Raw genomic sequence first — 57,456 nt, 5'->3', positions numbered from 1 at the left:
CGGTTGTCGAAGTAACCGGCCCGCATGCCGCTGCCGTGCAGGGCGATCACCACGGCCCTGGGCTCCTGCCCCGCCCCGGGTTCGGCCAGCAGGCCCGACAGCCGTACTCCGTCGCCGCCGTCGAGCGTCAGCTCCCGGGGGCCGGGCGGGTCCGGCGGGATGGGCGGGTCCGGCGGGGTGGGCGTGGGGGAGTCCGGACGGGTGAGCCCTGGCGACGATACGGCCTGCACCGGGGGGTACCTCCTGTCGTGGGCGGCGCGGTGACGAGGTGGGGTGACGAGCGGTGCGGCGGAGCGGCGGCCTGCGAGCCGATCAGTCGCCTCGCCCTGCCTTTCTACCAAGCCGTGCGCGCGATCGCCGCGCATCAGGCGCCGGCGGCGGCCTTCCACCAGCCGGGGTGGTCGCGGTACCAGGCGACCACGTCGGCGAGCCCCCGCTCGAACGGGATCCGCGGGGCGTAGCCCAGCTCCTCGCGGATCTTGCCGTCGTCCAGGGCGTACCGCAGGTCGTGCCCCTTGCGGTCGGGCACGTGCCGTACCCGCGACCAGTCGGCGCCGCACAGCGCGAGCAGCCGTTCGGTGACCTCCCGGTTGGTGCGCGCGTCGCCGCCGCCGACGTTGTAGACCTCGCCCGGCCGGCCCCGGTCGAGCACCAGCGCGACGGCCCGGCAGTGGTCGTCGACGTGCAGCCACTCGCGCACGTTGCGCCCGTCGCCGTAGAGCGGCACCGGCCGGCCCTCCAGCAGGCGGGTCACGAACAGCGGGATCAGTTTTTCGGGGTGCTGGTAGGGGCCGTAGTTGTTCGAGCAGCGGGTGATCGACACGTTCAGGCCGTGCGTGCGGTGACAGGCGCGCACGAGCAGGTCCGAGGAGGCCTTGGAGGCCGCGTACGGCGAGTTGGGCAGCAGCGGGTGCTCCTCCGTCCAGGACCCCTCGGCTATCGATCCGTACACCTCGTCGGTGGAGACGTGGACGAACCGCTCGGTGCCCGCCGCGAGACAGGCGTCCAGCAGCGTCTGGGTGCCGAGCACGTTGGTGTGGACGAACTCCGGCGCCGAGCGGAGCGACCGGTCCACGTGCGACTCCGCGGCGAAGTGCACCACCGCGTCGTGCCCGGGGAGGATCCGGTCCAGCAGCTCCGGGTCGCAGACGTCGCCGCGCACGAACTCCAGCCGGGGATGCGCCGCGGGCAGGTTGTCCCGGTTTCCGGCGTAGGTGAGCTTGTCGAGGACGGTCACCCGGGACGTCTCGTGGCCGGGGTAACCGCCGTCGAGCAGCGTGCGCACGAAGTGGGAGCCGATGAACCCGGCTCCGCCGGTGACCAGCAGTCTCATGCCGTCGCCTCCCGTGCGGTGCGGGCGGGGGTGCGTGGGGTCATCGGTGCTCCTGTGGCGAACGGGGTCCTCGAACGCAGTATGGGCGGCCGGCGCGTCACCTCGCCGACCGGCCCCCGCCCCCGGCCCGCACCACCCGCCCACCCGGCTCGCACCCCCCGCCCGCACCACCCCGCCCACGCGCGACCGGCCCGCCGGAAGGGCCGCGGGGCTCTTCCGGCGGGCCGGTGACCGTACCCGGTGTGCGGTCAGGCCAGCAGTTCCACCTCCGCCAGGGTGGACTCGCCGTCCAGGACCAGGCGGTAGCGGGCGTACGTGCCCGGCGCGGCGATGGTGAAGGGGCGGGTCTGGCGGTCCCAGGCGAACGTCTCGCCGCTGCGGTGGTCCAGGGTCCGCCAGGTCGTGCCGTCGGCGGAGCCCTGGAGGGTCCAGCCGGACGGCGCGGTGGTGTGGTCGGCCCCCGAGGTCAGCGTGTACCGGACGGGCCGTACGGCGCCCTGGGCCGGCAGCTCGGCCGAGGTGAGCGTCGTGCTCGTCGCCGAGGTGTCGTCGAAGAGCGGCCCCGCCCCCTTGAGGACGTCCGCGCGGGGCTCGGGCACCTTGTCGTCCCGGGTGATCGAGACCGGCGCCGCGTTCTCGCCCGTGCCCCAGGCCGACGGCTGCGGACCCATGGAGAAGTCCAGCACCCCGCCCTTGGCCAGCAGCGAGTGGGGGAGCGAGGTCGACGTCCAGGGGCGGCCGTTGACCTCGACTCCCTGCACATAGACGTTCGTCGCGCTGTTCCGCGGGGCCCGCACCACCAGGTCCCGGCCGTTCTCCAGGTGCACGGTCGCCTTCTTGAACAGCGGGGAGCCGATGGCGTACTCGCCGCTGCCCATCACCAGCGGGTAGAAGCCGAGCGCGGAGAACAGGTACCAGGCGGACTGCTCGCCGTTGTCCTCGTCGCCGTGGTAGCCCTGCCCGATCCCGCTGCCGGTGTACAGCCGGGACAGCGCCTCGCGCACATAGGCCTGCGTCTTCCACGGCTGGCCGGCCGCGTCGTACATGTACAGGACGTGGTGCGCGACCTGGTTGGAGTGGCCGTACATGCCCATCCGGACGTCCCGGGCCTCGGTCATCTCGTGGATGACACCGCCGTAGGAGCCCACATAGTCCGGGGAGGCGGTCTCCGGGGTGGCGAAGTAGGCGTCGAGCTTGTCCGCGAGGCCTTGCCGGCCGCCGTACAGGTTGGCCAGGCCCCGGCTGTCCTGCGGGACGGTGAAGGCGTAGCCCCAGCCGTTGGTCTCGGTGTAGTCGTGGCCCCACACCCGCGGGTCGTACGTCGCGGAGTCCACCCGCCAGGCGCCCTTGGCGTCCCGGCCCTGGAAGAAGCCCGCCCTGGTGTCGAACAGCCGCACGTAGTCGCGGGCGCGGTCGAGGAAGTACCGCGACTCCTCCAGGTAGCGCTTCTCGCCCGTCTTCTTGTACAGCGCCTCGCCCATCTTCGCGATGCCGTAGTCGTTGACGTACCCCTCCATCGCCCAGGACAGGCCCTCGTGGGTGTCGGTCGGGGTGTAGCCGAGGAACGGGGAAGTGGCCATGCCCTTGCGGCCCACGCCCGGCGCGGGCGGGACGGCGGTGGCGTTCTTCACGGCCGCGTCGTACGCCGCCTTCGCGTCGAACCGCACGCCTTTGACGTAGGCGTCGGCGAAGGCCACGTCCGAGGAGGTGCCGGTCATCAGGTCGGCGTAGCCGGGGGAGGACCAGCGGGAGGTCCAGCCGCCGTCCTTGTAGTGCTGCACGAACCCGTCGACCAGTTCGCCCGCCCGAGTGGGGGTCAGGAACGAGTAGGCGGGCCAGGTGGTGCGGTAGGTGTCCCAGAAGCCGTTGTTGACGTACACCTTGCCGTCGACGATCCTCGCGCCGGTGTGCGTGGGGGTGTCCGGACCCGGCATGGGGGAGAAGGGGGACGCGTAGCGGTCCTCGCCGCCGACCTTCTCGAACCCGGAGTTGGGGTACAGGTACAGCCGGTACAGGCCGGAGTAGAGCGTGGTCAGCTGGTCCTCGCTCGCGCCCTCCACCTCGACCTTGCCGAGCAGTTCGTCCCAGGCGTGCCGGGCGCGCGCCTTGACGGCGTCGAAGGACGTGCCCTCGGGGATCTCCAGGCGCAGGTTCTCCCTCGCCTGCTCGACGCCGATCAGCGAGGTCGCCAGGCGCAGGGTGACGGTGCGGTCGGCGCCCGGGGCGAACCGCAGATAGCCCTTCACCCCGCTCGCCGCGCCGTCCGTCACCGGCTTGTCGAACTCGCCGTACACGAACAGCCGGGTGGCGCCCGTGGACAGGCCCGACTTCACGTCCGAGTAGCCGGTGACCCTTCCGTGCTCCTTGTCGAGCGTCAGCCCGGCCTGCTCGGTGACGTTGTCGAACAGCACGCTCGCGTCGTCGCCGGGGTAGGTGAAGCGCAGCACGGCCGCGTGGTCGGTCGGGGTCAGCTCGGCCTTGAGGCCGTTTTCGAACCGGACCCCGTAGTAGTAGGGCCGCGCGGTCTCGTTCTCGTGCCGGAAGGCCAGTTCGCGCGCCTCGCGGCCGGTGTCCGGGGGACCGGCCGCGGCCGACGGCATCACCTGGAAGGTCTGCCGGTCGCCCATCCAGGGGCTCGGCTCATGACTGGCGCTGAACGCCTGGATCGTCGGCAGGTTGTCCGCGTTGTTCGCGCGCGCGTACTCGTACAGCCAGCTCAGCGAGGACGCGTTGGTCACCGGCGTCCAGAAGTTGAAGCCGTGCGGTACGGCGGTCGCCGGGAAGGTGTTGCCGCGCGAGAAGCTGCCGCTGGAGTGGGTGCCGCGGGTGGTCAGCGCGTAGTCCGCCAGGTGCGCCTTCGGTTTCGCGGGCGCCACCGGCCTCAGGGACACGTCGTCCAGCCAGCCGCGGAACTTCGCCGGGCCGTCCGGGGAGTCGTAGGCCACCAGGATCCGGTCGACGGTCTTCCCGGCCGCCACCGGACCGATCCGCGCGGCCACCTCGTTCCACTGGTTGACGTACAGCGCCTTCGACGCGCCCTGCCCGCGGGGGGAGAGCGGGAAGCCGTGCCGGTCCAGGGCGCCCAGGTCGGCGAGGTAGGTGCCGTCGGTGAAGGCCAGGTCGACGGAGACGTTGGTGGCGTCGTAGTCGCGGTCGCCGTCGGCCATCGACGGGAAGATCCGGTACGCCAGCTCGGTGTCGCGGCCGACCTTCACGTTCACGTCGAAGACCTTGTTGGACGAGTAGGCGCGGCCGTCCGCCGTGTGCCGGCCGGCGTAGCGCAGCGCGCGCAGACCGGTGAACCCGGCCCGCGCCTTGGCGGTCGGGGAGCCGCTGGGGCCCTTGTCCACCAGGGTCAGCATGTCCCGCGGCACCGGTCCGCCGCCGCCTCCGGTGGAGAACTGCACGTCGGCGAGCTGGAGGACGTCCGGGGCGCCGTTGTTCCGCGTCACCTCCAGCCGGAAGTGCCGGTAGAGGCCCGGCTCGGCCAGGTCGTACGACTTGGTCAGGTACCGCTCGGAGAAGGTCTCGCCGGAGCGGGTGTCGAGCGTCGTCCAGCGCGTGCCGTCGGCGGAGGCCTTCAGGGTCCAGTCCCTGGGGTCGCGCTCGGCGTAGTCGTTGGCCGAGGTGAGCGCGTACGTCTGGATCCTGACCGGCTTGTCCAGGTCGAACTCCGCCCAGCCGACGGGCTCGAAGGTCAGCCATTTGGTGCCGGGCTCGCCGTCGACCAGGTTCTCCTTGACCTCGCCCGCGCCCGCGTTCTCGCCGCCGGCCCGGACCTCGGTGACATGGTCGGTCACGTTGCCCGGGATGCCGGTGCTGTAGCCGCCGTCGACTCCCGCCGCCCGTTTGCTCCCGTCCGGGCCGGTGTCCACGGTGTTCAGCCAGTCCGGCGCCGGATCGCCCGCCTCGAACGAGGATGCGAACTCCCGGTCGGGTGCCGGAGGTCTGGCCGGCAGGGCGACCGCCGCGCCCTGGGCGCCGACGGCCATGACGAAGGCGGCCGTGAGGACGGCCGCCGGACCCCATCTGTGCCGAGTTCTCCGCTGCATCTACGGATGTCCCCTCCTGCGCCCCCTCGGACAACGTTGTCAGCTACCGGGCGCAGGACCAGTAGGTGGTCAAGTGGCCGATGATGTCAAGGGTGTTGGCTGTGGCATTCGGGGAGTAATGCCGCGAATTTTTCCTGCGCGGCACGTGTCGCGGGCTCGTATTTCCGGCAGGTCTCAACTCGGAAAAGACCCTGGGGGAACCATGCACTCGATCTTGTCCACCGGGGTCAAGTGGACTATACCTGTCGGCGTTTCCCGCACGACCCTGCACGACCCGACCTGCGGTGCCGGCAAGGATCCGGTTCACCGCCTGAGTCCTGGAGAAGGCGAGGACTTGAGCATGGGATCCACTGCGCACCACGGTGCCGAGGGTGTCGGCCGCCGCGATCTGATCAAGCGCTCGGCGGCGCTCGGTCTGATCGCCACGCCGGGGATGGGCCTGCTGTCCGCCTGTGCGAGCAGCGGCGGCGACGGACAGGACAAGGCCGAGCAGGGCAAGAAGACCGCCAGGAACCCGCTCGGTGTCAACGACACCGCCGGGCTGGAATTCGTCCTCTTCGACGGCGGTTTCGGCAAGGAGTACGCCGAGGACGCGGTGAAGATCTACGAGCGCGACTTCCCCAAGGCCGAGGTGAAGTTCGCGGCCACCCAGAAGATCCAGTCCACCCTCCAGCCCCGCTTCAACCAGGGCACCCCGCCGGACCTCATCGACAACTCCGGCGCCGAGCAGATGGACATGGGCGTCCTCGTCGGCAAGAACCAGCTCGCCGATCTCACCGCGCTGCTGGACGCCCCGTCCTACGACGACCCGGACAAGAAGGTCCGCGACACCCTGCGCCCCGGCATCGTGGAGATGGGCCAGTTCGACGGCGACCCGGTCTGGATCCTGTACTACGCCTACACGGTCTACGGCGTCTGGTACTCGCAGAAGGCCCTGGACTCGCTGGACGCGGCGTACCCGGAGACCTGGGACGACATGCTCGCGCTGTGCGCCAAGGCCAAGAAGAAGGGCATCGCGGGCTGGACCTACGCGGGCAAGTACCCGTACTACATCCCCTTCTCGCTGTACCCGATGATCGCCAAGGTCGGCGGGCGCGAGGTGCTCGACGCCATCGACAACCTGGAGCCGAACGCCTGGAGGCACCCCGCGGTCAAGGCCTGCTTCGAGGCCTACTACGAGCTGTACAAGAAGGGCTACATCCTCCGGGGCACCCCGGGCCTGGACCACATCCAGTCGCAGACGGCGTGGGCCAAGGGCAAGGCGCTGTTCCTCCCGAACGGCTCCTGGGTGGAGAACGAGTCGGCCAACGTCATCCCGTCCGACTTCGGCCTCGCCGTCTCCGCGCCCTCCGGCCTCGACGGCTCCGACAAGCTGCCGTTCGGCACCATCTGGGCCTGCGGCGGCGAGCCCTTCATCGTCCCGGCCAAGGCGAAGAACGCCGAGGGCGGCATGGAGCAGTTGCGCATCATGCTCTCCGAGGCGTCCTCGAAGAACTTCACCGCCAAGGTGAAGTCGCTGACCGCGTTCAACGGCGGCACCTCCGGCATCACCCTCACCCCGGGCCTGAAGTCGGGTGTGGCGGCGCTGGAGAAGGCCGGGGACAACGTGGTGAACCCCCGGATGCAGGACTGGTACGTGCAGTTGCAGAAGGAGAAGATCGGGGTCTCCGGTCTCGGCGAGATGATGGCCGGCCGGCTCACCCCGGCCGAGGCGATCAAGAAGATCCAGTCATTCGCCGACGAGGCGGCCAAGGACTCCTCCATCAAGCACTACAAGCACCAGTAATCCGGCACCCTGACAGCACCGGAGTGGCGATGCAGCACGGCAAATACCGGTTCATCGTGGGGTTTCTGGCACTGCCCCTGGGACTGTACGCGCTCTTCGTGGTATGGCCGTTCATCCAGTCCATCTACTACTCGTTCACGGACTGGACGGGCCTCAGCCCCGATTTCGAGATGGTCGGGTTCGACAACTACGAGAGGATGCTCGACGACGACATCTTCTGGAAGTCGTTGCAGCACAGTCTCCTGTTCGCTCTGGTGCTGCCGGTGGTGACACTGGGTCTGGCGCTGTTCTTCGCCTTCATGATCAATGTGGGCGGCCGGCGGCGCAGGGGCGGTCCCGCCATTTCCGGGGTGCGCGGCTCGGCCTTCTACAAAATCGTCTATTTCTTTCCGCAGGTGCTCTCGATCGCGATCGTCTCGCTGCTGTTCGCCTTCGCCTACAACCCGGACAGCGGAGCGATCAACTCGCTGCTGCGCGGCATCGGCCTCGACGGCGTGCAGCCGCTGTGGCTGGGCGATCCGAACCTCGCCCTGTGGTGTGTGATGGCGGTGCTCGTGTGGTCCACGGTCGGTTTCTTCGTGGTCCTGTTCTCCGCGGGCATGGCCTCGATCCCGGCCGAGCTGTACGAGGCGGCGCTGCTGGACGGCGCGAGCCGCGCCACCACCTTCTTCCGCGTCACCCTGCCACTGCTGTGGGACACCGTGCAGTCCGGCTGGGTCTACATGGGCATCCTCGCCCTCGGCGCGGAGTCCTTCGCGGTCGTCCAGATCATGACGACGGGACCGGGCGGGCCGGACTACTCGACCACCGTGATGGTCCTCTACGTGTACCAGAGGGCGTTCCGGGACGGTCAGGCCGCGTACGCCACCACCATCGGCGTCGCCCTGCTGATCGTCACGCTCGCGTTCGCGGCGATCGTGATGCGGCTGGGCCGTCGCGAGCGGCTGGAGTTCTGAACCGATGAAGACGACCGAGACCCCCGCCCCGCCGCCGGCCGAGTCCGGCGCCACCGTTGACAAGACGGATTCCCCTCCGGCCGCGCGCCGGCCCTCCGGGCGGCGGCAGGAGGGGAGCGTCCTCAACGTCTTCTCCCACGGCGTCCTCGTGATCTGGGCCGTCATGGTGGTCATGCCGCTGGTGTGGGCGGTGATGACGTCCTTCAAGGACGACGGCTCCATCTTCGGCTCGCCCTGGTCCCTGCCGGACCGGCTGCACTTCGACAACTGGGCCCGGGCCTGGACCGACGCCCATATGAGCGACTACTTCCTGAACACCGTCCTGGTGGTCGGCGGCTCGCTCGTGGGCACCCTGGTGCTCGGCTCGATGGCGGCCTATGTGCTGGCCCGGTTCGACTTCCCGGGCAACCGCTTCATCTACTACCTGTTCGTCGGCGGCATGAGCTTCCCGGTCATGCTCGCGTTGGTCCCGCTGTTCTACGTCGTGAACAACATGGGGCTGCTGAACACGATCCACGGCCTCATCCTGGTCTACATCGCCTACTCGCTGCCGTTCACGGTGTTCTTCCTCACGGCGTTCTTCCGCACTCTGCCCACCTCGGTGGCGGAGGCGGCCTTCGTGGACGGCGCTTCGCACACGCGTACGTTCTTCCAGGTCATGCTGCCCATGGCCAAGCCCGGTCTGATCAGCGTGGGCATCTTCAACTTCCTGGGCCAGTGGAACCAGTACATGCTGCCCACGGTCCTGAACACCGACCCGGACAAGAAGGTCCTCACCCAGGGACTCGTCCAGCTCGCGGTCAGCCAGGGCTACAAGGGCGACTGGTCCGGCCTGTTCGCGGGCCTGGTCATGGCGATGCTGCCGGTGCTCGCGGCGTACATCGTCTTCCAGCGGCAGGTGGTGCAGGGGCTGACCGCGGGGGCGCTGAAGTAGCCGCGGCCACCCGGCGGGGCCACACCCCGTGATTGCGCGTGCGCACACCGTCCCGGCGGGTACGGGGCGGTGCGCGCGGCTGTGCCGGGTACCCGGAAACGGTTCAACCTCTTGACGTGAGTCGCCCCGAACGGCTCAGCTTAGAGTTCACTAGTTGGACATACACGGGGCCTCGCCGAAGCGGCCCCGCGCTCAGGAGGTCGTCGTGGAGACTCCAGGGTCGCAGTCGTCACTGCACCGAGCCAACCTGGAGCGGGTGGTCCGGGCCGTACGACTGGCCGGGTCCCTCACTCAGGCGGAGATCGCGCGGACGACCGGGCTGTCCGCAGCCACCGTCTCCAACATCGTGCGGGAGCTGAAGGACGGCGGAACCGTCGAGGTCACCCCCACGTCGGCGGGCGGGCGGCGGGCCCGCAGCGTCAGCCTGAGCGGGGACGCCGGCATCGTGATCGGGGTCGACTTCGGACACACCCATCTGCGTGTCGCGGTCGGCAACCTGGCCCACCAGGTGCTGGCCGAGGAGGCCGAGCCGCTGGACGTCGACGCCTCCGCCGACCAGGGTTTCGACCGGGCCGAACAGCTGGTCAACCGCCTCGTCGCGGCGACCGGCGTGGACCGGACCAAGGTGGCCGGCGTCGGCCTCGGCGTGCCCGGCCCGATCGACGTGGAGTCCGGCACCCTCGGCTCCACCGCGATCCTGCCCGGCTGGGGCGGCACCAAGCCCGCCGAGGAGCTGCGCGAACGGCTCGGCGTACCCGTGCACGTGGACAACGACGCCAACCTCGGCGCCCTCGGCGAACTGGTCTGGGGCAGCGGCAAGGGCGTGCGGGACCTGGCCTACATCAAGGTCGCCAGCGGTGTCGGCGCCGGGCTGGTGATCGACGGCAAGATCTACCGCGGCCCGGGCGGCACGGCCGGCGAGATCGGGCACATCACCCTCGACGAGTCCGGCCCGGTCTGCCGCTGCGGCAACCGCGGCTGCCTGGAGACCTTCGCGGCGGCGCGCTATGTGCTCCCGCTGCTCCAGCCCAGCCACGGACCCGACCTGACCATGGAGGGCATCGTCAGGCTGGCCAGGGACGGGGACCCCGGCTGCCGCCGGGTGATCGCCGACGTCGGCCGCCACATCGGCAGCGGAGTGGCCAACCTCTGCAATCTGCTCAACCCGAGCCGGGTGGTCCTCGGCGGCGACCTCGCCGAGGCCGGCGAGCTGGTGCTCGGGCCGATCAGGGAGTCCGTCGGCCGCTACGCCATCCCCAGCGCCGCCCGTCAACTGTCCGTTCTTCCCGGGGCACTTGGCGGCCGGGCCGAGGTGCTCGGCGCGCTCGCCCTCGCCCTCAGCGAGATGGGTGATTCCACCCTTTTGGACGGCGCCCTGCTGGGCACGGCGCCTGTCTTCACTTAGAGAACGGATGGCACCGTTGCCATCTCGTTAAGGATTTACTTCTTGACGTCGCACGTGTGGCCGAGTTGACTTCCAGCCACCTCGGCCGCAACGACGCGGCCTCGTCAGGGAGGTTTCTCAAGTGAACGCACGTATGCGTCGTGCCGCCGTTGCCGTTGCCGCGGGCGCGATGGCCGTCTCGCTGGCCGCCTGTGGCAGCGCCAAGGAGTCGAAGGGCAACGACGACTCTTCCTCCGCGTCGGCCGCCAAGAAGGGCGACGACATCACGGTCGGTCTGCTCCTTCCGGAGAACAAGACCGCGCGGTACGAGAAGTTCGACCGGCCGATGATCGAGAAGAAGGTCAGGGAGCTGACCAACGGCAAGGGCAAGGTCCAGTACAACAACGCCCGTCAGGACGCCAACCTGCAGGCCCAGCAGGTCGACACCATGATCACCAACAAGGTGGACGTCCTGATCATCGACGCGGTGGACGCCAAGGCGATCCAGAACTCCGTCAAGAAGGCCGTGGACCAGGGCATCAAGGTCGTCGCCTACGACCGCCTGGCCGAGGGCCCGATCAGCGCCTACACCTCCTTCGACAACGTCGAGGTCGGCAAGACCCAGGGCGAGGCCCTGCTGAAGGCGCTGGGCGACAAGGCCACCAAGTCCGCCAAGATCGTCATGATCAACGGCTCGGTGACCGACCCCAACGCCAAGCAGTTCAAGGACGGCGCGCACTCCGTCCTGGACGGCAAGGTCACCATCGCCAAGGAGTACGACACCAAGGAGTGGGCGCCGGACAACGCCAACTCCGAGATGGAGGCGGCCATCTCCGCCGTCGGCAAGAAGAACATCGTGGGCGTCTACTCCGCCAACGACACCATGGCCGGCGCCATCATCACCGCCCTCAAGGCCGCGGACCTGAACGTCCCGGTCACCGGCCAGGACGCCGAGCTGGCGGGTGTGCAGCGCATCGTCACCGGTGACCAGTACATGAGCGTGTACAAGTCGTACCCGCAGGAGGCGGCGACCGCCGCCCAGATGGCCGTCGCGCTCGCCAAGGGCGAGAGCCTGGACTCCATCGCCAAGAACAAGGTCTCCAGCGCCAGCGCCAAGGACATCCCGTCCGTCCTGGTCCCGGTCGTGTCCCTCACCAAGGACAACATCAAGGACACCGTGATCAAGGACGGCATCTACACCGTCGACGAGATCTGCTCCGGCAAGTACAAGGCCGCCTGCGACAAGCTCGGCCTCACCAAGTAAGCGGCCCCCGGCCCCATCCCCGTCCGCCGGGCGTTCGACCCCTGAACGCCCGTGGCGCGGACGACGGCCGGCCGCGTCCCGCTCCTCCGGCGCCCCGGCGCATCCACCAGCCCCGCGAGCTCGGCCCGGGGCGCCGGACGGAACGCCCTCCCCCAAACTTCTGCACAACCTCCCGCCGGGTCAGGCGGCGAAGGAGATGGTTCACGTGTCCGCTACGCCCGTGCTGGCGTTGCGCGGGGTCTCCAAGCGGTTCGGTGCCGTTCAGGCGCTCACCGACGTAGAGCTCGAGATCCACGCCGGTGAGGTGGTCGCCCTGGTCGGCGACAACGGCGCCGGAAAGTCCACGCTGGTCAAGACGATCGCCGGCGTCCACCCCATCGACGAGGGTGCCATCGAATGGGATGGCAAGCCCGTGTCGATCAGCAAGCCCCACGACGCCCAGGCGCTGGGCATCGCGACGGTCTACCAGGACCTCGCGCTGTGCGACAACATCGATGTCGTCGGCAACCTCTTCCTCGGCCGTGAGCTGAGGAAGTGGGGCGTGCTGGACGAGGTCGAGATGGAGCGCCGCGCCCGCGAGCTGCTCACCACGCTGTCGATCCGCATCCCCAGCGTCCGTATCCCGATCGCCTCGCTCTCCGGCGGTCAGCGCCAGACCGTGGCCATCGCCCGATCCATGCTCGGCGACCCCAAGCTGGTCATCCTGGACGAGCCCACCGCCGCCCTCGGCGTCGAGCAGACCGCCCAGGTGCTCGACCTGGTCGAGCGGCTGCGCGAGCGCGGCCACGCCGTCATCCTCATCAGCCACAACATGGCGGACGTGAAGGCGGTGGCCGACAAGGTCGCCGTCCTGCGCCTCGGCCGCAACAACGGCGTCTTCGAGGTCGGCACGACCTCGCAGGAGGAGATCATCTCCGCCATCACCGGCGCCACCGACAATGCCGTGACCCGCCGTGCCGCGCGCACGTCCAGCGCGAACGGGGAGGCTTCCCAGTGAGCATCGACAAGACCTCCGCCACCGACCCCGGCACGACGTCCGCGCAGGACGCGACGCCGGTCGAGAACCCCGAGGCCGCCGCCGCCGCGGTCACCGCCGTCGACCCGCGCCTGCTGGTGCAGGAAGAGGGCCTGCTCGGGTACTGGAACGAGTTCAAGCGCAAGATGAAGGCCGGCGAGCTGGGCTCCCTGCCGGTCATCGTCGGCCTGGTGATCATCTGCGTGATCTTCCAGGCGCTGAACTCCAACTTCCTGTCCGCGCAGAACATCAACGACGTGACGATCACGATGGTCGGCACGGGCATGATCTCCGTCGGCATCGTCTTCGTGCTGCTGCTCGGCGAGATCGACCTCTCGGTGGGCTCGGTCAGCGGCGCGGCCAGCGCCCTGATGGCCGTCCTCGCCGTCAACCAGGGCTGGCCCGAGTGGGCGGCCGTCCTCCTCGCCATCGCCGCCGGTGTCGCCATCGGCGCGCTGCACGGCTTCTTCTTCGCGGTGCTCGGCGCCCCCGCCTTCGCCGTCACCCTGGCCGGCCTGCTGTTCTGGCTCGGCTTCATGCTGAAGGTGCTGGGCGAGGACGGCACGATCAACCTGGACGGCGAGGGACTGGTCGCCAAGCTGACCACGTACTACTTCTCGGACATCGCCGCCGCCTACGGGCTCGCCGTAGTCGTCGTCGCGGTGTTCTTCCTCACCTCCTTCCTCGGCAACCGGCGCCGCGAGGCCGCCGGCATCCCGGCCCGGCCGCTGAGCGACACGGTGCTGCGCACGGTGCTGCTGGCCGTGGTCGCCTTCGCCGCCGCCTACATGTACAACCAGTACAAGGGCCTGCCGCTGGCCACGGTGATCTTCCTGGTGTTCCTGGTCGCGACGGACTTCCTGCTGCGCCGCACCACCTACGGCCGCAAGGTCTTCGCGCTCGGCGGCAGCGTCGAGGCGTCGCGGCGTGCGGGCATCAACGTCACGGCGGTCCGGATCTCCGTCTTCGCGATCTCCGGCGGTTTCGCCGCGATCGGCGGCCTGTTCCTGGCCTCGAAGATCGCCTCGGCCAACCAGAGCGCCGGCACCGGCGACCTGCTGATGAACGCCATCGCCGCGGCCGTCATCGGCGGCACCTCGCTCTTCGGCGGACGCGGCCGGACCTGGAACGCGCTACTGGGCGTGCTGGTGATCGTCTCCATCCAGTACGGTCTGCAGCTGCAGTCCATCGCGGAGCCGGTGAAGTACATGATCACCGCCGCCGTCCTGCTGACCACCGTCGTGATCGACTCCATCACGCGCAAGACGCAGAAGACCGCGGGCCGCGCCTAGCGCCCGCCCGCCCCAGGGGCGCGGAACGACCGCGTACCGGCCCGTCCTGGCCGGTCGCGCGGTTGACCGCGCCCCTTCGGGGTGCCTGTCGGGCCCGGCATTAGACTCGGGCGAGCCCGGCAACAGCTCGATCAGCTCTAGTTCAAGGAGGCACGGGTGCCGCTGCTGACCCGCATCAGGGGACCGCGCGATCTGGACCGGCTCAGCCTGGAGGAGCTGGACCAGCTGGCAGAGGAGATCCGTACCTTCCTCGTCGACGCTGTCTCCAAGACCGGCGGCCACCTCGGTCCGAACCTCGGTGTGGTGGAGCTGACCATCGCCCTGCACCGGGTCTTCCACTCGCCCGAGGACAAGGTGCTGTGGGACACCGGCCACCAGTCCTACGTGCACAAGCTGCTCACCGGCCGGCAGGACTTCTCCCGGCTGAAGATGAAGGGCGGCCTGTCGGGCTACCCGGCGCAGGCCGAGTCCGAGCACGACGTCATCGAGAACAGCCACGCGTCGACCGTGCTCGGCTGGGCCGACGGCATCGCCAAGGCCAACCAGCTGCGCGAGCGGGACCACCACGTCGTCGCCGTCATCGGTGACGGCGCGCTCACCGGCGGCATGGCCTGGGAGGCGCTGAACAACATCGCCGAGGCCAAGGACCGCCCGCTCGTCATCGTCGTCAACGACAACGAGCGCTCCTACGCCCCGACCATCGGCGGCCTCGCCAACCACCTGGCGACCCTGCGCACCACCGACGGCTACGAGCGCTTCCTCGCCCGGACCAAGGACATCCTCGACCGCACCCCGGTCGTCGGCAAGCCGCTGTACGAGACGCTGCACGGCGCCAAGAAGGGGCTGAAGGACTTCATCGCCCCGCAGGGCATGTTCGAGGACCTGGGCCTGAAGTACGTCGGCCCGATCGACGGACACGACATCGAGGCGCTGGAGTCCGCGCTGGCCCGGGCCAAACGGTTCGGCGGCCCGGTGATCGTGCACTGCCTGACCGAGAAGGGCCGCGGCTACCAGCCCGCCCTCCAGGACGAGGCCGACCGCTTCCACGCCGTCGGCAGGATTCACCCGGACACCGGGCTGCCGATCACCTCCTCCGGCGCCGACTGGACCTCGGTCTTCGGCGAGGAGATGGTCAGGCTCGGCGAGGAGCGCGAGGACATCGTCGCGATCACCGCCGCCATGCTCCAGCCGGTCGGCCTGGACAAGTTCGCCAAGCGCTTCCCCGACCGGGTCTACGACGTCGGGATCGCCGAGCAGCACGGCGCCGTCTCCGCCGCGGGCCTCGCCTACGGCGGGCTGCACCCGGTCTTCGCCGTGTACGCCACCTTCCTCAACCGCGCCTTCGACCAGGTGCTCATGGACGTCGCCCTGCACAAGTGCGGAGTGACCTTCGTACTGGACCGGGCCGGGATCACCGGCACCGACGGCGCCTCGCACAACGGCATGTGGGACATGTCGATCCTCCAGGTGGTGCCCGGGCTGCGGCTGGCCGCGCCGCGCGACGCCGACCAGGTGCGGGCCCAGCTGCGCGAGGCCGTCGCCGTGGACGACGCGCCGACCGTGGTGCGCTTCTCCAAGGGCGCCGTCGGCCCCGCCGTACCCGCCGTGGGCCGGGTCGGCGGCATGGACGTGCTGCGCGAGGCCGGCACCGACCGGCCGGACGTGCTGCTGGTCTCCGTGGGCGCCCTCGCCCCGATGTGCCTGGAGATCGCCGCTCTGCTCGACAGGCAGGGCATCTCCACCACCGTGGTCGACCCGCGCTGGGTCAAGCCCGTGGACGAGGCCATGGCCCCGCTCGCCGAGCGGCACCGGGTCGTCGTCACCGTCGAGGACAACAGCCGGGTCGGCGGTGTCGGCTCCGCGATCGCCCAGGCCCTCAGGGACGCGGGCGTGGACGTGCCGCTGCGTGACTTCGGCATCCCGCCGCGCTTCCTCGACCACGCCTCCCGCGCCGAGGTCATGGCGGAGATCGGGCTGACCGCGCCCGACATCGCCCGCCAGGTCACCGGGCTGGTCGCCAAGCTCGACGGCCGGTTCGAGCGGTCGGCCGACACCGTGGACTCCGTGGAGCCCGCGCGCGACTAGCGTGCGCCCGGGTGCCCGACGGGCCGGTCCCGCCACCTCCCCCGGTGGCGGAACCGGCCCGTTTGGGTGAACCTGCCTGTGCCGGGGCAAACCGCACCACCGGCCCTCTCGATCATGTCGAGGCCGGCAAGCGTGGGAGGTGGTCTCGTGAGCAGCACGCTGTTCCGGACGAAGAACGTCGAGCAGTCCATCCAGGACACCGAGGAACCCGAGCACGCGCTCAAGAAGTCACTCTCCGCCCTGGACCTGACCGTCTTCGGCGTCGGAGTCATCATCGGCACCGGCATCTTCGTCCTCACCGGCACGGCGGCGAAGAACACCGCCGGTCCCGCGGTCTCGCTGTCCTTCGTCATGGCCGGTGCCGTCTGCGCGCTCGCCGCCCTCTGCTACGCCGAGTTCGCCTCCACGGTCCCGGTCGCGGGCTCCGCCTACACCTTCTCCTACGCCTCGCTCGGCGAGCTCCCCGCCTGGACCATCGGCTGGGACCTGGTGCTGGAGCTGGCGCTGGGCACGGCGGTGGTCGCGGTCGGCTGGTCCGGCTACATCCACTCGCTGCTCGACAACTGGGGCTGGCACCTGCCCGAGGCGCTCGGCGGCCGGGACGGCGCCACCGGCTTCGGCTTCGACATCCTCGCCGCCGCCCTCGTCCTGCTGCTCACCGCCATCCTCGTCGTCGGCATGAAGGTGTCCGCACGGGTCACCTCGGTGGTCGTCGGGATCAAGGTGGCCGTCGTCCTCGTCGTGATCATCGCGGGCGCCTTCTTCGTCCAGGGCGCGAACTACGACCCGTTCATCCCCGAGGAACAGCCCGCCGAGGCCGGAGGCAGCCTCAAGGCCCCCCTGGTCCAGCTGATGTTCGGGTGGGCCCCCTCGCACTTCGGGGTCATGGGTATCTTCACCGCCGCCTCCGTGGTCTTCTTCGCCTTCATAGGCTTCGACGTCGTCGCCACCGCCGCCGAGGAGACCCGCAATCCGCAGCGCGACGTCCCCCGCGGCATCCTGGGCTCCCTGGTCATCTGCACCGCCCTGTACGTGGCCGTGTCGATCGTCGTCACCGGCATGCAGAAGTACAGCTCGCTGTCCGTGGAGGCGCCCCTCGCCGACGCGTTCAAGACCACCGGGCACCCCTGGTTCGCCGGTCTGATCAGCTTCGGCGCCGCGATCGGGCTGACCACCGTGTGCATGATCCTGCTGCTCGGTCAGTCCCGGGTGTTCTTCGCGATGAGCCGTGACGGGCTGCTGCCCCGGTTCTTCTCCCAGACCCACCCCAGGTTCCGCACCCCCTACCGGTCGACCATCCTGCTCGGCGTCGTCATCGCGGTCGTGGCGGGCTTCACCAGCCTGAGCGAACTGGCCGAGCTCGTGAACATCGGCACCCTCTTCGCCTTCGCCGTGGTGGCGCTCAGCGTGATCATCCTGCGCCGCACCCGCCCCGACCTGCCCCGGGCCTTCCGCACCCCGCTGGTCCCGCTGGTCCCGGTGCTGTCGGTGCTCGCCTCGCTGTGGCTGATGCTGAACCTGCCCGCGGAGACCTGGCTGCGGTTCGCGGTCTGGATGCTGATCGGTTTCGCCGTCTACTTCGTCTACGGCCGCTCGCACAGCCGGCTCGCCCCGCGTGAGCACGCCGTGCCCGGCAAGGGCCCGCGCCCGCCCACCTGACCCCGGCGACACTCCCGGGCCCCGTATGTCCTTCGGCGCCCGGAGCCGACGGCCCGGATAACGTGCTGACCATGCTCGCCGCCCCGCTCGCCCCCACCCGGACCGCGATCACCCGGACGGCGTACTGGACGCGGCTGCTGCCCCTGCTGGCCGCGCTCGCCTGCGTCACCCGGCTCCCCTCCTTCGCCCGCCCGCTGTGGAACCCCGACGAGGGCTACCTCGCCGTCGAGGCCCGGCTGCTCGCCCACGGCGGCCGGCTCTACGAAACGGTGGTGGACCGCAAACCCCCGCTGCTGCCCTGGCTGTACGAGGCCGCGTTCGCGCTGTGCGGCTCCGGCTCGCTGACCCCGCTGCGGATCCTCGCCGTCCTCGCCCAGCTGCTCACCGCCGTCACGCTGGCCTCCCTGGCCCGCCGCCACTGGGGCGAGCGGGCCGGCCGCACCGCCGGGGTGCTGTACCTGCTGGTGTCGGTGGGGCTGAACCCGCAGGACACCCAGGCGGCCACCTTCGAGGTGTTCATGCTGCCCTGGACGGCCGCCGCCGTGTGGTGCGCGGACCGGGGACGCTGGGGCGCGGCCGGGACCGCCGTCGCCGCCGCGTTCCTGACCAAACAGACCGGCGGTGCGGTCCTGCTGCCGGTGCTCTGGCTGCTGTACCGGCGCGATGCCGCCCGCACGGGCCTGCCCCGGCTCGCGGCCGGATGCGCCGCGCCCGTGCTCGGCGCGGCGCTGCTGACGGACCCGGCCGGCTTCCTGTTCTGGACGGTGACCGGCTCCGCCGCCTACGCCACCGTCACCGGCTCGGGACTCCACGTCCTTGGCCGCGCCCTGGCCAACACCGGGCTCCTCGCGGCGGCCTCGGCGGGGCTGCTCCCGCCGATCGCGCGGGCCGTGCGCGGCGCCGGCGCCCGGGCGGCCGAGGCGTGGCTGTGGCTGTGGCTCGCCTCCTCGGCCGTCGCCGTGACCCTGGGCTGCCACTTCTTCGGCCACTACTATCTGCAACTCGTCCCGCCGCTCGCCCTGCTGGCCGCCGCCGCGCTGCACGCCCGGCCGGGGCGGCACCACCTGGCCGCCGTCCTCATCTCCGGCTGCGTCTGCGCCCTCTTCGTCGGCTGGGGTTTCCTCGCCCCGCGCGCCGAACTCGCGCACACCGAGCGGCTGGCGGCGGCCCTCGCCCAGCGCACGGCACCCGGCGACCGGATCCTGGTGTGGGGGATACACCCCGAGACGTACTGGCTGGCCGGCCGCGCCCCCGCCACCCGCTACCTCACCGCGGGCCTGCTCACCAACTACAGCGGCGGCCGGGACGGTTCCCGGGTCGGCGAGGCGTACGCCGTCCCCGGAGCCTGGCCCGTCTTCCGCCGCGAGCTGACCACGCGCGCCCCCGCCCTGATCGCCGACGACTCCCGCGGCAAGCCGTACGCCCCCGCCCGCCTGCCCACCCTGCGCCGCCTGCTCGCGAGCCGGTACACGGAGGTCGCCCGCGTGGACGGCGCGGTTCTGTACGCCCGCGCACCGAGCCCGCCCGGCACAGCGCCGTAGCCCGCCCGGCTCAGCCCAGGACCGTACGCGGCCCCGCCACCTGTGCGCCCAGTTCCGTCACCCGGCGGCGCAGCTCGCGGTCGGCGGTCACCACCAGGCGGGGTCGGCCGGGGCTGCCGGCGGCCAGTTCCACGATGCGGTCGTCCCCGCTGCCCGGCGCCGACTCCACCCGCACGCCCGGCACCGAGGCCACGCCCCGGGCCGCGCCCTCGACCACGAGCACGATCTCCACCGGCCCCGGGTGTCCGGGCAGGCCCTCGCCCGCCAGCCGGTCCCGCAGCCGCTCGGCCGCTCCTTGGCGGTCCTTCCACCAGCCGTCGGGCCGCGACCCGACGACGTTGGCGCCGTCCACGATGACGAGCGGCGGGGCGGGGGAGGGCGGGGCGTCGAAGGGACCGGTCATACCGCAAGGGTCCCATGCCCCGAGCCGGGGGCCGTGCCCCGTGGCCGGTCCGGGGCGGCTTAAAGTGAACCGGTGAACGGCGACTGGCTCCTTCGCGGCCGAGACGGCCGGCTCAGTGTGTACCAGCTGTCGGGCGACGCCGTCCTGTGCCGGGCGGAGCGCGGCCCCGGCGGCCCCTGGTCCGCCCCCCGCAGGATGGGCGGCGACCAGAAACTCCATCCCGTCCTGGCGGTCGGTCAGGGCGCGGACCGCTATGCCCACCTGGTCTCCTGGCGGCCCACCGTCAAGGGCGAATCCGGACTGGTGCACTCCACCCACTTCCGCCCGCACCTGGCCGCCCTGGACTGGCAGCCCATCGGCCACCCGGACAGGACCGGCGAGCGCACCGGCACCCCCGCGGTCACGGTCGACGCGCAGGGCCGCGCCCATGTGTTCGTCCGGAACAAGGCCGGCGGCGTGAGCATGCTCGGTCAGAAGGAGAAGGGCGGCTGGGGCCCCTGGCGGGACCTCAAGGGCAGCGAGGTGCACGACCAACTCGCCGCGGTCACCTCGGCGTCCGGCACGGTGGAGCTGTACGCGGCCGTTCCCGAGGGCCTGCTGCACTGGCGTCAGGACTCGCCGGGTGCCGTGCCCGTGCTCCAGGAGCCCCTGCGGACCCCCGTCCGTCCGGGCACCCTGCGCGCCCTTGCCACCTCCCCGCAGGGCACGACGGTCTTCTACACCGACACCGACGACACCCTGTGCGCCTGGCGGCCGGGCGGCAAGCCGGTCACACTGCTGCCCGCGGCGGGCCCCGGCCCGGTCTCGGCGGTCCGCTGCGACCTGGACGGGTACGACTGCACGCTGCTGGCGCAGCGGACGGCGAGCCGCCGGGTCGCCTTCGCCGCCTATCCCACCGAGGAGGAGTCGGCGGGGGCCTGGTGGACCGAGTCGGGCCCCGAACTGCCGTTGGACGCGCTGGTGTCCCTCACGACGGACGAGACCGGCCGGGTGGTGGCGGCCACGCTGTCACCCTCGACGGGACAGCTCCTGCTGACCCGCCGCAAGGACGAGCCGGGACTCGCCCTGGAGGCCTGGCGGCGGTTCTGACCATGCGGAAGGGCCCCCGCCGAGGCGGGGGCCCCTCACCTGTCCTACGGGGTTACGCCGGGACGCTCGCCACGCCCGGGGCGAGGAACTTCTTGCCGTTCACGCGCTCGGAGACACCCTCGCGGTCCAGGTACGGCGTGATGCCGCCCAGGTGGAAGGGCCAGCCGGCGCCCGTGATCAGGCACAGGTCGATGTCCTGGGCCTCGGCGACGACGCCCTCGTCGAGCATGAGCCCGATCTCCTGCGCCACCGCGTCCAGCACCCGCGCCCGCACCTGCTCCTCGGTCAGCACGACATCGCCCTGCTTGAGCAGCGCGGCGACCTCCGGGTCCAGCTCCGGCTTGCCGCTGTCGTAGACGTAGAAGCCGCGCTTGCCCGCCTCCACGACCGCCTTGAGGTTCGGGGAGACCTTGAAGCGGTCCGGGAACGCGCCGTGCAGCGTCTCGGAGACGTGCAGGCCGATCGCCGGGCCGACCAGCTCCAGCAGCACCAGCGGGGACATCGGCAGACCGAGCGGCTCGACGGCCTTCTCGGCGATCTCGACCGGGGTGCCCTCGTCGATGACGTTCTGGATCTCGCCCATGAAGCGGGTCAGGATGCGGTTCACGACGAACGCCGGGGCGTCCTTGACCAGCACCGCGGTCTTCTTCAGCTTCTTGGCGACGGCGAACGCGGTCGCGAGGGAGGCGTCGTCCGTCTTCTCGCCGCGGACGATCTCCAGCAGCGGCAGCACCGCGACCGGGTTGAAGAAGTGGAAGCCGACGACCCGCTCGGGGTGCTTCAGCTTCGACGCCATCTCGCTCACGGACAGCGAGGAGGTGTTGGTGGCGAGGATCGCGTGCGCCGGGGCGACCGCCTCGACCTCCGCGAACACCTGCTGCTTGACGCCGATCTCCTCGAACACGGCCTCGATGACGAAGTCCGCGTCCGCGAAGCCCTCGGCCTTGTCCAGGACACCGGTGACCAGCGCCTTGAGGCGGTTGGCCTTGTCCTGGTTGATACGGCCCTTGCCGAGCAGCTTGTCGATCTCGGCGTGGACGTAGCCCACGCCCTTGTCGACGCGCTCCTGGTCGATGTCGGTCAGCACGACCGGCACCTCCAGGCGGCGCAGGAACAGCAGGGCGAGCTGCGAGGCCATCAGACCGGCGCCGACGACACCGACCTTGGTGACCGGGCGGGCCAGGTTCTTGTCCGGGGCGCCGGCGGGACGCTTGCCGCGCTTCTGGACGAGGTTGAACGCGTAGATCCCGGCGCGCAGTTCACCGCCCATGATCAGGTCGGCGAGGGCCTGGTCCTCGGCGTCGAAGCCCTGCTGGAGGTCGCCGTTCTTGGCGGCGGCGATGATGTCCAGGGCGCGGTAGGCGGCCGGGGCCGCGCCGTGCACCTTGCCGTCGGCGATGAACCGGCCCTTGGCGACGGCCTGGTCCCAGGCCTCACCGCGGTCGATCGCCGGGCGCTCCACGGTGATGTCGCCCTTGAGGACCTGCGCCGTCCAGAGCAGGGACTGCTCCAGGAAGTCGGCGCCCTCGAAGATCGCGTCGGCGATCCCGAGCTCGAAGACCTGCTTGCCCTTGAGCTGCCTGTTCTGGTTCAGCGAGTTCTCGATGATGACCGAGACGGCCTTCTCGGCGCCGATCAGGTTCGGCAGCAGGGTGCAGCCGCCCCAGCCGGGGACCAGGCCGAGGAAGACCTCGGGCAGCGAGAACGCCGGGATCGCCTTGGAGACGGTCCGGTAAGAGCAGTGCAGACCGACCTCGACGCCGCCGCCCATGGCCGCGCCGTTGTAGTACGCGAAGGTCGGCACGGCCAGCTTCGACAGCCGCTTGAAGACCTCGTGGCCGCCCTTGCCGATGGCGAGGGCGTGCTCGTGCTCCTTCAGCAGCTCGACGCCCTTGAGGTCGGCGCCGACGGCGAAGATGAACGGCTTGCCGGTGATGCCGACGCCGACGATCGCGCCCTCGGCCGCCTCCTTCTCGACCTGGTCGATGGCGGCGTTCAGGTTCGCCAGCGAGGCCGGGCCGAAGGTGGTCGGCTTGGTGTGGTCCAGGCCGTTGTCCAGCGTGATCAGCGCGAACCGGCCCGCCCCGAAGGGCAGGTCGAAGTGGCGTACGTGCGCGCTGGTGACGACCTCGTCGGGGAACAGGTCCGAGGCCTGCTTCAAAAGCTCGGCGGTGGTGCTCACTTGTCCCCCTCGAAGTGCGGGTTCTCCCAGATGACCGTCGCGCCCATGCCGAAGCCGACGCACATGGTGGTCAGGCCGTAGCGGACGTGCGGCTGCTCCTCGAACTGGCGGGCCAGCTGCGTCATCAGCCGGACGCCGGAGGAGGCCAGCGGGTGACCGAAGGCGATGGCGCCGCCGTACTGGTTGACGCGCGCGTCGTCGTCGGCGATGCCGTAGTGCTCCAGGAAGGCCAGCACCTGGACGGCGAAGGCCTCGTTGATCTCGAACAGGCCGATGTCGGAGATGCTCAGGCCCGCCTTGGCGAGCGCCTTCTCCGTGGCCGGGATCGGGCCGTAGCCCATGACCTCCGGCTCGACGCCCGCGAAGGCGTAGGACACCAGGCGCATCTTGACCGGCAGGCCGTTCTCGCGGGCGAAGTCCTCGCTCGCGATGACCGACGCGGTGGCGCCGTCGTTCAGACCGGCCGCGTTGCCCGCGGTGACCCGGCCGTGCACACGGAACGGCGTCTTCAGGTTCGCCAGGTTCTCCAGCGTGGTGCCCGGGCGCATCGGCTCGTCGGCGGTGACCAGGCCCCAGCCGGTCTCGCCGCCCTCCGGGTTGGTGCGGCGCACCGAGATCGGCACCAGGTCGGCCTGGATCTTGCCGTTGGCGTACGCCTTGGCGGCCTTCTCCTGCGAACGCACCGCGTACTCGTCGGCGCGCAGCTTGGTGATCGACGGGTACCGGTCGTGCAGGTTCTCCGCGGTCATGCCCATGAACAGGGCCGACTCGTCGACCAGCTTCTCGCTCACGAACCGCGGGTTGGGGTCGACGCCCTCGCCCATCGGGTGCCGGCCCATGTGCTCGACGCCACCGGCGATGACGGCGTCGTAGGCGCCGAACGCGATGGAACCGGCGGTGGTGGTCACGGCGGTCAGCGCGCCGGCGCACATGCGGTCGATCGAGTAACCGGGCACGGACTGCGGCAGACCGGCGAGGATGCCGGCCGTGCGGCCGAGCGTGAGCCCCTGGTCGCCGATCTGCGTGGTCGCGGCGATGGCGACCTCGTCGATCTTCTTCGGGTCCAGGCCGGGGTTGCGGCGCAGCAGCTCCCGGATCGCCTTCACGACAAGGTCGTCGGCGCGGGTCTCGTGGTAGATGCCCTTCGGGCCCGCCTTGCCGAACGGGGTGCGGACGCCGTCGACGAAGACGACGTCCCTGACGGTACGAGGCACGATGGCTCTCCTCCAGATGCGGGGTGGCACTGCTGCGTTGCGCTGAGCGCGCGCTCAGCCCCATGCTACTTATGGGTAACGTAGCTGCACAGCCCTGTACGGGGGAGCGGTGAACGTCACACCTTCGAGGGAGCCGTCGAACGCCTCGGCACCGGCACCGGCGCGGGCACCGGGAAGCCCGGGATCGCCACAAGGGCGTTCGGATCTTGGCCTGATTTCGACCCTCCTGCCCTACGGCGACGCGCCGGACGCCCGGGGCTCAGCGTGAGTCCGTGGTGCGTTCGCGTTCCCCCAGCAAGAGCCAGATCACCACCGACAGCACCGCGCACACGACGGCGCTCGCCCACAGCACCGTCTGCCAGGCGTCGGTGAGGCCGTGGGTCACCATGGCGGTGAAGCCGGGCCGCACGGGGGCGGGCAACCCGGCGAGCGGGCCGGCCAGATCCCCGGCGTTGACGCTGTTGGCGAGGGCGCCCGACCCGCCGTCGTACGACGGGAACTTCTTCAGCCCCGTGTCGAAGGGCTGTCGTACGAGGTTCACGAGGGCGGCACTCGCGGCGGCGATCGCCAGGGCCTCGCTGCCGAGCCGCAGGGTGTTGAGGAAGCCCGCGGCCGCGCCGGTGGTCTCCGGCGCCACGACGTCCAGGACCGCTCCGTCCACCAGCCCGAAGTTGAGGCCCAGCCCGACCCCCAGGGTGATCAGGGGACCGGCCAGCGACCCCGGCGTCACCCCCGGTTCGAGCGTGGCGGCGAGCCATCCCACCCCCACGGTCAGACACAGCAGACTCAGCCCGAACACGCCCCGGAGCGCCAGCCCGCGGCGCAGCAACCAGGTCGCCAGCAAGGGTGCCGGCAGGATCGGCAGCGTCATCAGCAGCATGACGCCGCCCGCCGAGCGACCGGAGTAACCGCCGGTCACCACCAAGTAGTTGGGAAGCAGGGGCAGCAGGATCACGAACGACAAGGTGGCCACGACGGGGATCAGGCACAGTGCCACGAACCGGCCGTTGCGCAGCAGACCCAGATCCAGCATCGGGTGCCGTACCCGCCACTCCACCAGCGCGAAGGCCGCCAGCAGCACCACCGAGCCGGCCAGCAGGCCCAGCACTTCGGCACTGCCCCAGCCCCGTTGCGGCCCCTCGACCGTGCCGAGCATCAGAAGGAACAGCCCGCCGGAGAAGGTGGCGGTACCGGCCCAGTCGACCCCGGCCGGGCGGGGGCCGCCCGTGTGACCTGTCCGAGCCGTACGGCGGCCCCGGACGGCGCGGTCGCCCGCGTCACCCCGTGGCAGGAGGGGCACCGTGCACCACACCAGGGCCATGAGCACCGCGTGCAGTCCGAAGAAGGCGCGCCAGCCGAGGGTGTCGGTCACCGCCCCGGCCGCCATCGCCCCGAGCGCGAGCCCGGCGCCCGTCGTGATGCCGACCGCCCCGAACGCGCGGCCGCGCGCCCTGCCGTCGAACGTCTCACCGATCAGGGAACTGCCGCTGGTCAGCAGCGCGGCCGCGCCGACCCCGGCCAGGGCGCGCGCCAGGTCGAGCACCAGGATGCCGTGGGCCACCGCGCTCACCGCGGACGCCACCGTGAACAGCGCGGCACCCCCGCCGAACACCCTCCGCCTGCCCCAGCGGTCGGCCAGCGAACCGCAGGCCAGCAGAAAGCTGGCGAAGGTGAGGTTGTAACCGTGTACCACCCATTGCAGCGCCGCCAGCGACGCGCCGCTCTCCCGCCCGATGGCCGGCAGCGCCACCCCCGAGCCGGTCACCGACGTCGGCAGTACCAGCAGGGCCAGGAGGACCGCGACCAGTACGGCCGCCGCTCCCCGTCGCCCGTCGGTCCGCCGGGGCAGTGTGTCCTGTGCCGTGCTCATACCGTCGGCACCGATCCGACGAGGCCGCCGTCGACGACCAGATCCTGACCGGTGACGTACGCGGCGTCATCGGAGGCCAGGAAGGCGACCGCCGCCGCGACGTCGTCGGGGTGACCGAGCGAACCCAGCGGCACCGTGGCCGAGTCGCGGGCTTCGGCGTCCGGATCGGGGTTCGCCTCGCGCCACATCGCCGTGTCGATGTAACCGGGGCTGACGGAGTTGACGCGGATACCGCGAGCCGCCAGGTCGGAGCCCATGGTGCGGGCGAGGTTGTGCACCGCCGCCTTGCCGGCCGAGTAGACCGATGCGACGGAAAGCCCGCGATGCAGGGTCCAGGAGGCGTTGATGACGACGGCGCCACCGCGCGGCATCAGCCGCAGCGCCTTCTGCACCGTGAAGAAGACGCCCTTGAAGTTGACGTCGACGGTCCGGTCGAAGTCCTCCTCGGTGATCTCCGCGGTCGGCTTGAAAACGCCGGTCCCGGCATTGGCGAACACCACGTCCAGCGTGCCGCGCCAGGTCTCGATCCGGCGCATCAGCGCGTCGAGGTCGGACAGGGAGGCCACATCGGCCCGGACGGCCAGCACCCGGTCGTCCACCGCGTCCAGCCGGGCCACCGCCGCGTCCAGGCGAGCCTGGTCACGGCCGGTGATGACGACGTAGGCGCCCTCGTCCAGGAGCCGTCGCGCCGTGGCGAGCCCCATGCCGCTGGTCCCGCCGGTGATCAGAGCCGTCTTGTTCGTGAATCGCTGCATGGCAGTGATCTTCGGGCGGCGCGCACGGTCCCGGCAGTGTCGCCTGAGCCTGGGTCTGTCACCACCACCTTCGGCGCGGCGAAGGGCCGCCCGGCCGCGGGTCCGCTTACGAGGCAGGGGCCGATGACCAGGCGGGAACGGCAGACTCCGCGTCCGCTGTCTTCAGCAGGCCGGCCAGGCGGCTCTCGGTCGGCGTCCCCTCCGCCGGGGTGTACAGCAGCAGACGCGTGCCGGGCAGATCGGACACGGGCAGCATCGTGTAGTCGAACGTCAGCTCCCCCGCGCCGGGGTGCCTGAGCGACTTGATTCCCTCGGTCGCGGCTCCCACCGGGTGTTCCGCCCAGACCGCGGCGAACGCGGGACTGGCGGCGCACATGTCCTCCGCCAGCCGCCCGAACTCCGGATCGTCCGGATAGCGCGCGGCGTCCGCACGGAACTGGCCGACGATCTGCCGCGCCGCGTCCTCCCAGCCGCACAGCGAGGAGCGGAAGTACGCGCTGGTGAAGAAGCTGACCAGACAGCTGTGCGCCGTCTCCCCGTAGCCGAAGACCAGCCGGGCGGCCCGATTCACGGCGATCAGCCTCCAGTGCCGGTCGATGACGTACGCCGGCCGTGGCAGCCAGCCGTCGACGACCCGGCGGATCCCGGCCGGTACCGCCCGCTCGGCGGGCCGGGCCTGCGGTGGGTTCAGCCCGGCCAGCAGGTACAGGTGCTCACGCTCGGCGGTGTCCAGTCGCAGCACGCGGGCGACGGCGTCCAGGACGTCGGCCGACACATTGATGTCGCGCCCCTGTTCCAGCCACGTGTACCAGGAGACCCCGACCCCCGCGAGCACCGCGACCTCCTCGCGCCGCAGCCCCGGCGTACGGCGCCCGGTCCCGGCCGCCATTCCCACGTCCGCGGGGGTCAGGCGCGCGCGCCGCGAGCGGAGGAACGCCCGTATCTCCGCGCTGCGCCGCTCGCGGGCCTCGGCCGACAGCTTGGCGATCTCCACGCGCCTAGGCCCCCTTGGTCACCAGCGCGTCCACCAGTACCGGTGTCACCAGCTCGATCTGCCACGGGCGCGCGCCGTACCCGGCCAGCGCGGCCTCCACGGAGGCGGCGTCGACCACCTTCGGCGGCTCCCAGCAGAGCCTGCGCACGGTGTCCGGGGATATGACGTTCTCCTGCGGCATGGCGAGCCGTTCGGCGAGGGAGGACACCCCGGCCCGCGCGGCGGACAGCCGGGCCGCGGCGGCCGGGTCCTTGTCGGCCCACGCGCGGGGCGGCGGCGGCCCCGCCACCGGCTGCCCCGGCTGCGGCAGCGCGGTCTCGGGCAGCGCCTTGGCCCGGTCCACCGCCGCCTGCCACTGCTCCAGCTGCCGCCGGCCCATCCGGTGCCCGAAGCCGTTCAGCGCGGCGAGGGCGTGCACATTGCCCGGCAGGGCGAGCGCGGCCTCCACGATGGCCGCGTCGCTGAGCACCTTGCCCGGGGAGACGTCCCGGCGCTGGGCGATCCGGTCCCGGGTCTGCCACAGCTCCCGGACCACGGCGAGCTGCCGGCGGCGGCGCACCTTGTGCATCCCGGACGTACGGCGCCAGGGGTCCTTGCGGGGCTCGGGCGGCGGCGCCGTCGCGATCGCGTCGAATTCCTGGAGGGCCCACTCCAGCTTGCCCTGCCGGTCCAGCTCCTTCTCCAGGGCGTCCCGCAGGTCGACGAGCAGCTCGACGTCGAGCGCGGCGTAGCGCAGCCACGGCTCGGGCAGCGGGCGGGTCGACCAGTCGACGGCGGAGTGGCCCTTCTCCAGGACGTAGCCGAGGACGCCCTCGACCATGGCGCCGAGGCCGACCCGGGGGAAGCCGGCCAGCCGCCCGGCCAGCTCGGTGTCGAACAGACGGGCCGGGACCATGCCTATCTCGCGCAGGCAGGGCAGGTCCTGGGTGGCCGCGTGCAGCACCCACTCGGCGTCGGACAGGGCCGCGCCGAGTCCGGACAGGTCGGGGCAGGCGACGGGGTCGATGAGCGCGGTCCCGGCGCCCTCACGGCGCAGCTGCACCAGGTAGGCGCGCTGGCCGTAGCGGTAGCCGGAGGCGCGCTCGGCGTCCACGGCGACCGGGCCGGAGCCGGCGGCGAAGGCGGCCGTCACCCGGGCGAGGCCCGCCTCGTCGGCGATCACGGGCGGAATGCCCTCGCGCGGTTCGAGCAACGGAGTCGGCGCCCCCGTCACAGAAGATCCGGCGTCGTCCGGAGGAGTGCCTCCGGTGGTGCGCAGGGAGCTGTCTGCTGCGGTGTCTTGGGCGTCGGTCACCTGTCAAGGGTATCCGTGCGCGCACAGCGTCCGTCGACGGAACGTTCCGTCGACGGACGCGGCAGGGGCGTAAACCGGTCAGCGGCGGGCGGGGTCCGGTTCGCGCGAGTGAACGGGGATTGCGCCGAAGGGGGCATCCGGTGGGCCCGGCGGATGATCCCGGTGCGGTGGGTTCAGTGGACGATTCCGGTGCGGTGGGTTCAGTGGATGATCCCGGTGCGCAGGGCGACGGCCACCATGCCGGCCCGGTCGCCGGTGCCCAGCTTGCGGGCGATACGGGCCAGATGGCTCTTGACGGTGAGGGCGGACAGGCCCATGGACACGCCGATCGCCTTGTTCGACTGGCCCTCCGCGACCAGCCGCAGCACCTCGACCTCGCGTCCGGACAGCTCCCGGTAGCCGCCCGGGTGGCTCGGGGCACCCGGGGGGCGGCGGTGCATACGGGCGGCGGCGCCGAGGGGAGCGGCACCGGGACGGGTGGGGAGCCCGATGTTGGTGCGGGTGCCGGTGACGACGTAGCCCTTGACGCCGCCGGCCAGCGCGTTGCGGACCGCGCCGATGTCGTCGGCGGCGGACAGCGCCAGTCCGTTGGGCCAGCCGGCGGCCCGGGTCTCGGACAGCAGGGTGAGGCCGGAGCCGTCGGGGAGGTGGACGTCGGCGACGCAGATGTCGCGCGGGTTGCCGATGCGGGGACGAGCCTCCGCGATGGACGAGGCTTCGATGACATCGCGCACGCCGAGCGCCCACAGATGGCGGGTGACGGTGGAGCGGACGCGCGGGTCGGCCACGACCACCATGGCGGTCGGCTTGTTCGGGCGGTAGGCGACCAGGCTTGCGGGTTGCTCAAGGAGAACGGACACCAGGCCTCCTGGGTGGGGGACGGGGCCGGCTTGTGGGGATGAAGCCGGGACGAACCGTGCTTTCAAGGTCACAGTCGTCTTCGGCAGCAAACTCGTCCGCCTTTAGGGAGTGATCACGATCTAGTGAGTAACAATCCGTGCAATTCGGACACGCGATCGATCATCCGAAGATCGAGTCGGTTCGAGCGAGTGCGATTCGAGTACGGAAAGTGGCCGTATCGACAAAGAGATGGTCAACACGGCGTTTCACGACGACCCCTCGGCGGCAGCGCGGATTCTCGCCGTCCCCCTCGGCGGGGACCGCGCGTTCTCCTCCCGGCGGCTTCTCCTCGGGCGCCCGCTCAGCGGGACTGCGGGCCCCGGCGCTGCGGCAGGGTCACCACCGACGCGTCCCCGGGACCGGCCGGCGGCAGGCCCGCGACCTGCGCCAGCAGATCGCACCAGGAGGTCAGGTGCGCGGCGGTGTCCGGCACCCCGCCCAGACCCTCACGGGGCGTCCAGGAGGCGCGGATCTCGATCTGCGAGGCGGCGGGCCGCTCCGCCAGCCCGCCGAAATAGTGCGAGCCCGCCCGCGTGATCGTGCCGCTCGGCTCGCCGTAGGCCAGTCCGCGCGCCTGAAGCGCCCCGGTCAGCCACGACCAGCACACCTCCGGCAGCAGCGGATCGGCCGCCATCTCCGGCTCCAGCTCCGCCCGCACCAGCGTCACCAGCCGGAACGTGCCCTGCCACGCGTCGTGCCCGTCCGGGTCGTGCAGCAGCACCAGGCGTCCGTCGGCCAGCTCCTGCTCGCCGTCGACCACCACCGCCTCCAGCGCGTACGCGAACGGGGCGAGCCGCTGCGGCGCGGGTGTCGGCTCCACCTCGACCTGCGGCCGCGGCCGCGCCGCCCGCAGCGCGTCGACCGCGGCCCGGAACGCCGGCGGCAGCCCGCCGCCCGCCCGCGCCTGAGCGGTGTCCTCCGCGTCGTCCATTCCGTCAGCGCCGTCCGACAGTCGTCCCTGAGCCGCAGCCATGCGGGGAAGAGTAAGGGGAAGCGGGGCTTCGTGCAGGGCAAGACACCCCGCGCCACCGGTCACCGGTGTCGTGCGAGACTTGCCCCGTGACCGCCAACGACACCTTCACGGGCCAGGGGCCCGCAGCCACGTACGACAGCGCGTTCCTCAAGGCGTGCCGGCGCGAACCCGTGCCGCACACCCCCGTGTGGTTCATGCGCCAGGCCGGCCGCTCCCTGCCCGAGTACCGCAAGGTCCGCGAGGGCGTCCCCATGCTGGAGTCCTGCATGCGGCCCGAGCTGGTCACCGAGATCACGCTCCAGCCGGTGCGCCGGCACGACGTGGACGCGGCGATCTACTTCAGCGACATCGTCGTCCCGCTGAAGGCCATCGGCATCGACCTGGACATCAAGCCCGGCGTCGGCCCGGTCGTCGAACAGCCCATCCGCACCCGCGCCGACCTGGCCCGGCTGCGCGACCTCGCCCCCGAGGACGTGCCGTACGTCACCGAGGCCATCGGCCTGCTCACCCGCGAGCTGGGCGCCACCCCGCTGATCGGCTTCGCGGGCGCGCCGTTCACCCTCGCGAGCTATCTGGTCGAGGGCGGCCCCTCGCGCACGTACGAGAACGCCAAGGCGATGATGTACGGCGACCCCGGGCTGTGGGCCGACCTGCTGGACCGGCTCGCCGACATCACGGCCGCCTTCCTGAAGGTGCAGATCGAGGCCGGCGCCAGTGCCGTCCAGCTCTTCGACTCCTGGGCCGGCGCGCTGGCCCCGGCGGACTACCGGCGCTCGGTCATGCCTGCCTCCGCGAAGGTCTTCGACGCGGTCGCCGGGTACGGCGTCCCGCGCATCCACTTCGGCGTCGGCACCGGCGAGCTGCTGAAGCTCCTGGGCGAGGCCGGCGCGGACGTCGTCGGCGTCGACTGGCGCGTCCCGCTGGACGAGGCCGCCCGCCGCGTCGGCCCCGGCAAGGCGCTCCAGGGCAACCTGGACCCGACCGTGCTGTTCACCGACAAGGACACCGTCGAGGCCAAGGCCCAGGAGGTGCTGGACGCCGCCGCCGGTCTGGAGGGGCACGTCTTCAACCTCGGTCACGGCGTCATGCCCAACACCGACCCGGACGCGCTGACCCGGCTCGTGGAGTACGTCCACACCGCGACCGCGCGCTGACTCACCAGGTGTGACGGGGCCGCGCGCGCCTGCCGAACAGCAGGCCGGGCGGCTCCGGCGGCGGTGGCGTGCCGGGCTTGAGCGGCCAGGCGAGCAGCATGCCCGCCACGAAGCCGACGACATGCGCCGCGTACGCCACCGTGCCCGCGCCGGACACCCCGTGCCCGGAGGAGTACACCGCCTGGAGCCCGAACCAGAACCCGAGCACCAGCCAGGCGGGCAGCCGCAGCGGCAGGAACACCAGGAACGGCACCAGCACCCACACCCGGGCCCGCGGATACAGCACCAGATAGGCGCCGAGCACCCCGGCGATCGCCCCGGAGGCGCCGATCAGCGGGTCGGCGGAGGCGTCGTTGAGCAGCGCGAAGCCGTACCCGGCCGCGTAGCCGCACACCACGTAGAAGAGGAAGAAACGGATGTGGCCCATCCGGTCCTCGACGTTGTTGCCGAAGATCAGCAGGAACAGCATGTTCCCCAGCAGGTGCGGCCAGCCGCCGTGCAGGAACATCGCCGTGAACACCGACAGCGGCGGCGACTTGTCGTAAGCCGGTGGCGCCACCACACAGCCCGGCCCCTGCGGGCCCACGCCGACGTCCCCGGTCGGCACCAGCCGGGGCAGCTGATCGTGGATCAGCTCCCGGGGGACCGCCGCGTAATGGTTCAGGAACGCCTGGAGATCGCACAGTTGCGCCAGCCTGGTGCCGCCGGTCACGGAACCGGCCATGCCGGGCGTGATGACGAACACCAGCACGTTGGCGGCGATGAGCGCGTACGTCACCCAGGGGGTGCGGCGCGCCGGGTTCACATCATGGACGGGGATGACCACACCCAAGTAGTGCCCGCGATCCGGCCCGCCTATCAGCGCGGCCGCCGCAGGTCAGCCCGAGCGCACCTTCGAGGCGGCCTTCCGCGCGGCCACCAGCACCGGGTCCCACACCGGTGAGAACGGCGGGGCGTAGCCCAGGTCCAGGGCCGTCATCTCCTCCACCGTCATCCGCGCCGTCAGCGCCACCGCCGCGATGTCCACCCGCTTCGCCGCCCCCTCCCGGCCGACGATCTGCACGCCCAGCAGCCGTCCGGTACGGGCCTCGGCGAGCATCTTCACCGTCATGGGGGCGGCCCCCGGGTAGTAGCCGGCGCGGCTGGTCGACTCGATGGTGACCGTCTCGAACCGCAGGCCCGCCCGGCGGGCGTCCTTCTCCCGCAGGCCGGTGCGGGCGATCTCCAGGTCGCACACCTTGCTCACCGCCGTGCCGACGACACCGGGGAAGGTGGCGTAGCCGCCGCCCGCGTTGGTGCCGATGACCTGGCCGTGCTTGTTGGCGTGGGTGCCGAGCGGAACGTACTGCTCCTGCCCGGAGACCAGGTTCAGCACCTCCACGCAGTCGCCGCCCGCCCAGATGTCCTCCTGCCCGCGCACCCGCATCGCCAGGTCGGTGAGCAGCCCGCCGTGGGCGCCGAGCGGCAGCCCGGCCGCGCGGGCGAGGGCGGTCTCCGGGCGGACGCCGATGCCCAGGATCACCACGTCCGCCGGGTACTCGGCGTCCCGCGTGGCCACCGCCCGCACCCGGCCGTCCTCGCCGGTCGGCAGCTCGGTCACCTCGGCGTCGTTGACCATGGTGATGCCGAGGCCCTCCATGGCCCGGTGCACCAGCCGGCCCATGTCCGGATCCAGCGTCGACATCGGCTCCCGGCCCCGGTTGACCACCGTCACCTCGAAGCCCCGGCGGATCAGCGCCTCGGCCATCTCCACGCCGATGTAGCCGGCGCCCACGACCACGGCCCTGCGGCCCCGCGTGCCCGCCAGGGTGTCCAGCAGCGCCTGGCCGTCGTCCAGCGTCTGCACGCCGTGCACCCCGGGGGCGTCCGCGCCGGGCAGGTCCGGGCGGACCGGCCGGGCGCCGGTGGCGATGACCAGCTTGTCGTACGACGTCCAGGACTCGGTGCCGGAATCGAGGTCACGCGCGCGTACCCGCTGCCCGGCGACGTCGATCTCCGTGACCTCCGTGCGCATCCGCAGATCGATGTCCCGCGCGCGGTGCTCCTCGGCCGTCCGCGCGATCAGCCGCTCCCGCTCCGGTACCTGGCCGCCCACCCAGTACGGGATGCCGCACGCCGAGAAGGAGGTGAAGTGGCCGCGCTCGAACGCCACGATCTCCAGCTCCCCGGGCCCGCGCAGCCGCCGCGCCTGCGACGCCGCGGACATACCCGCGGCGTCACCTCCGATCACGACCAGCCGTTGTCCGCCACCACCGATGCTCATGGGAACACGCTACGGGGCACGGCCCGTTCGGTCCCCGTCACCCCCGCCGCCGGTCCCGATGCGGTCACGCTCCGGGCCCCGGGCGGAGTGTCAGTGGGGTCTGAGAGAGTGGAGGACATGAGCACAACGGGTAGGGGCCTGGGGCACGTCGTCGTCATCGGGGCCGGCATCGCCGGGCTGGCCGCCGCGCACCGGCTGCTGGGGCGCGGCGCGCGCGTGACGGTGCTGGAGGCCGGCGACCGGGTCGGCGGCAAGCTGCTGCCCGGCGAGATCGCCGGCGCCCGGGTCGACCTCGGCGCCGAGTCCATGCTGGCCCGCCGCCCGGAGGCGGTGGCCCTCGCGCGCGAGGCGGGCCTCGGCGAGGCGCTCCAGCCGCCGGCCACTGCGACCGCCTCGATCTGGACCCGGGGCGCCCTGCGGCCCATGCCCAAGGGCCATGTGATGGGCGTGCCCGGCACCGCCGCCGCGCTCTCCGGCGTCCTCTCCGCCGAGGGCCTGGCCCGCATCGAGCGCGACGCCGACCTGCCCCGCACCGAGACCGGCGACGACGTGGCCGTGGGCGAGTACGTGGCGGCCCGGCTCGGCCGCGAGGTCGTCGACCGCCTGGTGGAACCGCTGCTGGGCGGGGTGTACGCGGGTGACGCCTACCGCATCTCGATGCGCTCGGCCGTCCCGCAGCTCTTCGAGGCCGCCCGCGCCCACACCTCCCTCACCGAGGGCGTCCGCGAGATCCAGGCGAAGACCGCCGCGCAGCAGCGGACCGGGCCGGTCTTCATGGGCATCGCCGGCGGCATCGGACGGCTGCCGCTCGCGGTCGCCGAGTCGGTGCGCGCCCGCGGCGGCGAGATCCTGACCGGCACCCCCGCCCGCGCACTGCGCCGCGAGCCGGACGGCTGGCGGATCACCGCGGGAGAGAGCGTGCTGCGCGCCGACGCGGTCGTGGTCGCCGTACCCGCCCCGGCCGCCGCCCGGCTGCTGCGCGCCGAGTCCCCAGGGGCCGCCGCCGAGCTGGCCGCCGTCGAGTACGCCTCCATGGCCCTGGTCACCCTCGCCTACCGGCGTGCCGACGCGTGCCTGCCCGAGGGCAGCGGCTTCCTCGTGCCGCCCGTCGACGGCCGCACCATCAAGGCGTCCACCTTCGCCTCCCACAAATGGGGCTGGATCGCCGAGGAGGACCCGGACGTGGTGGTGCTGCGCACCTCCGTGGGCCGCTACGGCGAGACGGAGATCCTCGGCCGGGACGACGCCGGCCTGGTGGAGGTCTCCCGGCACGACCTGCGGGAGGCCACCGGCCTGGACGCCGTTCCCCTGGAGACCAGGGTCACCCGCTGGACCGACGGCCTGCCCCAGTACCCCGTCGGGCACCACGCGCGCGTGGCCCGCGTCCGCGAGCACGTCGCGAAGCTGCCGGGCCTCGCCGTGTGCGGCGCCCTGTACGACGGCGTCGGCATCCCGGCGTGCATCGCGAGCGCCTACGCCGCGGTGGACCAGTTGGCGGGCGACCGGGCGGGAGTCCGGGAGCTGACGGCCAACCCGGTGCAGAGCCTGCACGGCGGAGCGGGAGAATAGGGAACATGAGTGACGACGCCCCCATCACCGAGACCGGCAGGATCCCGAACAAGGGCAAGCTGGCCAAGGACCTCAACGAGGTCATCCGCTACACCCTCTGGTCGGTCTTCAAGCTGAAGGACGCCCTGCCTGAGGACCGCGCGGGATACGCCGACGAGGTCCAGGAGCTGTTCGACCAGCTCGCCGCCAAGGACGTCACGGTCCGCGGGACCTACGACGTCTCGGGTCTGCGCGCCGACGCCGACCTCATGATCTGGTGGCACGCCGAGACCAGCGACCAGCTCCAGGAGGCGTACAACCTCTTCCGCCGCACCAGGCTGGGCCGCGCGCTGGAGCCGGTCTGGTCGAACATGGCGCTGCACCGCCCGGCCGAGTTCAACCGCTCGCACATCCCGGCGTTCCTCGCCGACGAGACGCCCCGGAACTACGTCAGCGTCTACCCGTTCGTGCGCTCCTACGACTGGTACCTGCTGCCCGACGAGGACCGCCGCCGGATGCTCGCCGACCACGGCAAGATGGCCCGCGGCTACCCGGACGTGCGCGCCAACACGGTCGCCTCGTTCTCGCTCGGCGACTACGAGTGGATCCTCGCCTTCGAGGCCGACGAGCTGTACCGCATCGTCGACCTCATGCGCCACCTGCGCGGCTCCGAGGCCCGCATGCACGTCCGCGAGGAAGTCCCCTTCTTCACGGGCCGCCGCAAGGACATCGGCGACCTGGTGGCGGGGCTGGCGTAGGGCGCGCCGTCGGGGGCGCGGGGCCGTGTCCCGTCAGGCGCCCTTACCCGGCCGAGCCGTCGGAGGCCGACGCGGTGCGCACGACGCGTGCCGCGCCGGCACCCGGCCCTGAAGCAGATACGCGTGCAGGTGCCCGTTGACGCAGGCGTTCGGCCCGCCCGCGATCCCGTGCGTCCCCGCGTCCCGCTCCGTCACCAGCACCGACCCGCCCAGCCGCCGGTGCATCGACAGCGCCCCCTGGTACGGCGCCGCCGCGTCCCGCTCGGCCGCCAGGATCAGCACCGGCGGCAGCTCGCCCGGCCCGGTCCGCACGTCCAGAGGCTGCTGCCGGGGCGCCGGCCAGTAGGCGCACGGCAGATTCGTCCAGGCGTTTTCCCAGGTCTCGAAGGGCGCCACCCGGGCCAGGCGGGTGTTGTCGCGGTCCCACACCTCCCAGTCCGTGGGCCAGGGGGCGTCGTTGCACTCGACGGCGGTGTACACCGCCGTCGAGTTCTCCGCCTCGGCGGCCGTCTCCGGGCGCGGCGCGGCCAGCCGGACCAGCGGCCCGGGGTCGCCGTGCAGATAGGCCGAGAGGGCCGCGGCCCGGCTCGGCCAGTAGTCCTCGTAGTACCCGGCGGTCAGGAACGCGTTCTGCAGCTGACCGGGGCCCACCTTCCCGCCCGCCGCCTTCGCGGCCAGCCGCTCGCGTGCGGTGTCGTAGCCGCGCTGCACCGCCGTGGACGTGGTGCCGAGCCGGTACACGTCGTCGTGCAGGGCGATCCACTCCCGGAAGTCCGCCCAGCGGTCCTCGAACGCCGCCGACTGCTCCAGGTTGCTGTGGTACCAGATCTTCCGCGGGTCCGGGTCCACCGCCGCGTCCAGCACCATGCGCCGCACATGGGAGGGGAACATCGCCGCGTACAGCGCGCCGAAGTAGGTGCCGTACGAGGCGCCCAGGAAGGTCAGCCGGTCCTCGCCCAGCGCGGCGCGCAGCACGTCCAGGTCCCGGGCGTTGTTCAGCGAGGTGTAGAAGCGCAGCCGGCTCCCGGACCGCTGGGCGCAGCCGCGCGCGTACGCCTTCGCCTGCGCGACGCGCTCCCGCTTGTACGCCTCCGACGGGTGCGTCGGCGCCGCGGTGGGCGCCTTGAGGAAGCGTTCGGGGTCCTCGCAGGACAGCGGCGCCGAGCGGCCCACCCCGCGCGGGGCGTAGCCGACCAGGTCGTAGCCGGCGGCGATCCGCTGCCAGCCCGGAACCGTGCCGGCCAGCGGGAAGTACATGCCGGAGGCGCCGGGGCCGCCCGGGTTGAAGACCAGGGCGCCCTGCCGGGGGATCTTCCGCTTGCTGTTGTGCGGGTCCTTCTGGGTGGCCAGGGCCCGGCTGACGGTCAGCTTGATCTGCTTGCCGTCCGGGTGGGCGTAGTCCAGCGGGACGCTCACCGTGCCGCACCGCACACCGGCCGGTGCCCCGGGCACCTCGGCCGCCGGACACGGACCGAAGTCGATGCCGGCCGCCCGGGCGCGGGCCGCGGCCACCGCGGTGCCGCGCAGCTCGGCCGCACCGGGGGCGGCGGGGGCGTGCGGGGCCCGCGGGGCGTACGGGGAGCCGGGCGCGCCGCCGGCCGGGGCCGCGGCCAGGGTGGTCAGCAGCAGGGCGCCGACGGCCGGGTAAAGGGCGGCAGCTCTCATCGCGTATCCCTTCGGCGCGCGGCGGCGATGGCACGGCTGCCACGGCCCGGCGCGAACACAAGGGATATTTGGTACGGCTGTGGGGGAAGGCAAGGACCGCCCGGCCGGTGTCGGCGCCAATGCCCCCTGTGCGCCCCCGGCGCCTTCCGCGCCCCCGGTGCCGCGGATGCTTCCGGTTACTCGCGCAAGGGCTGGTCGCGGTGGGTGAAGGCGGCGCGCAGCTCCGGCTCGCCGATCGCGCGGATGCCCCGTACCGCGACGGAGGTGAGGAACGACCGTTCGTCCCCGGCCGGTTTCCCGGTCAGCGGGCGCAGCAGCCGCTGACCGGCCGGGGAGGCCCAGGGCGAGTAGGGGTGCACCTCGAACCGGGCGATGGCCAGGCTGCTCAGCGTCAGGATGAGGGGCAGCGCGAACCACGCGCCCACCAGCGGGCGCGGTGTGCCGGTGTCACCGGGCAGCAGCAGGGCCGTCGTACCGAGCGCCGCCACGGCGAGCGCGGCGACGCGCACGTGCCGGACGGCGGACGCCACCGTCGTGTCCGAGCCCTCGGGCACCGCGAGCCCCGCGTGCAGCAGGCCGTCGGCCAGGCGGCGCACGGCCTCCGCGTCGGCCGCCCGGGTCCGCACCGGAGCGATCGGCGACTGCCCGTCGGGTCCGATGGCTCCTATGACGGACTGTTCGATCTCGTCGCGGCCCCGCGGGTCCACGACCGTGGCCCAGCCGGTGTGCGCGAGCAGCAGCCGGCGCTGGCGGGCCATGGAGACGAGGGCCACATCGGCGACCCGCGCCGGGCCGCCGGAGAGGAACGCCGCCTCGTACAGCGTCAGATCACGCTCGCCGGCTGCGGGCGCGTCGGATGCATCCGAGATGCCTGGTATGTCCGCGCGTATGGCCGCCAGGCAGAGGCGGGCGCAGGCCGTACCGGCGAAAGCCCAGGCCAGCAGGAGGAGAAGGACCCAGAACATGAGCTGTTTGTATGTCAGGGGTCCGGGTGAACGCCATGCTCTGTTCACTATCCGGACGCACCGTTGCCGGTCTGTGACGTTCCGTTTTCCCCGCTGGTCAGGGGCCACGCCGACGCCGGCATGACCGGTACCGGCTCAGGGCGACTGGTGGGCGCGCCGCCGCAGTACCCGCGTCAGGAAGCCCCGCTTCCTGGGCGCCGGGCCCGCCCGGTCCAGCCACCAGTCACGGAGGGCGCGGCGGGCGCGGGCGTCCCCGGGCCGGCCCAGTTTCAACAGGTGGCCGGCGAAGTCCAGCGCGTCCTGGCGGTAGCCGCCCCGCATCGGACGCCGGCGGGCGTACTCAAGGAACACCTCCCGGTACCCCGCCCCCAGGATCACCGGCAGCTCGGGCGCCACCTTCGCCACCACGCCCGCCCGCTTCGCCGCGAGCGCCCGCGCCTGCACCCCCATCCGGACGCGGTCGAACCCCTCCGGCACCGGTGTCCCCGCCACCAGCGCCGACAGCACGGCGGTCTGCGCCACCCCGAGCCGCTCGCGCACACCGGCCACCGGCCGCACCAGGACACCGACACCCCCCGCCCCGGCGCCGGCGCCCCTCACCGCCGTACACTCCGCCGCCCGCTCCCCGGCGAGCCCGCGCCCGGCCGCCACCGCCTCCCGGATGGACGCCAACTCCCGCGCCAGCTCCTCCGGTTCGGGGAAGTTCTCGTCCCGCTCCAGCAGGACCCCGGGCGGGGCGACCCGGGTGGCGAGGCCGGTCAGGATGTCGAGCACCGGGCGGGACACGGGGTGCGCGTGGCTGTCGTGCCAGACGCCGTCGCGCTCGAAGCCGCCCGCGACATGGACGTAGGCGATCGCCTCCACCGGCAGCGCGGCCAGCGCCTCGGCCGGGTCCTCGCCCCGGTTGACGTGGTTGGTGTGCAGGTTGGCCACGTCGATCAGCAGCCGCACCCCGGTCCGTTCGACCAGCTCGGACAGGAACTGCCCCTCCGTCAGCTCCTCGCCCGGCCAGGAGAACAGCGCGGCGATGTTCTCCAGGGCCAGCGGCACCGGCAGCGCGTCCTGGGCGATACGGACGTTCTCGCACAGCACGTCCAGCGCGTCCCGGGTGCGAGGCACGGGCAGCAGATGACCGGCCTCCAGGCGGGGGGACGCGGTGAGCGTCCCGCCCGCCCGGACGAAGGCGATGTGCTCGGTGACCAGCGGGGAGCCGAGGGCCTCCGCGCGCTCGGCGAGCGCCGTCAGCCGCCCCTCGTCGGGGCGGTCCGCGCCGCCCAGGCCGAGGGAGACGCCGTGCGGCACCACCGGCACACCGCGCTCGCGCAGCCGCAGCAGCGACGGGGGGAGATGGCCGGGGCAGACGTTCTCCGCCACGACCTCCACCCAGTCGATGCCCGCCATCGCCTCCACGGCGTCCGCGATCTCCGGCCGCCAGCCGATACCGGTCCCCAGCCGCATGGTGCCTCCCCCTCCTCGGCCCGTACCCGTGCGTCGAGTGAGGGGGATATGGCCCCGCCACCGGCCCGCGAACCCCCGCCCCGACGCGTTCAGAGCAACATTTGAGCTTCGGGTGGCCACGGAGGCCCGGACGGGACGGAGCGCGAGCTCCTGGTGCTGTCGCCCTCGGGTCACCGGGAGGGGCCGGCCCCCGTGGGAGCCGGCCCCTCCCGGTGCTCACGGGGCGCCCGCCAGGGAGCGCGGGCGGGGGGTCGCGTATTGGCGGTTGTGGTAGACCAGCGGGGGCTGTTCGAGGACGGCCGCCTGTTCCACTTGCCCGATGAGGATGCTGTGGTCGCCGCCGTCGAGGATCGAGTGGACGGCGCAGGCCAGGCGGACGGTGGCGTCGGGCAGCCCGGGCAGTCCGAGTTCGCTGGTGAGCATCGGGCCGTCGGCGAACTTGTCCCGGTCGGGGGTGGCGAAGCGCTGGGCGACGCCGTGGTGGTCCGCGCCCAGCAGGTTGACCATGAAGTGCGGGGTGCGGAGGAACGCCTCGTGGGAGGACGCGGTTTTCGCCAGGCAGACCAGGATCAGGGGCGGGTCGGCGGACAGGGAGCAGAAGGAGCTCGCGGTGAATCCGTGACGCCGTCCTTCGGGGGTGACCGTGGTGACAACGGTGACGGGGGCGGGCACCTGGGCCATGGCGTGGGTGAAGACGGTGCGGTCGATGGGCATCGTGGTCTCTTCCGTTGCGACAGGGGACGGAGCCGGTGTGCCGTCCTCAGACGGTGGCCGGGCGCGCCGTGTGAAGCCTCAGCGGGCGGGCGTCCAGCCACTGGCCGTCGGGGTCGCCGAAGTCGTGGGAGTCCCAGATGACCGCGCCGCGGCGGACGGTGAGGTCCACATGGCCGGTGAAGGTCCAGCCCTCGTAAGCCGACCACGTGTTCTTGGTGTGGGCCTCGCGGGAGGACATCAGCCAGTTGGCGGAGGGGTCGAAGACGACGAAGTCGGCGTCCCGGCCCTCCGTCAGGGCGCCTTTGCGCTCGTCCAGGCCGAAGAGCGCGGCCGGCCTGGCGGCGCACAGCCGGGACAGCAGCATCATGTGGTCGTCGAGGGGGACGTGCGGGAAGCGGCGCACCAGCCCGGTGAAGACGGCGGTGAGCAGTTCCTGTACGCCGGGCAAGCCGGGCGGCGCGTCCGGGGCGGGCCGGACCTTCTCCTGCGGGGTGTGGGGCGCGTGGTCGCTGCCCAGCGTGGTGATCTGGTCCGACACGACGGCCCGCCACAGGCACTCCTGGTCGCGCTCCTCCCGGATCGCCGGGCTCAGCCGGATACGCGCACCGAGCCGGCGCGTATCGGAGGCGGTGAAGGAGAGGTGGTGCGGGGTGGTCTCGTAGGTGACGGGCAGTCCCGCGGCACCGGCGGCCGACAGCATGTCGCTCTCCTCGGCCGAGGAGACGTGCAGGACGTGCGCCGCGGTGCCGTGGCGGCGGACCAGGTCGATCACCTTGGCGACGGCGACGATGCCGCCGCTGCGGGGCCGGTGGGGTTCGTAGGCGCCGTACGAGTCGGGTGCGGGGCGGTGGGTGTCGAGCAGGGAGAAGACACCGTCGTCCTCCGCGTGCAGGACCAGGCGCAGGTCTCGCTCGGCGGCGACAGCGAAGATGCGGTCCAGGACGGCCGGGTCACGGATCACCGACGGAGCGGTGTGGTGTCCGGTCATGAACACCTTGACGGAGGTGGCGACGCGCGGAGTGAGGTCGCGCAGCACGTCGACGGTGTCCTCGCGCACCCCGAAGTGGAACCGGTAGTCGACCAGGGACTGCCCGGAGATCATCTCGGCCTTGGCGTAGGCCAGTTCGAGGCTGTGCAGCGGCGGTTCGGTGTTGGGCATGTCGATGACGGTGGTGACTCCGCCGGCCGCGGCGGCCCGGCTGCCGTGGTGCCAGGTCTCCTTGTGGGTCAGGCCCGGGGTGCGGAAGTGGACGTGGGAGTCGATGACACCGGGCAGCACGTACCGGCCGGCGGCGTCCAGCGTCCGGGTCGCTGCCGGCAGCGGCGCGTCGGCGGACAGGATCCGGGCGATGCGGCCGCCGGCCACGGCGAGGGCGCCGGTGCGCACTCCTTCGGGCGTGACCAGGCGGGCGTTGGTGACGAGCAGGTCGTAGGAGGTCAGGTGTTCCATGGCATGCTCACCAGCTCTCGGGTCAGGTCGTTGGTGGGGCCCATCAGACCGACGGCGCGGGCGTCCCGGGCCAGCCGGTTCAGGGGGTGGTCGCGCAGATAGCCGGCGCTGCCCAGGAGGCGCTGTGCCTCCAGGCAGACCTGCTCACCCGTACGGGAGGCGTGGAGCTTGGACAGCAGGGTGGTGGTGCCGGGGTCGGAGCTCTCCCGGCGCCCGGCACGTTCGACCAGCGCACGGGCGCTCTCCACCTGGGCGGCCAGGTCGGCCAGGCGGTGGCGGACCGCCTGCGCCCGGTCCAGGCCCCGGCGGCGCGCGTGGGTGAGCGCGAGTTCCCAGGCGGCCTCGGCGATGCCGACGGAGACGGCGCCGAGAGTGGCACCGGACTGCCGTACGCCGGCGATGATCCGGGCCGCCTGGCCCACGGGGCCGAGGACGTTGTCCAGGGGGACCCGGCAGCCGTGGAGTTCGACGAAGCCGGTTGCCGAGGCGCGCATGCCGACGAGGTCCATCCCGGTATCGGCGATCAGCCCCGGCCGGTCGGCCTCGATGAGGAAGAACGTCTGTCCGTCGCTGCCATAGATGCCGTCGTCGCCGCCGGGGGCGGAGGTCTGGGCCAGGACCAGGTAGAGCTGGGCCAGGCCGGCTCCCGTGGTGAAGGTCTTGGCCCCGTTCAGGGACCAGCCCGTGGCAGTGCGGTCCGCGGTGGTGGACAGGTTGCGTTTGTCGGCGCCGGCACCGCTCTCGCTCCAGGCGGAGGCCGCGATCCACTCGCCGGTGGCGAGCGGGGGCAGGAAGCGCCGCTTCTGCTCCTCGGTGGCCCACTCGCTGATGCGGGCGGTGACGGCGTAGTGCTGGAAGAGGATGATCGCCACGGACGGGTCGGCGGCGGCCACCTGCCGGATGAGGTCGTTGGTGGTGGCGGCGTCGGCGCCCAGACCGCCGTACGCCGCGGGTACCGCCGCCGCCAGGATGCCGCTGGAGCGCAGTTGGGCCAGGACCTCGTCGCTCAGCCGGCCGGCCACGTCGGCGGTCGTCGCGTCGCGGCGCAGGGCCTCGTCGAGTCCGGGATAGTCCCGGCGCAGGACCACGCGGTGGTCGTGGACGGACGTCAGGCGCTCGCGGGCTGCCATGAGGGTGCCTCCTGGTAGAGGTAGGTGCTCAGTTCGGGGATCTTGGCGGGGCCGCGCAGGTGGGCGTGCTTGTCGCCGACGCTGACCCACAGCAGGGCGGAGCGGGCGTCGGCCGTGGTTCCCAGGGAGGCGGCGATCCGCGTGGTGCTTCGCGGGGTGTCGACGACGATGTCGTCCAGCCCGGCTCCGGCCCGCTCCAGCAGTCCGGCGGGGACGGTTCCGGGGATCGCGGCGGCCGCCGCGAGGCAGGTGGCGCCGGTCAGCGCGAGGGTGGGGTGCCAGCTGGGCACGGAGATGGCCCGCACGGCCAGGCGGCCCGGCTCGTACGATCCGACCGCCGCGATCTTGGGGAAGACGCTTTCCGGCGGCCAGCCCAGGGTGGTGGCGGCCGCGGTGCGGATCTGCTGCAGCCGTTCATAGGTTTCCTCGCCGGCCTCGAACAGCTCCTGCTGGCTGGACAGTCCGAGGGACTCGGCGTCGACGAAGACGTACGGGTTGCCGGTGGCCACCAAGGACGCCTCGTGCAGGCCGGACGGGGTGAGCAGCAGGTCCCGGGCATGCCCGGTCAGCAGCAGTTCCTCCAGTGCACGGTCGGAGTCCTGGACGAAGTGGACGGTGAACGTGCCGCCGTCGCGGCGGGCCTCGTCCACCTCGCAGACCACGTGGTCGCCGTTGTTGAGGACCCGGACCCTGACCCGGCTGCCGGGGGCGAGTCCGGGCAGCCAGCCGAGTGTGTCGGCGGCCAGTACCGAGGAGAGGATCGAATGCCCGCAGGAGCCGCGGAAGTCGAAGTGGCCCGGGCCGTCGGGCAGCCCTTGCACGAAGCGGTAGTCCAGGTCGAACAGCGGGTGGGCGGAGGGTGTGACGAGGGCGAACTTCAGTACGTCGTGATGGCCGTTGGCGGCCAGCCAGGAGCGGACGGTGGTGAGGACCGCGCGTATGTCTGGTTCGTCCGGCGGAACGAGGCCGGCGTCCACAACCAGCGTGGGGGTGGGGGCGCCGGTGGCCTGGGCGAGATAGGCGATCATGCGAGTACCTCGTGTCGGTTGCGGGGAGTCGCGGCGTGGAACTGGTCGAGCCACAGCTCGTGGATGAGCAGGGACCACACGGCCAGGGCGGAGGCGTCGGTCGGGGTGGTGCTCTGGGTGCGCAGGAGGGCCTGCACCGCGTCCGGGTCGAGCCGGCCGTGGCGGCGCAGCCGGGCCGGCGCCAGCATGTCCCGGGCGAACTCCATCAGCCGCTGGCCGTCGGAGAGCATGGCGGTGATCGGCAAGGTGAAGGGCTGCTTGGGCCGGTTGAGGACCGAGTCGGGCAGCAGCCCGCCGGCCGCCGCGTACAGGACCTTCTTGACGTGATCGCCCTCGACCTTGAGCGCGGCGGGCAGGGAGCGGGCGTAGCGCACCAGGGCGGGCTGGCAGAAGGGCAGGCGCACCTCGACCGAGGAGGCCATGGACAGGTGGTCGACCCGGCGCAGGTGGTAGGCCGGCAGCCGGCGGCCGATCTCGACGCCGGTGATCGCCGTCAGCCGGTCGTGCGGCGAGGAGGTGAGCGCCTGCGCGAGATGGTCCTCGGCGGTGCCGTGCGCGGTGATGAAGTGCCGGTAGTCGTCGGAGTACAGCCCCAGCCGCCGTTCGCGGGGGACGGCGGCGAGCGCGCGGACGTAGGCGGGCACCCAGTCGTGGCCGGCGCCGGCCTTCAACGCGGCCTTGATCCGGTCGTAGCCGCCGAAGAGTTCGTCGGCCGCGTCCCCGGTGACCGCCACCTTGAACCCGGCCCGGTGGACGGCCCGGAACAGCGCGTAGGTGCTCAGGGTGATGGGGTCGGCGTTCGGCTGGCCCAGGTGCCACACCACGTCCGACAGCAGGTCGGGGAAGTCCGCGGGGTCTATCTCGACCTGGTGGTGGTGGGTGCCGTGGCGGGTGGCGACCTCTTGGGCGAAGCCCCGCTCGTCGGCCGGCCAGGTTCCGCGGTAGGCGATGTTGAAGCTGTGCAGGTCCCCGACCCGTTCGGCGGCCAGGGCGGTCACCAGGCTGGAGTCGAGCCCGCCGCTGGTGATGGCGCAGACCGGTACGTCGGCCCGGGTCAGGCGGTGGACCTCCTCGCGCAGCAGCTCGCGGACTCGCTCGGCGGCCTCCTCGGGGCCGGGGTCCGCCGGCGGGACGGAGGTGTCCCGTATCCGCACGCGCAGCCCGTTGCCGCGGGTGACCTCCGCGGTGGCGGCGGGCGGCAGGACCTGGATGCCGTCGAACATGGTCTGCTCGCTGAACGGCGTCTTGGTGGCCAGGTAGGCGTCCAGTCCCGGCTCCCAGGCCCGGGCCTGGACCGCGCGGAAGGACAGCAGGGCGGGCAGTTCGGAGGCGAAGTAGAGGTGCCGTTCGGCGGCGTTCCAGTGGTAGTAGAGCGGTTTCATGCCCATGTCGTCGGTGGCGAGCACGAGTTTCGGCTCGCCGCGCAGATCGACGACGGCCACCGCGTACATGCCGTCGAGGTGTTCGGTGAACGCCGTGCCGTACTCGGCGTACAGCGCGGGCAGAATCGATCCGTCGCACAGATCGGGGAAGCGGTGGCCGCGGGCGGTCAGCATGCGGCGCAGTTCGTGGTGGTTGTAGATCTCGCCGTTGAAGACGACGACGATGCCGTCGAGGACGTAGGGCTGGTCGCCTCCGTCGAGGTCCATGATGGCGAGCCGGTTGTTGCCCAGGCCCCAGGTCTCGCCCGTGGTGATGTACTGGGCGTCCGGGCCGCCGTGGCGCTGCAGCGCCGCGACGGTCCTGAGCTCGTGCACCGTGGCCTGGCTGTCGAAGTGGCCGAATATCCTGCACATGATGATCACTTCACCTCGGTGGACAGTCCGGCGCGCTGGTAGAGCACCGGGTCGAAGGGGGTGGGACCGCCGCAGGTGGCGAAACGCGGGGCGGCAGGGTCGGTGGCGGGGTGCCGGGTGCCGTGCGGCACTCCGGGCGGAGCGAAGAGCACGTCGCCGGGGGCGGCGTCGATCCACTCGCCGTCCAGGTGGAGCTGTCCGGTTCCCTCGAAGACGATGAAGGCCTCCTCGCTCTCGGGATGGACATGGACGTTGAAGTACTCGCCGGCCTGCATGCAGCCGCAGTGCAGGCACAGCTGCGGGCTGCCGGTGCCCGGCCAGAACAGGAAGTTCATGGGGGCGGTGCGCCGGGAGGCGGGGGCCTGGCCGGTGCCGGTGAAGCCGGTGAGCTGGGTGTCGGTGTTCCACAGGCGGCTGAAGCGGGCCGGGGCGGCGCCGGGTCGGCGGCCGGGGAGCAGTCGGCTGCGCCAGAGGTAGACGGTGACGTCCGCACCGGCCGCCGTCATCTCCAGGGTGTCGCCCGTGGGCGAGTAGACGGCGTCGCCCCGGGTGACCTCGCGGGTGTGCGCTCCCGAGGCCGCGGTTGCGTGGCCGGCGAAGACCACCATGACGTTCTCCTCGCCGGAGGCCTCGGCGAGTGCCCAGCTGCGGCCCGCGGCGATACGGACGACGTCCAGGCGGACGATGCGGGCGCCGAGATGGGTGCCGACCGCGGTGGCGGTGGCCACTCCTTGCCCGGTGGAGGTGAAGGTGAGCGTGCCGGCGGGTATGACGGTGCCGCGCGTTGCTGTTGTGTACATGACTGTTCCTTGTCGTGAGGGAGTCGTTTCACGGCAGGCGGATACGGGCCGCGATACGCAGTTCTCGCAAAGAGCGGCGGTTGGGATCCGCCGGTCACCTAGGGGCCGGCACCGGGGTGTCCGGGTCCCGGCGCTGGTCCGGGCCGGGCTGCCGCGCCGGAGGCGGGACGTCCGCGGCGGCGGGCGCGGGGCGGCGCGGGCTGCCCCAGCGGCGCATCGCGGGCACCTCCACGTACCGGTGGAGCAGCCAGGCGCACCCCAGTGACGCGCTGAACAGGCCCGCTGTCAGGGCGAGACCCCCGGCGGCGCTCCAGTGGTGTCCCAGGGCCCGCAGACCGTAACGGATGATCAGCTCGTGGACCATGTAGAAGGCGAAGGAGAGCTCGCCCAGCCGCACCATGGCCGCCGACCGCAGCGGTGACGGTGCGCCCGTGACGTCCGCCGTGGCGACGGCCGCGATCAGCAGGGCCAGCGGTACGGCGGGGACGGCCGCCATGGCGAACTCGGCCGGCGCCACGGTCATCACGCCGTAGGCGGCCAGGGTGAGCAGCGTCGCCGTCACGGGGCCCGGCCCGATCCAGCGGCCGGTGAGGACGGTGCGGGCCACGAGGATGCCCAGGACGAACTCCAGCATCCGTACCGGGGGCAGGCTGTAGGCCAGCCAGTAGTGCCAGAACGGGATGTCGGGGGCCCACGGGGTGACCGGTGCGGTGGGCAGCGCCAGCGCCAGGAAGGGCACGGCGATGACGAGGAGCGCCACCGCGGCCGTCCACGACCACAGCCGGGTGGACGGGATGCGCACCACGAGACGGTGCAGGAGCGGGAACGCGAGGTAGAAGGCCAGCTCGCAACAGAGCGACCAGCTCAGCCCGTTGGGGCTGTCGTAGATGCCGACGAGGGGCACCCAGGTGTTGAGCAGCAGCAGGTTCGCCGCGGTGGCCGAGGGCCTGATGGTCTGCCCGACGGCCGCCATCAGGATCAGCGCGGCCACGAGGGTGGCCAGGTGGTTGGGGTAGATCTTGGCGATCCGGCGGCGCCAGAAGCCGCGCACCGTGTCGGCGGGGCGGGCGGACCAGGTCAGGATGAAGCCGCTGAGGACGAAGAAGAAGCTGACGCCGAGCCATCCGGCCCGGCCGAGCACGGCGGCCAGGCCGTCGTCGGCGGCCTGTGAGGCGAAGAGCCGATTGGCGGATATGTGGGTGGCGAAGACCAGCAGGGCGGCGATGAACCGCATGCCGGTCAGGGACGGAAGTCTGCTGAACGTCGCTTTGCCGATTGCCGGTTCGGCGGACGCCGGTTCCCCGGAGTCCGTCGGCGCGAAGATGCGCGGCATGGAATTTCCCCCCGATTGTCAGGCCCGTCAGGAGCGGTACCGGTACTGGTCGAACCGCTCGGCGAATTCCTCCAGTTCCTGCTCGCCGGGGACGACGTCCCGGTTCAGCAGGTCGGCCAGCCCGCGGAAGAAGTCCTCGCGGTGACGGCCGGGCATGAACGCGATCAGCAACTCGGCAGGCGTGTCGGAGACGTTCGCGAAGCCGTGCGGGGTACCCGGGGGAACGTAGAGGGCCGTACCGGGCCGGGCCGTCACCGGTGTCTCCCCTCGTGTCAGGGTCACCTCACCGGACAGGACCACGAACAGCTCGGTCATCTCCTTGTGGAAGTGAGGAGAGGCGTACGGACCGTTCGGGGGCATGGACAGCGAGAACAGGCCGAGCCTGCCGCCGGTGGCGTGGGTGGGTACGAGCATCCTGCAGACGTTGGTGCCGATGGGAACCTGTTCGGCCTGCTCGGGGGTGCCCAGGTAGGACTCGTCGGGGCGGGTCCGCGCATCCCGCCGGTCGCCCGGGCGCTGTTCGGGAGTGTCCTCCGAGGAGGTGCGTATGTAGAGCGACATGGTCACCTGCCTGCCTCTATGAGAGCGATCTGCTCTTCGAGGGGGGTGGGCGCCGGCGTGTCGGGGGCCGGAACGCCGTGGCGGAAGGGGTGGTTCTGGGGGACCTCGACGACGTAGATGCGCACTCCGTCGGGGTCGCTGAGGTGCATCTCCCACAGTCCCCAGGGTTCGACCCGCGCGTCACGGGCCGGGGTGACGCCGTTGGCGAGCAGCCGGGCGCGGGTCGCGGCAAGGCTGCGGACCTGCAGCCACATGGCGGGCTGGTCGGTCGGCGGCGTCGGGGACCGGCCGACGAGTTCGAGGAATCCGCCCCCCAGGTGGAAGACGGTGCCGCGTTCGGGACCGCTGCCGAACTCCTGGTAGACCGCCAGCTCCAGCTGATCACGGTAGAAGCGGCGGGACGCCTCGGGGTCGGTGGGACGGATGACGATGCGGCTGGCGAGGATCTCCATGGTGCTTCTCGGGTTCCTTTCCGAAGGCCGGCGGCGGGGCGCCGGCGGGGCGGGGGCGTCCTGCCGGGGGCCTATGCGGAGGACAGGCCCCCGGACGCGGCCGCCGCGGCGAGGGTTCCGCCCGGTGCGGCCGGGTGGCCGCACCGGCACCGCGGCGGCGGGTGGACGACGTCGTGCCGTGCGTGGGGCGGATGCTCAGCCCGCCTTGCCGGCCAGCGGGCCGCGCAGGCCGGCGGCGGCGACCAAGGTGCCGAGCAGGGCCATGGCGCCGGTGGCGGCGAAGGTGGTCGTGAAGTTGCCGATGCCGGGATGCGCGCCGAGGAGGATGACCAGGACGGCGAGCCCGAGCGCCTGGAAGACGTTCTGCGTGGTGGTCACCAGCGCCGCGCCGACGCCCTGGTTCTCCCCGGGGATCTCGGAGGTGGCCGCGATGAACATGGCCGGGAAGGCGATGCCGTTGCCCAGTCCGGACAGCAGCAGCCCGGGCAGCACACCGATCGCGTAGCTGTCGCTGTGGACCCCGACCGCGAGCAGCCCGAGGCCGATCGCGGCGAGCAGCAGCCCGCCCATCACCATGGTCCGCGGCCCGTGCCGCCCGACGAGCCGGTCCGTGACGGCGTTGCCGATGATCACGGTCACCGTCAGCGGCAGGAAGCCCAGCCCGGCGGCGAGGGGGCTGAAGCCCTGCTGGTCCTGGAGGAACAGCGTGACGAGGAAGAACTCCACGCCGATGCTGAGCACGTAGCAGGCGTCCACCGCACAGGCCACCATGAGCGAACGGGTGCGCCACAGCTCACGGGCGATCAGGGGGCTGGCGCTGGTCCGCTCGCGCACCACCCACAGGGCGGCCAGCACCACGAAGCCGGCCAGGCCGACCAGGGTGGCGGGGTCGGACCAGCCCGCGTCGCCGAGGCGGGTCAGGCCGAGCACGAGCAGGAGGATCGCGCCGGTGCCGAGGACGCCGCTCAGCGCGTTCAGCGGCGTCGGCGCGGCCGCGTCGGCGCGGCGGCCGGGCAGCAGGAAGAGACCGGCGACGATGACCGCGGCGGCGATCGGTACGTTCACGAGGAACACCCACTGCCACGACACCGTCGTCAGCAGCCCGCCGAGGGCGACACCGCCGACCAGGCCGATCGCTCCCACGGCGCCCCATACGGCCATGGCGCGGTTCCGCTTGGGGCCGGGCGGGAAGACCTGCTGGATCAGTCCCAGGGTGGCCGGGTCGAGCAGTCCGGCCCCGATGCCCTGCAGGGCGCGGGCGACGACGAGCGTGGTGAAGTCCTGGGTGAGCGCGGCCGCCAGTGAGCTGGCTCCGAAGAGCGCGGTGGCGCCGAGGAAGACCCTGCGGGCGCCGAAGCGGTCCCCGGTGCGTCCCCCCACCAGGAGGAACCCGGCGAAGAAGATGGCGTAGCCGCTGACGATCCACTGGAGCTTGCTCTCGGCCAGCGCCAGGTCCTCGCCGATGCTGGGCAGGGCCACGTAGACGATGGAGAGGTCGAGGGTGGCGAGGAACAAGCCGCAGCCCAGGACCGCCAGGGCCCATGCCTGTCGGCCGCTGATCTTGTTGTCGGCCGGTTCGGGAGCGCTCTGGGCGGCGGCCATCGCGCCGGTCGGGTTTTCCGACGTTGCTTCTGTGGTCATGACTGTGCTTTCTCCCGGCGTCTCGTTCCGTGCCTCAGGCACGGACCGGGTCGGCCGGGACGTGTTCCGACAGGGTTTGTACGACTTCACCGAAGGACCGGCAGATCAGCGCGCCGCCGTCGATGAGCTCGGTCTCGGCGCCGACGCCGTAGGTGACCGCGACCGGCAGCATCCCCGCACTGATAGCCATGCGCATGTCAGTACTGGTGTCACCGATGTAGGCACACCGCTCGGCCGGCACACCCAGGTCACTCGCGGCCCGCAGCCCCATCTCCGGGTCGGGCTTGCCGCGCCGCACCATGTCGTTGCCGACGACCGGGCCGAACAGCTCACGGATCCCGGTGGCGGCAAGGAGCTTCTCGGCGCTGGCGGAGATCTTCGACGTGCCCACGGCCAGCGGCAGCCCTCGCTCCCGCAGCTCCCGCAGCCCCTCGGCGACCCCCTCGTACAACAGGGCGGGTCCCGCGCTGAGGACGTCGGCGTCGAACAGCTCCCGGTAGCGGGTCACCGCCCGCGCGGTGACCGGGTCGTCCACCGCCCGCCCGAGCAGCGCGGCGACGGAGGGCTCCAGCGGCTTGCCGATGGTCGGTGCCACCTGTGCCTCGGTGACGTCCGCCCCGTACTCCGCGCACACCCGCGTCAGCAGCCGGCCGATCGCGGCCGGGGTGTCGGCGAGGGTTCCGTCCAGGTCGAAGACGGCCGCCTGGATCACCGGTCCTCCCCTCCCGTGACGCCGGCCTGCCGCGCGTAGGCGACGGCGAGTTCACCCGCGACGGCCGCCGTGGAGATGAGCACCGCCCGGTTGGCGGCCGCGCTGCGGCCCTCGGTGGCCCGCGAGACGGCCTTCATCAGATACGGGGTGATGGCCGGTCCCGTGACGCCTTCCGCGTCGGCGTCGGCCAGGGCCCGCTCGATGACCTCTTCCATGGCCTGCGCATCGAGGGCGTCCGCCTCGGCGATCGGGTGGGTGACCAGGGCGCCGCCGGGCAGACCCGCGGCCCAGTGCGCGCGCAGGGCCCGCGCGATGGCGGCGAGGTCGTCGATCCGCTGCGGGTTGCGGAAGCCGGAGGAGCGGCAGTAGAAGGCGGGGAAGTCGTCGCACCGGTAACCCATGACGGGGACGCCGAGCGTCTCCAGGTACTCCAGGGTCAGCCCGAGGTCGAGGATGCTCTTGGCGCCGGCGCACACCACCGCGACCCGGCTACGGGTGAACTGCACCAGGTCGGCGGAGATGTCGAAGGTGGTCTGCGCCCCGCGGTGGACGCCGCCGATGCCGGCGGTGGAGAACACCGGGATGCCCGCCAGGTCGGCGGCGACCAGGCTGGAGGCGACGGTGGTGGCGCCGAGGCCGCCGCCGGCGAGCACCGGGCCGATGTCCCGGCTGCTGACCTTGGGCACACCCTGCGTGGTGGCGAACTGCTCGATCCTCTTGTCGTCCATCCCGACGACGAAGCGGCCGTCCGCGATACCGATGGTGGCGGGCACGGCGCCGGCCGAGCGAACCGCCTGCTCGATGGCCCGGGCCGTCTCCACATTGCCCGGATAGGCCATTCCGTGGGCGATGACCGTGGATTCCAGCGCGACCACCGGGCGGCGTTCGGACAGCGCCGTGGCCACTTCTTCGCCGAGTTCGATCAATTCGTTCACGGTCCCGTTCACCGGGGCAACCTCCGACTCGTTGGGTGAATTCCGATCGCGTGGTCACCATCGTGTTCGGTCGGCGTATTGCTTGTCCACCGCGCTGAGTGGCGAAGAGTCGCCTGGCGTTTCCCTGACAGCTGTCCGCGCAGTTCGAGCGAGGTGTCAATGGCGAATACCCGCCTGTCCGGCACTGGCCAACAGGCCCTCACGGAACATTCCCGGATGCTTGGATGAAGACGTGGGTAATCGTCTCGGCGAGGGAACTCCTCCTCCCGGAAGGGATCAGGAGGAAGAGAGAAAGATACCGTGCCGGAAGAACGAGTCAGGAAAGGAGAGAGAAAGGAATGGAAACGGAGCAGGCAAAGAGCGAAGGGCTGGATGTGGGCCGCGCGCTGCGTGTGCTGGAGGCGGCGGATTCGGCTTTCTCCTCCAGCCCGAGCAAGACGGAGCTGAAGAACCTCGTCTGGCATCTGCGCCAGGCTCTGCGCCAGGCCGTCGCCTCGGCGCCGGCCGGCGCCGAGGCGACGCAGACGCCCAGACCGTGACCGGCCCGGGTCAGCTCAGCAGGCCGAGCTCCGCGGCGCGAGCCCCCGCCTCGAACCGGCTGCGGGCCTCCAGTTCCTCCATCGCGCCGGCCATCAGACGGCTCAGGGTCCGGGAGGAGACGCCCAGCAGCCGGGCGATCTTCTCGTCCTTCACACCGGAGTTCATCAGGCGCAGCATCGTCAGCTGCTCCGCCGTCAGCCGCTGCCGCGTCCGGGAGCCGGGGTGCACCCGCCGGGCCGAGCACCAGGTCTGCTCGAACGACTGTCTCAGCAGGGCGACCTCCTGGGGCGCACGGAAGACCGTCTCACCCTCCTCGCCCGGGCGCAGTCCCGCGGCCATGAAGACAAGCTCCTGGTCGACCACGGCGGTGAAGACCTGCTGGATGTCCACCATGCGGCACTCCACACCGAGCTCCGCCGTCCGTTCCAGGTGCTCCGCGCCGCCGTCGACGGCGAGGACGGTGCGCGGGTACAGGGCGCGCAGCGCCACACCCTGGGAGGTCAGGTCCGCGAACTGGGCCTCGGCGTCCTTCAGGCAGGCGAGCGAGGGGGGAGGGGCCAGTGCCACCCACACCTCGCGACGGGCACTCAGCACCAGCTCGCGTCCCGGCTCCGTGGGCACCGGTGCGAGCCGGGGCACCTCCGCGAGTTCGCGCCGCAGGCTGCGCGCGCGGGCGAGCTGTTCCTTCAGGGCCGCCTGGGCACGAGTGAGCACCGCCTCGACGGCGTCCAGTTCACCCTCCAGGGACGGCCGTCCTACCGTCTCGACGCGGGGCGACGGCAGGGCACCTCCCACAGCGTGGAGGGCCGTGGTTTGCCGGTGGCCACTGCGTACGGCGGCATGATCCTTACGCGCGATCCCGACTGAATGCACGAACACTCCCTGATCGAAATCGAAGGGGCACGCGGTCCGCCCGTGACGCCACGGCCTGGCCGGCTGTGCGGACACGGCGAGGACAGCCGTGCGGAGAGCTACGCACTCAGAGAATAACAAACAGATCGGTCTGCCTGTTATGGGCGGGCCACCTCAGTGAGCGACGAGACACGAAAGGACCTCCCATGCCTGTGGTGACGATCGACTGGTGGCGCGGCAGCTCCGCCGACACCCGCGCGACGACCGTGAAGAAGGTCACCGAGGCGGTCGCCGAAGGGGCCGGCTGTCCCGAGGAGGCCGTCACGGTGATCATCCGGGAGACGGACCCCGCGTTCTGGGGGCGCGGCGGGGTCCTGGCGGCTCCCGGGGCCGACTGATCGCCACCGCATCATTCCGAACCGACCGACCCGTATTCGATATGCCGACTCAGGCTCGCGGCCACCGGACCCGGAGCGCCCTGGTGCTGGCGGCCGCCTACGAAGTGGACCGAACCGGCGACGCCAGCATGAGCGGGGTCTGCCGCAGGGCGGGCGTCAGCCGGGGCGCCCTCAGTCATCACTTCTCCGGCAAGCAGGACCTGCTGCGGGCCCTGCGCGACGAGGCACGGGGGACGCTGCGCCTGCTGGTGCGGCACTTCGTGGCCGACCGGAGGCCGGTCGCGGAGGCCCTGTGCCGACTCGCGGAGGAGCTGTTCCGGCGGCTGCGCCAGGACGTGGTGCTCCGGTCCGGTCTGGCGCTCCTCGATCCCGAGGAAGTCGCCGCCTTGCAGAGGCAGTTCACCTGCCTGGTGCGCCGGCGCATCGCGCGTGAACAGCGAACGGCCGCCTCCTCGCCGGGTCCGGCGCTGGCGGCCACGTTGGTCGTCAGCGTGTTCGGCGGTCTGGAGGCGCTGGGCCGGCGGGACCCGTGGTGGTGGCACCTCGCGGAATCCGTCGGCCTGTGGCGACAGCTCGGCCGCGCGCTGGCGCAGCCGGAGGCCACCTGACCTAGGGGCCGCCTGATCCGGCGGCCGCCTGGCCCGGAGGCGGCCTGATCCGGGGGGGGCGCCTGGCCTGGAGGTGACCTGACCCGGCGGCGATCTGACCTGGGGGCCGCCTGATCCGAGGCGGCCTGATCCGGAGGTCGCCTGATCCGGCGGCCTGATCCGGGGGGCGCCTGGCCCGGAGGCGACCTGACCTGGGGGCCGCCTGGCCCGGAGGCGGCCGGACCGGTGTCCGCCCGCTGTCGCCGCGGCCCGAAGCCGGTGGGCGCCGGGGGGAATCCCCCCGGCGCGCGTCACACGGCGTCCGCGTCGCCCTGCGTCCCGCCCAGACGGTGACCGCGTTCCTCGTGCGTGTCGAGCCGCCGCAGGACACCCGGCACGGCGATGCCCGGCAACAGCAGGTTCCACATCACCGACACCCGGTGCAGCAGATCGTCACGGCCGCTGACCAGGTTCGACAGCAGCTGGATACCGGTGAACGACCCCACGATGAGCTGGGCGAGATCCGGGATCGGCGTGCCCGGCAGCAGCTCACCGCCCGCGTCGGCCTCGCGCAGCACGTTCTCGATGACGTCCAGGGCCCACTGGTAGGGCGCCGTCCTGCTCTGCGAGAAGGAGGTCTCCTCGACCGTGAGCCGGACCGCCGCCCTCAGCACGTCGCTGGTCTGCAGCAGTCGCGCGTAGGTCAGCGTGATGTCGATCGCGGCCTGTAGCCGCACGCTGGTCTTCGGCGGGCGCAGAGCCTCGATCTGAGCCGCCACCACTTCCTGGGCGATGGCCTCCTTGGAGGCGAAATGGTGATACATCGCCCCGCGCGTGAATCCCGCCCGGGTGAGGATCTCCCCGGTGCTGGCCCCGTCGTAGCCCCGTTCGGCGAATACGGAGGCCGCCGCCTCCACGAGCTGTCGCCGGGTCTGAAGCGCTCGTTCCTGCTGCGCCACTGTGCACTCCCAAGATGCCTGTTGAAGTACAGACAGATCGGTCTGTATGTTACCGGCGGCAGGTCCGGTCCTGCTGCGGCCCGGACCCCTTGCGTTGTCAGGACACAGTTGTCAGGACAAAGGTCAAGAGGAGATCAAGGTGACGCTCCACCCTGTTCCGACCCTCGCCCGCACCTCCCTCGTCGCCGACCGCACCACCCTTGCCGAGCGGACGTGGACGCCGCTGAGCGACGACGATCTGCTGGCTCTGACCGCCACCGTGCCCCGCCAGTACGTCCACCGGGCGGCGGTCGCCGAGGTCTTTCTCACCGGCTGGCGGGCGGACGGCCCCGACTCGTTCACCGTCGCCGCGCAGTGGCCCCGCACCCACGCCTTCTTCACACCCGTGGCAGGGCGTCTCGACCCGCTGCTGCTGGCCGAGACGGTCCGCCAGACCGGCGCCCTTCTCGCCCATGCCGAGTACCAGGTTCCGTTCGGCCACCAGTTCCTGTTGCAGAGCCTGTCGTACTCCGCCACCGAAGAAGGCCTGCGCATCGGCTCCACCCCCGCCGACGTCGAACTCAAGATCACCTGCGATGACGTCACCTACCGCTCCGGCCACCTGTCCCGCATGCGGTACCACGCGGTCCTCCTGCGGGACCGCCGCCCCGTCGCCGAGGCCGAGGCCGCCTTCGGCTGCGCCTCGCCCGCCGTCTACCGGCGGCTGCGTGCCGGAGCACCGCGAACGGCCCTGCCACTGCCCCAGGCACTGCCCCCGCGGGACGTCGGCCGTGACCATCCGC

49 protein-coding genes (2 of these 49 cut by a window edge) are annotated in these 57,456 nt (G+C 72.0%); 18 read left to right on the top strand and 31 right to left on the bottom strand.

What is annotated here, in order from left to right; translation table 11 throughout:
- The 3 genes from ABD350_RS04305 to ABD350_RS04295 all read right to left on the bottom strand — a co-directional run.
- Positions 1 to 161, bottom strand: the 5' portion of a protein-coding gene (locus ABD350_RS04305; RefSeq protein WP_344346421.1) for an alpha/beta hydrolase. The gene continues 736 nt to the left of window position 1, outside the view; 161 of the gene's 897 nt are visible here — the first part of the coding sequence; the start codon lies at positions 159 to 161; the stop codon falls past the left edge of the window.
- A gap of 203 nt (positions 162 to 364) precedes the next feature.
- Positions 365 to 1,333 (bottom strand): dTDP-glucose 4,6-dehydratase, encoded by a 969-nt coding sequence (gene rfbB, locus ABD350_RS04300; RefSeq protein ID WP_344346332.1) that lies wholly within the window; start codon positions 1,331 to 1,333, stop codon positions 365 to 367.
- 248 nt (positions 1,334 to 1,581) lie between these two features.
- Complete coding sequence (locus ABD350_RS04295) at positions 1,582 to 5,385, bottom strand: GH92 family glycosyl hydrolase (protein WP_344346330.1); 3,804 nt, start codon at positions 5,383 to 5,385, stop codon at positions 1,582 to 1,584.
- 340 nt (positions 5,386 to 5,725) lie between these two features.
- On the opposite strand from ABD350_RS04295, the gene ngcE reads away from it, so the two are divergent.
- From ngcE to ABD350_RS04245, 10 genes are all read left to right on the top strand, one after another.
- Complete coding sequence (gene ngcE / locus ABD350_RS04290; protein ID WP_344346328.1) at positions 5,726 to 7,171, top strand: N-acetylglucosamine/diacetylchitobiose ABC transporter substrate-binding protein; 1,446 nt, start codon at positions 5,726 to 5,728, stop codon at positions 7,169 to 7,171.
- Positions 7,172 to 7,200: 29 nt separating this feature from the next.
- Positions 7,201 to 8,127, top strand: a complete 927-nt coding sequence (locus ABD350_RS04285; RefSeq protein WP_344346327.1) for a carbohydrate ABC transporter permease — start codon at positions 7,201 to 7,203, stop codon at positions 8,125 to 8,127.
- A 4-nt stretch (positions 8,128 to 8,131) separates the two neighbouring features.
- Complete coding sequence (locus ABD350_RS04280; RefSeq protein ID WP_344346326.1) at positions 8,132 to 9,061, top strand: carbohydrate ABC transporter permease; 930 nt, start codon at positions 8,132 to 8,134, stop codon at positions 9,059 to 9,061.
- A 205-nt stretch (positions 9,062 to 9,266) separates the two neighbouring features.
- Positions 9,267 to 10,466 (top strand): ROK family transcriptional regulator, encoded by a 1,200-nt coding sequence (locus tag ABD350_RS04275; RefSeq protein ID WP_344346325.1) that lies wholly within the window; start codon positions 9,267 to 9,269, stop codon positions 10,464 to 10,466.
- A 133-nt stretch (positions 10,467 to 10,599) separates the two neighbouring features.
- Complete coding sequence (locus ABD350_RS04270) at positions 10,600 to 11,709, top strand: substrate-binding domain-containing protein (RefSeq protein ID WP_344346420.1); 1,110 nt, start codon at positions 10,600 to 10,602, stop codon at positions 11,707 to 11,709.
- A 196-nt stretch (positions 11,710 to 11,905) separates the two neighbouring features.
- Positions 11,906 to 12,706: an ATP-binding cassette domain-containing protein gene (locus ABD350_RS04265; protein ID WP_344346324.1), complete on the top strand. Its 801-nt coding sequence runs from the start codon at positions 11,906 to 11,908 to the stop codon at positions 12,704 to 12,706.
- Positions 12,703 to 14,016 carry a sugar ABC transporter permease gene (locus ABD350_RS04260; RefSeq protein WP_344346323.1) on the top strand — a complete coding sequence of 438 codons (1,314 nt, stop codon included), beginning with the start codon at positions 12,703 to 12,705 and terminating at the stop codon, positions 14,014 to 14,016. The genes ABD350_RS04265 and ABD350_RS04260 overlap by 4 nt, the downstream gene beginning before the upstream one ends.
- 156 nt (positions 14,017 to 14,172) lie before the next feature.
- Complete coding sequence (gene dxs / locus ABD350_RS04255; RefSeq protein ID WP_344346322.1) at positions 14,173 to 16,101, top strand: 1-deoxy-D-xylulose-5-phosphate synthase; 1,929 nt, start codon at positions 14,173 to 14,175, stop codon at positions 16,099 to 16,101.
- Between the two features lie 147 nt (positions 16,102 to 16,248).
- Positions 16,249 to 17,760: an amino acid permease gene (locus ABD350_RS04250; protein WP_344346321.1), complete on the top strand. Its 1,512-nt coding sequence runs from the start codon at positions 16,249 to 16,251 to the stop codon at positions 17,758 to 17,760.
- A gap of 71 nt (positions 17,761 to 17,831) precedes the next feature.
- Complete coding sequence (locus ABD350_RS04245) at positions 17,832 to 19,301, top strand: ArnT family glycosyltransferase (protein ID WP_344346320.1); 1,470 nt, start codon at positions 17,832 to 17,834, stop codon at positions 19,299 to 19,301.
- Positions 19,302 to 19,311: 10 nt separating this feature from the next.
- On the opposite strand, the gene ABD350_RS04240 is transcribed toward ABD350_RS04245, so the two are convergent.
- Positions 19,312 to 19,704: a PIN domain-containing protein gene (locus ABD350_RS04240; protein WP_344346319.1), complete on the bottom strand. Its 393-nt coding sequence runs from the start codon at positions 19,702 to 19,704 to the stop codon at positions 19,312 to 19,314.
- A 72-nt stretch (positions 19,705 to 19,776) separates the two neighbouring features.
- On the opposite strand from ABD350_RS04240, the gene ABD350_RS04235 reads away from it, so the two are divergent.
- Positions 19,777 to 20,793 (top strand): DUF8189 domain-containing protein, encoded by a 1,017-nt coding sequence (locus ABD350_RS04235; protein ID WP_344346318.1) that lies wholly within the window; start codon positions 19,777 to 19,779, stop codon positions 20,791 to 20,793.
- Positions 20,794 to 20,845: 52 nt separating this feature from the next.
- On the opposite strand, the gene ABD350_RS04230 is transcribed toward ABD350_RS04235, so the two are convergent.
- The 8 genes from ABD350_RS04230 to ABD350_RS04195 all read right to left on the bottom strand — a co-directional run bounded on the left by ABD350_RS04230 (position 20,846) and on the right by ABD350_RS04195 (position 30,975).
- Positions 20,846 to 22,975: a 3-hydroxyacyl-CoA dehydrogenase NAD-binding domain-containing protein gene (locus ABD350_RS04230; RefSeq protein WP_344346317.1), complete on the bottom strand. Its 2,130-nt coding sequence runs from the start codon at positions 22,973 to 22,975 to the stop codon at positions 20,846 to 20,848.
- Positions 22,972 to 24,189 (bottom strand): thiolase family protein, encoded by a 1,218-nt coding sequence (locus tag ABD350_RS04225; protein ID WP_344346316.1) that lies wholly within the window; start codon positions 24,187 to 24,189, stop codon positions 22,972 to 22,974. Before ABD350_RS04225 ends, ABD350_RS04230 begins: the two co-directional genes overlap by 4 nt.
- A gap of 259 nt (positions 24,190 to 24,448) precedes the next feature.
- Positions 24,449 to 26,059 (bottom strand): MFS transporter, encoded by a 1,611-nt coding sequence (locus ABD350_RS04220; protein WP_344346315.1) that lies wholly within the window; start codon positions 26,057 to 26,059, stop codon positions 24,449 to 24,451.
- Positions 26,056 to 26,814, bottom strand: a complete 759-nt coding sequence (locus ABD350_RS04215) for an SDR family NAD(P)-dependent oxidoreductase (protein WP_344346314.1) — start codon at positions 26,812 to 26,814, stop codon at positions 26,056 to 26,058. Before ABD350_RS04215 ends, ABD350_RS04220 begins: the two co-directional genes overlap by 4 nt.
- A 106-nt stretch (positions 26,815 to 26,920) precedes the next feature.
- Positions 26,921 to 27,808 carry a helix-turn-helix transcriptional regulator gene (locus ABD350_RS04210; RefSeq protein ID WP_344346313.1) on the bottom strand — a complete coding sequence of 296 codons (888 nt, stop codon included), beginning with the start codon at positions 27,806 to 27,808 and terminating at the stop codon, positions 26,921 to 26,923.
- A 4-nt stretch (positions 27,809 to 27,812) separates the two neighbouring features.
- Positions 27,813 to 29,102: a ribonuclease D gene (locus ABD350_RS04205; protein ID WP_344346312.1), complete on the bottom strand. Its 1,290-nt coding sequence runs from the start codon at positions 29,100 to 29,102 to the stop codon at positions 27,813 to 27,815.
- 200 nt (positions 29,103 to 29,302) lie between these two features.
- Positions 29,303 to 29,962, bottom strand: a complete 660-nt coding sequence (locus ABD350_RS04200) for a response regulator transcription factor (RefSeq protein ID WP_030777669.1) — start codon at positions 29,960 to 29,962, stop codon at positions 29,303 to 29,305.
- 341 nt (positions 29,963 to 30,303) lie between these two features.
- Complete coding sequence (locus ABD350_RS04195; protein ID WP_344346310.1) at positions 30,304 to 30,975, bottom strand: DUF3000 domain-containing protein; 672 nt, start codon at positions 30,973 to 30,975, stop codon at positions 30,304 to 30,306.
- A gap of 86 nt (positions 30,976 to 31,061) precedes the next feature.
- Between ABD350_RS04195 and hemE the strand changes: the two genes are divergently transcribed.
- Positions 31,062 to 32,129: a uroporphyrinogen decarboxylase gene (hemE, locus tag ABD350_RS04190; protein ID WP_344346309.1), complete on the top strand. Its 1,068-nt coding sequence runs from the start codon at positions 31,062 to 31,064 to the stop codon at positions 32,127 to 32,129.
- A 1-nt stretch (position 32,130) separates the two neighbouring features.
- Here hemE and ABD350_RS04185 read toward each other — a convergent pair whose 3' ends face one another.
- Positions 32,131 to 32,955 carry a rhomboid family intramembrane serine protease gene (locus ABD350_RS04185; protein ID WP_344346308.1) on the bottom strand — a complete coding sequence of 275 codons (825 nt, stop codon included), beginning with the start codon at positions 32,953 to 32,955 and terminating at the stop codon, positions 32,131 to 32,133.
- A gap of 51 nt (positions 32,956 to 33,006) precedes the next feature.
- Positions 33,007 to 34,392: an FAD-dependent oxidoreductase gene (locus ABD350_RS04180; RefSeq protein ID WP_344346307.1), complete on the bottom strand. Its 1,386-nt coding sequence runs from the start codon at positions 34,390 to 34,392 to the stop codon at positions 33,007 to 33,009.
- 117 nt (positions 34,393 to 34,509) lie between these two features.
- Between ABD350_RS04180 and hemG the strand changes: the two genes are divergently transcribed.
- On the top strand, positions 34,510 to 35,961 hold the full coding sequence (hemG, locus tag ABD350_RS04175) for a protoporphyrinogen oxidase (protein WP_344346306.1): 1,452 nt from the start codon (positions 34,510 to 34,512) through the stop codon (positions 35,959 to 35,961).
- Between the two features lie 5 nt (positions 35,962 to 35,966).
- A complete protein-coding gene (gene hemQ, locus ABD350_RS04170) occupies positions 35,967 to 36,698 on the top strand; it encodes a hydrogen peroxide-dependent heme synthase (RefSeq protein WP_344346305.1) in 732 nt (243 codons plus the stop codon).
- A 33-nt stretch (positions 36,699 to 36,731) separates the two neighbouring features.
- Here hemQ and ABD350_RS04165 read toward each other — a convergent pair whose 3' ends face one another.
- The 15 genes from ABD350_RS04165 to ABD350_RS04095 form a co-directional block, all read right to left on the bottom strand.
- Positions 36,732 to 38,363, bottom strand: coding sequence for an alpha/beta hydrolase (locus ABD350_RS04165; RefSeq protein WP_344346304.1), 1,632 nt, complete (start codon positions 38,361 to 38,363; stop codon positions 36,732 to 36,734).
- Positions 38,364 to 38,539: 176 nt separating this feature from the next.
- On the bottom strand, positions 38,540 to 39,328 hold the full coding sequence (locus tag ABD350_RS04160; protein WP_344346303.1) for a TIGR04222 domain-containing membrane protein: 789 nt from the start codon (positions 39,326 to 39,328) through the stop codon (positions 38,540 to 38,542).
- Positions 39,329 to 39,463: 135 nt separating this feature from the next.
- A complete protein-coding gene (locus ABD350_RS04155) occupies positions 39,464 to 40,786 on the bottom strand; it encodes an MbnB/TglH/ChrH family RiPP precursor modification enzyme (RefSeq protein ID WP_344346302.1) in 1,323 nt (440 codons plus the stop codon).
- Positions 40,787 to 41,002: 216 nt separating this feature from the next.
- Complete coding sequence (locus ABD350_RS04150) at positions 41,003 to 41,500, bottom strand: flavin reductase family protein (protein ID WP_344346301.1); 498 nt, start codon at positions 41,498 to 41,500, stop codon at positions 41,003 to 41,005.
- 46 nt (positions 41,501 to 41,546) lie between these two features.
- On the bottom strand, positions 41,547 to 42,950 hold the full coding sequence (locus ABD350_RS04145) for a dihydroorotase (RefSeq protein ID WP_344346300.1): 1,404 nt from the start codon (positions 42,948 to 42,950) through the stop codon (positions 41,547 to 41,549).
- A complete protein-coding gene (locus ABD350_RS04140; RefSeq protein ID WP_344346299.1) occupies positions 42,938 to 44,080 on the bottom strand; it encodes an acyl-CoA dehydrogenase family protein in 1,143 nt (380 codons plus the stop codon). The genes ABD350_RS04145 and ABD350_RS04140 overlap by 13 nt, the downstream gene beginning before the upstream one ends.
- On the bottom strand, positions 44,059 to 45,108 hold the full coding sequence (locus ABD350_RS04135) for a PrpF domain-containing protein (protein ID WP_344346298.1): 1,050 nt from the start codon (positions 45,106 to 45,108) through the stop codon (positions 44,059 to 44,061). The genes ABD350_RS04140 and ABD350_RS04135 overlap by 22 nt, the downstream gene beginning before the upstream one ends.
- Positions 45,105 to 46,904, bottom strand: coding sequence for an asparagine synthase (glutamine-hydrolyzing) (asnB, locus tag ABD350_RS04130; RefSeq protein WP_344346297.1), 1,800 nt, complete (start codon positions 46,902 to 46,904; stop codon positions 45,105 to 45,107). Before asnB ends, ABD350_RS04135 begins: the two co-directional genes overlap by 4 nt.
- Positions 46,905 to 46,909: 5 nt before the next feature.
- The gene (locus tag ABD350_RS04125; RefSeq protein WP_344346296.1) at positions 46,910 to 47,704 is read right to left on the bottom strand and encodes a cupin domain-containing protein; all 795 of its coding nucleotides are present in this window, start codon (positions 47,702 to 47,704) and stop codon (positions 46,910 to 46,912) included.
- 94 nt (positions 47,705 to 47,798) lie between these two features.
- On the bottom strand, positions 47,799 to 49,037 hold the full coding sequence (locus ABD350_RS04120) for an acyltransferase family protein (RefSeq protein ID WP_344346295.1): 1,239 nt from the start codon (positions 49,035 to 49,037) through the stop codon (positions 47,799 to 47,801).
- Between the two features lie 27 nt (positions 49,038 to 49,064).
- Positions 49,065 to 49,598, bottom strand: a complete 534-nt coding sequence (locus ABD350_RS04115) for a cupin domain-containing protein (RefSeq protein ID WP_344346294.1) — start codon at positions 49,596 to 49,598, stop codon at positions 49,065 to 49,067.
- Between the two features lie 2 nt (positions 49,599 to 49,600).
- Complete coding sequence (locus ABD350_RS04110; protein WP_382466734.1) at positions 49,601 to 50,050, bottom strand: VOC family protein; 450 nt, start codon at positions 50,048 to 50,050, stop codon at positions 49,601 to 49,603.
- Positions 50,051 to 50,245: 195 nt separating this feature from the next.
- The gene (locus ABD350_RS04105) at positions 50,246 to 51,691 is read right to left on the bottom strand and encodes an MFS transporter (protein ID WP_344346293.1); all 1,446 of its coding nucleotides are present in this window, start codon (positions 51,689 to 51,691) and stop codon (positions 50,246 to 50,248) included.
- Positions 51,692 to 51,725: 34 nt separating this feature from the next.
- A complete protein-coding gene (locus ABD350_RS04100) occupies positions 51,726 to 52,403 on the bottom strand; it encodes an HAD family hydrolase (RefSeq protein WP_344346292.1) in 678 nt (225 codons plus the stop codon).
- Positions 52,400 to 53,350: a pseudouridine-5'-phosphate glycosidase gene (locus ABD350_RS04095; RefSeq protein ID WP_344346291.1), complete on the bottom strand. Its 951-nt coding sequence runs from the start codon at positions 53,348 to 53,350 to the stop codon at positions 52,400 to 52,402. Before ABD350_RS04095 ends, ABD350_RS04100 begins: the two co-directional genes overlap by 4 nt.
- 326 nt (positions 53,351 to 53,676) lie before the next feature.
- Here ABD350_RS04095 and ABD350_RS04090 point away from each other — a divergent pair, with 326 nt between their 5' ends.
- Positions 53,677 to 53,877 carry a hypothetical protein gene (locus ABD350_RS04090; RefSeq protein ID WP_344346290.1) on the top strand — a complete coding sequence of 67 codons (201 nt, stop codon included), beginning with the start codon at positions 53,677 to 53,679 and terminating at the stop codon, positions 53,875 to 53,877.
- A gap of 10 nt (positions 53,878 to 53,887) precedes the next feature.
- Here ABD350_RS04090 and ABD350_RS04085 read toward each other — a convergent pair whose 3' ends face one another.
- A complete protein-coding gene (locus ABD350_RS04085; protein WP_344346289.1) occupies positions 53,888 to 54,673 on the bottom strand; it encodes a helix-turn-helix transcriptional regulator in 786 nt (261 codons plus the stop codon).
- 263 nt (positions 54,674 to 54,936) lie between these two features.
- Here ABD350_RS04085 and ABD350_RS04080 point away from each other — a divergent pair, with 263 nt between their 5' ends.
- Both ABD350_RS04080 and ABD350_RS04075 read left to right on the top strand, forming a co-directional pair.
- Positions 54,937 to 55,128 (top strand): tautomerase family protein, encoded by a 192-nt coding sequence (locus ABD350_RS04080; protein ID WP_344346288.1) that lies wholly within the window; start codon positions 54,937 to 54,939, stop codon positions 55,126 to 55,128.
- A gap of 41 nt (positions 55,129 to 55,169) precedes the next feature.
- The gene (locus ABD350_RS04075) at positions 55,170 to 55,736 is read left to right on the top strand and encodes a TetR family transcriptional regulator (protein WP_344346287.1); all 567 of its coding nucleotides are present in this window, start codon (positions 55,170 to 55,172) and stop codon (positions 55,734 to 55,736) included.
- 290 nt (positions 55,737 to 56,026) lie between these two features.
- Here the strand turns inward: ABD350_RS04075 and ABD350_RS04070 are convergent, their stop codons facing one another.
- The gene (locus ABD350_RS04070) at positions 56,027 to 56,674 is read right to left on the bottom strand and encodes a ScbR family autoregulator-binding transcription factor (RefSeq protein ID WP_344346285.1); all 648 of its coding nucleotides are present in this window, start codon (positions 56,672 to 56,674) and stop codon (positions 56,027 to 56,029) included.
- Positions 56,675 to 56,813: 139 nt separating this feature from the next.
- Between ABD350_RS04070 and ABD350_RS04065 the strand changes: the two genes are divergently transcribed.
- Positions 56,814 to 57,456, top strand: the 5' portion of a protein-coding gene (locus ABD350_RS04065; protein ID WP_344346284.1) for a ScbA/BarX family gamma-butyrolactone biosynthesis protein. The gene runs 371 nt beyond the window's last position; the window shows 643 of its 1,014 coding nt (coding positions 1–643); it begins with the start codon at positions 56,814 to 56,816; its stop codon lies off the right edge, out of view.

This window comes from Streptomyces nogalater (assembly GCF_039532885.1).
GTDB lineage: Bacteria > Actinomycetota > Actinomycetes > Streptomycetales > Streptomycetaceae > Streptomyces > Streptomyces nogalater.
This window is presented reverse-complemented; position numbering and strand designations above follow the sequence as displayed.

Excerpts from the sequence above, each read along its gene's own strand:
- ABD350_RS04295 (WP_344346330.1), bottom strand. The coding sequence starts at position 5,385 with ATGCAGCGGAGAACTCGGCACAGATGGGGTCCGGCGGCCGTCCTCACG.
- ABD350_RS04195 (WP_344346310.1), bottom strand. The coding sequence starts at position 30,975 with ATGGCTGCGGCTCAGGGACGACTGTCGGACGGCGCTGACGGAATGGAC.
- ABD350_RS04265 (WP_344346324.1), top strand. The coding sequence starts at position 11,906 with ATGGTTCACGTGTCCGCTACGCCCGTGCTGGCGTTGCGCGGGGTCTCC.
- ABD350_RS04280 (WP_344346326.1), top strand. The coding sequence starts at position 8,132 with ATGAAGACGACCGAGACCCCCGCCCCGCCGCCGGCCGAGTCCGGCGCC.
- ABD350_RS04270 (WP_344346420.1), top strand. The coding sequence starts at position 10,600 with ATGCGTCGTGCCGCCGTTGCCGTTGCCGCGGGCGCGATGGCCGTCTCG.
- hemG (WP_344346306.1), top strand. The coding sequence starts at position 34,510 with ATGAGCACAACGGGTAGGGGCCTGGGGCACGTCGTCGTCATCGGGGCC.
- ABD350_RS04240 (WP_344346319.1), bottom strand. The coding sequence starts at position 19,704 with ATGACCGGTCCCTTCGACGCCCCGCCCTCCCCCGCCCCGCCGCTCGTC.
- ABD350_RS04115 (WP_344346294.1), bottom strand. The coding sequence starts at position 49,598 with ATGTCGCTCTACATACGCACCTCCTCGGAGGACACTCCCGAACAGCGC.
- ABD350_RS04140 (WP_344346299.1), bottom strand. The coding sequence starts at position 44,080 with ATGGCAGCCCGCGAGCGCCTGACGTCCGTCCACGACCACCGCGTGGTC.
- ABD350_RS04165 (WP_344346304.1), bottom strand. The coding sequence starts at position 38,363 with ATGAGAGCTGCCGCCCTTTACCCGGCCGTCGGCGCCCTGCTGCTGACC.
- ABD350_RS04120 (WP_344346295.1), bottom strand. The coding sequence starts at position 49,037 with ATGCCGCGCATCTTCGCGCCGACGGACTCCGGGGAACCGGCGTCCGCC.
- ABD350_RS04135 (WP_344346298.1), bottom strand. The coding sequence starts at position 45,108 with ATGATCGCCTATCTCGCCCAGGCCACCGGCGCCCCCACCCCCACGCTG.
- ABD350_RS04160 (WP_344346303.1), bottom strand. The coding sequence starts at position 39,328 with ATGTTCTGGGTCCTTCTCCTCCTGCTGGCCTGGGCTTTCGCCGGTACG.
- ABD350_RS04155 (WP_344346302.1), bottom strand. The coding sequence starts at position 40,786 with ATGCGGCTGGGGACCGGTATCGGCTGGCGGCCGGAGATCGCGGACGCC.
- ABD350_RS04285 (WP_344346327.1), top strand. The coding sequence starts at position 7,201 with ATGCAGCACGGCAAATACCGGTTCATCGTGGGGTTTCTGGCACTGCCC.
- ABD350_RS04215 (WP_344346314.1), bottom strand. The coding sequence starts at position 26,814 with ATGCAGCGATTCACGAACAAGACGGCTCTGATCACCGGCGGGACCAGC.
- ngcE (WP_344346328.1), top strand. The coding sequence starts at position 5,726 with ATGGGATCCACTGCGCACCACGGTGCCGAGGGTGTCGGCCGCCGCGAT.
- ABD350_RS04145 (WP_344346300.1), bottom strand. The coding sequence starts at position 42,950 with ATGGAACACCTGACCTCCTACGACCTGCTCGTCACCAACGCCCGCCTG.
- ABD350_RS04150 (WP_344346301.1), bottom strand. The coding sequence starts at position 41,500 with ATGCCCATCGACCGCACCGTCTTCACCCACGCCATGGCCCAGGTGCCC.
- ABD350_RS04245 (WP_344346320.1), top strand. The coding sequence starts at position 17,832 with ATGCTCGCCGCCCCGCTCGCCCCCACCCGGACCGCGATCACCCGGACG.
- ABD350_RS04080 (WP_344346288.1), top strand. The coding sequence starts at position 54,937 with ATGCCTGTGGTGACGATCGACTGGTGGCGCGGCAGCTCCGCCGACACC.
- asnB (WP_344346297.1), bottom strand. The coding sequence starts at position 46,904 with ATGTGCAGGATATTCGGCCACTTCGACAGCCAGGCCACGGTGCACGAG.
- rfbB (WP_344346332.1), bottom strand. The coding sequence starts at position 1,333 with ATGAGACTGCTGGTCACCGGCGGAGCCGGGTTCATCGGCTCCCACTTC.
- ABD350_RS04105 (WP_344346293.1), bottom strand. The coding sequence starts at position 51,691 with ATGACCACAGAAGCAACGTCGGAAAACCCGACCGGCGCGATGGCCGCC.
- hemQ (WP_344346305.1), top strand. The coding sequence starts at position 35,967 with ATGAGTGACGACGCCCCCATCACCGAGACCGGCAGGATCCCGAACAAG.
- ABD350_RS04220 (WP_344346315.1), bottom strand. The coding sequence starts at position 26,059 with ATGAGCACGGCACAGGACACACTGCCCCGGCGGACCGACGGGCGACGG.
- ABD350_RS04090 (WP_344346290.1), top strand. The coding sequence starts at position 53,677 with ATGGAAACGGAGCAGGCAAAGAGCGAAGGGCTGGATGTGGGCCGCGCG.
- ABD350_RS04075 (WP_344346287.1), top strand. The coding sequence starts at position 55,170 with ATGCCGACTCAGGCTCGCGGCCACCGGACCCGGAGCGCCCTGGTGCTG.
- ABD350_RS04110 (WP_382466734.1), bottom strand. The coding sequence starts at position 50,050 with ATGGAGATCCTCGCCAGCCGCATCGTCATCCGTCCCACCGACCCCGAG.
- ABD350_RS04180 (WP_344346307.1), bottom strand. The coding sequence starts at position 34,392 with ATGAGCATCGGTGGTGGCGGACAACGGCTGGTCGTGATCGGAGGTGAC.
- ABD350_RS04125 (WP_344346296.1), bottom strand. The coding sequence starts at position 47,704 with ATGTACACAACAGCAACGCGCGGCACCGTCATACCCGCCGGCACGCTC.